We start from the raw sequence: 57,671 nt of genomic DNA, 5'->3' as shown, positions 1-57,671 counted from the left end.
AATACCAATAACTTGCCAATTATTATTTGATTCATCGGTAATCTTGCCTTTCTTCACATCAGTAATATATTTAATGGTCATATTACGAATGGTGCCTTCTTCATCACCTAAAGCGGTACGAGAATTCCAAATTGGCTCGACTCGGCGCCCTTCTAATGGACCACCTTTTTTCACCAACATTTCATAACGATAAGCATTCATACCTAGTTTGAGTTTCATATCATCAGTAACAACTTTACCATTTAAAAGTGTTAGATTTTTAATTCGATGCCCTACTGGTTCACTTAAATCAATAATATATTTAACGCCACCAAACATATCATAAGTCATATATTTAGATGCGCCTCGCACCGAATCATATTGATAATTTTTATCCGTTGGTTGTACTTGAGCAAAATATGCCGCTGACCATTCCATATAATCTTTAAGATCCTTTCCGGTAACTTCAAAAATAGAGGTTTCACCAGCAGTGTATTGATAATTGTTAGCAATATCTTTGCGAGCGATTGGCCCTTTATTTAATATCGCTTTTTTATTATCGACTAAAACAGCAGTCACATCGGCGCCACTGTAATACAGTTGTACAGAATTAAGTAAATTAGTTAAACCACTTTCTTGCAAGTAAACCGCTGGTATACCATGTATTATCTCTTGTGGTACAAGATCTTGATCTGTTTCACCAATAACTTGATTAGAAATCTCTCTTAATTGTTGATGATAAGGCGAATAAATTTTTTCGATTTCAGGATCAGCTGGATAAGTTTTTACCGGTAATGTTTGCGATTTTTTCGCTTTTAACGTTTTTTTATTGCCATCAATATCAAATTTAAGATCAACCACCGATACTACTGTTCCATAGCGATGAGGTTCAGTAATAACAACATTATTAATGACTTTTTCACTAATATTTTGATGATTATGTCCGGCAATAATTACGTCAAGCTCGGGTAACTGATTAGCAACATCGGCAACACCTGTACCAGGTTTATTGTTTTCATTATCTAATCCCATATGGGTAACTAAAACAATAGCATCAACTGATTGTTGTTTGAGATTAGCAATTTGTTTTTTTATTTCCGGTATTGGCATAGTAAATTCCATTTGATTTACATAACCAGTTTTATTCTCATATTCTGGAACAAAAGGCGTAGTTGCACCAATAAAGCCAATCTTAATACCTTCTTTCTCAATAATGGTTGTGGCGGGTAAATAAGGTTTACCGGAATCTTTATAATAAATATTAGCCGCTAAAGATTGGCCTTTAAATTCAGAAGTGACTTTATCGACTATCGGCATACCAAAATTAAATTCATGATTGCCAAGTACCATAATGTCATAATGCATGGCATTTAATGCCGCAATAGCCGGATGATTTTGCACATTATAAAATCGTTCAATTTGATTATCTTGAATAATATCACCAGCATCAACCACTATGACATTTTCATGTAGTGAACGGTACTCCTTTAAAAACGAAGATATCTGCGCATAAGAGCCTGAAGAGTCTGCTTTGTCAGTACCATAATCCCACGGTAACATTCGCCCATGCACATCTGACGTTGCTAAAATAGAAACACCAACTTCTTTTGCATTAACCTGAAATACACAACCTAATATAAATAAACCGCTTAACAAAGCACTTTTTTTGCTTACCAACATCCTTATCTCCTATCACTATTATGTAAAATTAACATCCTAATTAATTTAAATCGTTTTTATAAAAACAGTCTATTATTCTAAATTATTATTTTTTCAATTAAAGCGTTTTTATAAAAAACAAGATGCTTAATCAGTGATAAAAAATGCCTAACGATAGTGACTATTGTTAGGCAAAATAAGGAGTACGAAAGTTATTTCCATAAATAGACAGAATGTTACTTTAATTTAACATTCTGTTTACTGTTAATTAATGTGACATCGTAGTTTTAACACCACCTTCAGGAATAGGCACATAAGCGGTTTCTTTATCAGTTCTTTGTTTATTATTACGCACTTTAAGTGCAGTTTTAATACCAAAGAAGATAATGCTATACACAACCACTAAGAACAAGATACTTAAACCTGCGTTAGTGTAGTTATTAATGACAATATGATGCATATTATCAATTTGTTGTGCAGTTAATTCGCTGCCTTCGGCAATACGACGATTATACTCATTTGCTAAATAGAAGAATCCTTCTAAATTAGGATCATTACTAAATAGTTTAAGTGCCAATGCCCAAGTAGTACAAATCAATAACCAAACGGCAGGAATAATAGTCACCCAAACAAATTGAGCTCGTTTCATTTTAATTAATACAACTGTAGCTAATACTAATGCTACGGCTGCTAACATTTGGTTTGAAATACCAAATAATGGCCATAAGCTCTTAACACCGCCTAATGGATCAACCACACCTTGGTAAAGTAGATATCCCCATAAACCAACACATCCTAAAGTACCAATAAAGCCAGCAATAAGTGAATCGGTTTTTTTCAAGAATGGTACAAAGTTACCTAATAAGTCTTGCAACATGAAACGACCAGAACGAGTTCCTGCATCAAGCGCTGTTAGAATAAATAGTGCTTCAAATAAGATACCAAAGTGATACCAGAAGCCCATATTTGCGCCTGGAAGAATTTGATGGAACACATGCGCAATACCTACGGCTAAAGTTGGTGCACCACCGGCACGATTTAATACTGATGGTTCGCCAATATCTTTGGCTGTTTGTAAAATTTGCTCAGGTGAAATCACAAATCCCCATGAACTAACTGTAGCCGCAGCGTGTGCTGTCACATCTTGTAGTTGAGACATTATCATCGCCGCATCGCCAGTACCTAATTTATGTAAATCAGGCATAGTTATTCCTAGCGCAGCTGGTGGAGTATTCATAGCAAAATATAAACCTGGCTCAATAATTGATGCAGCCACTAAAGCCATAATAGCCACGAAAGACTCCATTAACATAGCACCATAGCCGATAAAACGTGCATCTGTTTCATTAGCAAGTAATTTTGGTGTTGTACCTGATGAAATTAAGGCATGGAAACCAGAAACAGCACCACAAGCAATAGTAATAAATAAGAATGGGAATAAAGAACCTTTCCAAACAGGACCTGTGCCATCAACATATTTAGTTACATCTGGCATTTTTAAATCAGGATTTAAAATAACAATACCAATAGCTAAACCAACGATTACACCAATTTTTAAGAAAGTGGCGAGATAATCACGCGGTGCTAAAATTAACCATACAGGCAACATCGCAGAAACTAAGGCATAACCAACTAAAGTAAAAGTAATCGTGGTTGCTTTGAAAGTTAATGCTGGTCCCCAATATGGGTCATGAGCAATTACACCACCAAACCAGATAGATAAGATCAGTAATACAATACCAATTATTGAAACTTCTAAAACACGGCCTGGTCTGAGGTATCGCATATAAATACCCATAAATAGGGCAATTGGTACTGTAGAACAAACAGTAAATACACCCCACGGACTTTCAGCTAATGCTTTAACAACAATCAATGCTAATACGGCTAAAATAATTAGCATGATTAAGAAACAACCAAATAATGCTATTGTTCCAGGAATTGGTCCCATCTCTTCTTTTATCATTTCACCTAAAGATGAACCATTACGGCGTGATGATAAAAATAGCACCATAAAGTCTTGTACTGCGCCAGCAAATACCACACCAGCCAATAACCATAGAGTACCCGGTAAATAACCTACTTGCGCTGCAAGTACAGGGCCTACAAGTGGTCCAGCACCGGCTATTGCCGCAAAATGGTGTCCAAATAAGACATATTTATTAGTTGGAACATAATTTAAGCCATCATTATTGATAACTGCCGGTGTCGCTCGAGTTGGATCTAACTGCATTACTTTATTGGCGATATACAAACTATAATATCGATAAGCAACGAGATAAACAGACACTGCAGCAGCAACAATCCACAATGCACTAATATGTTCCCCTCGACGTAGTGCAATGACGGCTAAACAGCAGGCACCAACGATAGCAAGAATAACCCAGGGTATATGCTTTAGTATTCTATTATTCATAATAATTCTCTTTATCGCTTTAAGATTAATATCATCTATTCAATTTTTAACTTAATTATCTAGTTAAAAAGGTAGATAAAATTTATTGATATTAACTTCAAATTGTTTTTGAATTTGGTTGTATTGAATCATGAGATAAAGCTTACTTTATGCTCAAGGGTATAGTAATTTTTTAGTGAATTGAATGGTATAGGAAATTTAGTTACAGGTTAAAACGACTATATGAGTGGTTAAAAATGGTTGGTAAACGGTATCTCAATCGATGAAATAAACCAGAATAAATGATTATAGTCCTAATATCTCTTTAAGCGATTTTAAATATCGACGACTCACCGGCACAGCAACATCATTATTTAAAATAATATCAACACTACCTGCTTCATTAAAGCGAATCTCTTTTAACTTTTTTAAATTGACTAAATATTGTCGATGACAACGAATTAGTGAAGTTTTATCTTCTAAGGTTTTTAGCGTAAGCTCAGTGAAATATTCATTATTGTTTTGATTAAACACATAAATACCACTAACTTTAGATGAAATATAAAAAACATCATCATTAGATAGCAAATAGATTCGATTATGGCCAATACAAGGTATATATTTTAACTGTTGATCAATACCTGATAATTGATTTATATCAGCTACAGGACATTTTTTATGCAAACGGCTTAATGTTTTATTTAGCCTATCTTGTTCAATAGGTTTTAATAGATAATCAAAAGCTTGTTCTTCAAAAGCTTTTACAGCAAACTCGCTATAAGCAGTTAAAAAAACAATATGAGGCATAGTTTGTGGATCAAGCATTGATAACATTTCAAGACCATTTATTTTTGGCATTTGAATATCAAGAAAAACGACATCAGGTGCTAATCGATGAATTTCACGTATAGCATCCATGGCATTATTACATTCTGCGACAATATTAATTTGGCTATCGTTTTCTAGCAAACAACGTAAATTTTCGCGAGCAAGTAATTCATCATCAACAATAATCACATTTAACATTAAACTACGACATCCTCTAGCAAAGGCAAAGATAACATTACATTTGTATATTCGTCTGGTTTACAGATTATCTTTATACCATAGTTTTCACCATAGCGGATCTTAATTCGTTTATCCACTAAATTAAGACCAAGTCCTTTATTATCTTTTTTATTTTCTCGATAATTACCTGCATTATCAATAACCTCTAAAATTAAAGTCTGGTCATTTGCATAGGCTCTAATCGTTACTTCTCCTTGACTAATTAATTGTGAAGTACCATGTTTAATAGCATTTTCAACAATTGGTTGTAATGAAAATGCTGGTAATTGCGCATATTCGAGTTGTTCAGGAATATCAAAATTTATACTTAATTGCTCCATAAACCGCATTTTTTCGATCTGTAGGTAAGCATTTACATGCTCTATTTCATCTTTTAACGTTACTATTTCATCAGTACGTTTTAAGTTTTTACGGAAAAAAGTTGATAAGTTTTGCACTAATTGCGATGCTTGTTCTTTATCACGCCTAATAATAGCCAGTAAAGTATTTAAGGCATTAAATAAGAAGTGAGGATTTACTTGGGCATGTAATAGTTTAATCTCAGTTTTAGACAATAACTGTTTGTAGTACTCATTTTGCCCGGCCAATATTTGCGCAGATAATAAGCTGGCAATACCTTCACCTAAAGTTCTATTTATTGAGCTAAATAATGTATTTTTAGCTTCATAAAGTTTAATAGTACCAACTACATTATTATTTTCACCACGAAGAGGAATAACCAAAGTTGCACCTAAACGACAATTTTTATTGATTGAACATTGATAAGGTTGATGTGTACCGTCAAGATATTTAACATCATTTTGCTCAATCGCTTCTAAAGTAACATTTGAAGTAATTTTCGTACCTGGTAAGTGATGATCATCACCAACACCAATAAAAGCAAGAATTTTTTCCCGATCGGTTATTGATACAGCACCGATATCTAATTCTTGATAAATAATCTCTGCGACTTTGGTACTATTTTCTTGATTGAAACCTTCACGCAATAGACCTTCAGTACTCACTGCGATTTTAAGAGCTTTGGCCGAAAAAGCCGATGTATAGCGTTCAAAAATCGCCCGTCTATCTAGTAAAATTCGCATAAACATTGCAGCTCCAATACTATTGGCGACAATCATTGGTGCAGCAATGCTTCGCACTGCATGTAAAACAACATCAAAAGGTCTCGATATTAATAGTACTTGAATCATTTCTAATGATTCAACCAGAACACCTAATACCCCAACTAAAAAGGGATTATAAACTAAATCAATTCGGCCTTTTTTCATTAAAGTATAATGAAGTAATCCACTAATTAAACCAGTCAAGATAGTCGATAACATACAACTTTCAGCCGTAATACCACCTAATGTATAACGATGAATACCGCCAGTTAAACCAACTAAAAGCCCTACTACCGGACCACCAAGCAACCCGCCTAAAATAGCTCCAATAGCACGAGTATTGGCAATAGTATCTTCAATATGTAAACCAAAATAGCTACCCATAATGCAAAATAATGAAAAAATAAAATAACAGACTAATTTATGAGGTAAATGGATAGTGACTTGCATTAAAGGAATGACAATCGGGGTTTTACTCAACAAATAAGCTATAACCAAATATACGCACATCTGTTGTAAAAGCTGTAGTACAAGATCAAACTCAAACATAATAATAACCACGGCACAAAACCGCCGACCCAAGTCGACGGAGAATGCTAACTTTAATTATCAAGTAAAGTAAATGTTTGCTTATCTTTAGTTGTAGAATCAGCGCCTACAAACACATTAAATTTACCGGGTTCTGCAACATATTGCATTTTATCATTCCAGAATTTCAACATGTCATATTTGATAACAAATTTCACTTGACCTTTTTCGTGCGGTTTAAGAGTTATAGATTCAAAACCAATTAATTCTTTTACCGGTCGGCTTACTGATGCTGTCACATCTTGCAAATAGAACTGCACCACTTGTGAACCTTCTCTTTCACCAGTATTTTCCACATTAGCAATAACTTCAATTTCTCCATTTGGTGACATTTCAGTTTTTGATAATGAAAAATCAATAGTAAAATCAGTATAACTTAAGCCAAAACCAAATGGAAATAAAGGCTCATTAGGGCTATCAAAATAAGATGTTGTGTATTTACCCATATTAACCGTACCATGTGGTCGACCTGTTTTTAAATGGCTATAATAAACAGGAATTTGGCCAACATTATCAGGGAAAGACATCGGTAATTTAGCTGATGGATTATAGTCTCCAAACAGCACATCAGCCACAGCATTCCCCCCTTCAGTACCTAAAAACCACGTTTCAAGCATAGCATCAGCTTGCTGATATTCTTCTTTCACAGTAAGTGGACGGCCATTCATTAAAGCAATGATCAGTGGTTTACCAGTAGCTTTTAATGCTTTAATTAATCGTTTTTGACTAGCTTGAAGATTAAGATCGGTTCGACTTGATGATTCATGTGCCATGCCTTGTGCTTCGCCAACAAAAACTACAACAACATCTGATTTTTTAGCTTGAGCAACAGCTTCGGCTATCATCTTATTAGCTGGTCGTTTATCAAATTTGCTGCTCTCACCATATAAATTTAAAAATTTATCAAGGTTAGGATCATCCGAGAGATTCGCACCCCATGCATAACTCACTAATTTGGGATTTGCGATGGCATTTTTAATGCCTTGCAACGGTGTTACCGCTAAATTAGCACGCCCAGCACCTGACCAGCTACCTAAAATATCTCGTTTTGAATCAGCCAATGGTCCAATGACAGCTATTTTTTTATTTTTGTCTAACGGTAATAAATTATTTTCATTTTTTAACAATACAATACTACGACGAGCTACATCTCTGGCTTCAGTACGATGTAGGCGATCGTTAGCAAACATAGTCTCAATATCAAAATTAGGATCTAAATTTCGATGGGGATTTTTAAACAACCCCATATCATATTTAAGCTCTAACACATGGCGACAAGCTTGATTAATCAGATCTTCTGAGATAGCACCTTCATCAACTAATTCAGGTAAAAACTGTAAAAAGTATTCATCATTCATACTCACATCAATACCCGCTTTGATGGCAATACGTACCGCATCTTTTGCATCAGTTGCAACGCCGTGATTAATTAATTCACGGATAGCGCCATGGTCACTAACAACCACTCCATCAAAATGCCACTGGTTACGTAATACATCAGTTAATAACCAATGATTAGCTGTAGCAGGAATACCATTTACACTAACAAGAGCAACCATAACCGCTCGGCTGCCGGCATCAATAGCCGCTTTATAAGGCACAAGATATTCTTGGAACATTTTGCGTTCACTCATATCGGTGCTGTTATATTCGCGCCCAGCTTCAACCGCCCCATAAAGTGCGAAATGTTTAACTGTTGTGACTAATGATTTTTTATCAGCTAAGGATTGTTTTTGCATTTTTTCAACAAAAATTCGCCCAGCTTCTGAAGCTAAATAAGGATCTTCTCCAAATCCTTCCGAAACTCGTCCCCATCTAGGATCACGGGTAATATCCACCATTGGAGCCCAAGTAACGTTAAGTCCATCAGACGTTGCTTCATCAGCTGATACCTCAGCCACTTTAGCGAAGGCATTACGATCCCAAGTTGCTGCTAAACCTAAATTAATTGGAAATACTGTACGATGGCCATGGACAATATCAAAACCAAAATAGACTGGAATTTTGTTTGGCGATTTTAAAGCTCTTTCCTGCATTCTGGATAGATCGGGTTCCACAACAGTATTAAAAATGCCACCGATTTCACCCGCTTCGATTTGATCAAGTACTTTGTCTAAGGTTAGATCACCGCCGACACTGATTAATCGCAATTGTCCCACTTTTTCTTTAATAGTCATTTTTGATAATAAGTTATCAATAAATACTTTCTTATCTTCATCATTGGGATTTTGTGCAAATAAAGGACATGAAAAAATAAAAAAAACAAAAAAGAAAACTAATTTTTTCAGCATAATAAGTATTGTTATAATATAAGAGGATAGACAAGGTGATAGAATAACGTATTTAGTTAAAAAAATCTCGTTATTTGAAATAATGCCTCACCGAAAATAAAAATAAAAGCACATATTATTAAAAATTTAGACGCAAAAAAGTGCTTTCCTCAATATTTTTAGAAGTTGATTCTGTGGATAAACAAAAACATAATGCCGAAAAATTTTATCAAAATGTTGTCAAAAATAATGTCGGCAATAATAATAATTGGAAAGATTGATTAGTCGCGGAAATTAGTAAATTGGAAAGGTTGTCCCAATTCACCATTTTTAACTAATGCCATAGTTGCTTGTAAATCATCACGTGATTTTCCAGTAACTCGAACTTGGTCACCTTGTACTTGCGCTTGGACTTTAATTTTACTATCTTTGATTAATTTAACTATTTTTTTAGCTAATTCTTTATCGATACCTTGTTTTAGTTTGACAGTAATGCTATAAAATTTTCCGCTATGTTCCATCTCTTCTGGAATCTCTAACGCACCGCCATCAATACCACGTTTAGCCAGCTTATCGCGTAAAATATCTAATAGCTGTTGAACTTGGAAATCAGATTGGCTAGTTGCCTTGATGGTTTCATTTTTTTCATTGAGTTCAAAAGATGCTTCGACATTTTTAAAATCCCAACGAGTTGCCAATTCGCGAGTCGCATTGTCGACCCCATTTTTGACTTCTGGCATTTGAATTTCTGACACAATATCAAAAGAAGGCATAAATTTTCCTCTTCTAATCGTTATAAAATATAACTTACTTTAAACAACTCATTTTATTGCTACCGTAACATTTACGGCAGCTTTAATAGATAGATTAATAAAATTAATCAATAGTACGAAGTAATTCGTTAATACCGACTTTACCTAATGTTTTAGCATCTACTTTTTTAACGATTACTGCACAATAAAGGCTGTATTTACCATCTTTAGTTGGTAAGTTACCTGATACCACCACAGAACCAGCCGGTACGCGACCATAGTGAACTTCACCAGTTGCACGATCATAAATTTTAGTACTTTGACCAATAAATACACCCATTGAGATAACGCTGCCCTCTTCGACAATCACACCTTCAACAATTTCACTACGAGCGCCGATAAAACAGTTATCTTCAATAATAGTTGGGTTTGCTTGTAACGGCTCTAATACACCACCAATTCCAACACCACCTGATAAGTGAACATTTTTACCAATTTGCGCACATGAACCAACGGTTACCCATGTATCAACCATAGTCCCCTCATCAACATAAGCACCGATGTTGACATATGAAGGCATTAATACTGTATTACGAGCTACATAAGCACCTTTGCGTGCAATTGCTGATGGAACTACGCGGAAACCTTCTTGTTGGAAACGGGCTTCATCATACTCAGCAAATTTCAACGGTACTTTATCATAATAATTAGTTGCGCCACCATCAATAAGTTGATTTTCATTAATACGGAATGAAAGCAACACTGCTTTTTTTAACCATTGATGAGTTACCCAATCGCCATTAATCTTTTCTGCGACACGCATTTTACCGCTGTCTAATAAAGCGATACATTGGTTGATCGCATCACGCGTCACTGTATCAACATTTGAAGGAGTAATTTCAGCACGACGTTCAAATGCTGCCTCAATAATAGTTTGTAATTGTTGCATTTCTTGTTTCCTTTAACTTTAAGTCCGTTAGCAAATTTAATTGGCCTAACAGTATAATATAATATGCCACTATTTTTAAGTGGTTTATCGTATCATTAAGATCTCTCAAAAAAAGTTAATTATTTGGAATGCCTTTCACAAAATCTTAGTAAAAGTTAATAGCGTGATTTTATTTAGATATAAAGTTTAATTCTCGTTAAATTTCTCAATAAAAAAATAATGCAAAACAGCGGATTTTCTTTATTAGAGCTTTTATTTGTTATCAGTATTAGTGCTATTTTAGCCGCAATTGGTGTACAACATTGGAAAGAGTTACAACTGCGTAATGAACTAGCAACCACCACAAAACAGCTAGCCTGTTTTTAGAAGAGGCTCAAGCCAGAGCTTACAATACTAACGAAAACTATCACGTATATTATTTTTTTCAGCCTTGGTGTTTAAGTATCAGCAAAGGGGAAAAACCAGCCACTTGCCAAGAAGGCACCACCTATTTTATGAAGCCTAACAATTCCGTTGAATTAAGTGATTTAACTGATAAAAAAGCTATCTCCTTTTGGGGCCGGAAAAATATGGCGCAAACAGGTACAATCGAATTACACAACACCATTGGTACTACGCAAATTATCATTTCATATCGTGGACGAATTCGATTTTGTAAAAAGAATAGTTATTTACCAGGACTACCTAGATGTTAAAACAAAATGGATTTTCATTATTTGAAATATTGTTGAGTATAGCTTTTTCTAGTCTAATTTTTATTGGTATCACCTCATTCTATAGTAAATTACAAACTATATTACTGGAGAAAAATCTACGTATTCATTTAGAAAAGAATATCCATCAAGGGTTAGTTAGTATAACCAAAGATCTAAAACGTGCTGGTTTTATTGCCAATAGCCCCGAAAAAATGAAACAACATCCAATTGAAATCAATACTTCAAACAATTGTTATATTTTTCGTTATGATAGTGAGATTCGCAATGATTGGATTTATGATCGTAATACGCCAAGTAAATCAGACATTTTTGCTTATCGTTTCTACAAAAATAATTTGGAATATAAAGTTGGTTCAATAAGTTGTGAGGGTGTAAATTGGGAGAAAATATTCGATCCTCATGACATTAAAATAACGCAATTTTCAATAAAACAGCAAAATAATTATTTTGTAATAAATATTGCTGCTCAATTAAAGAAAAATAAAAAAATAATCTATCAAACGGTAACCATTATCAAGAATGAAAATCCATTTTAATAAAAAAACAACACAGATAGATGGCTTTAGCACGCTAATAATGGTAATTATTTTAACCATAGTCGGACTCATTTTATTAACCGGTTTTCAAGCTATAGTTAATTCATTAAAAAAAAACTATTTAATTGAGATTCAATATTATCGCCAGTTTAACCTAGCGAGCTCTAGTTTAAATTGGGCAATTCAGCAGACCTGGCAACTTCCGACCGAAGAGTGGCAATGCTTATCTGATGCGCAATATCATTTAACAGCATGTATAAAAAAATCACGATTAAAAGTGGATAACTATACCTTAGTACGCGCCCAAGCTGATGACTATTATCTTTATATGTTAACGCATTTTGCAGATAATCACTTGATTATTGAAAAAGGACATTGGCTAGATTATTGTCCAGAAAAAAGGTTAGTTGATTGTGAATAGAAAAAACATAGCTGGATTTAGCTTAATTGAAGTCATGATATCATGCTTAATGTTTGCCATCATTATGCTAGGTTTTAGTGGTTATTTAACTGCAATTATTAGTCAACACCACTATTTCCAAAAACAGTTTAAAGCGGAGCAAATCGCCTTTGCTTTACTTGATAGTTATCCTCATACTGTACCGCAAATAATACCGAATAATTGGCAATATCAAGTTTATAGCCAACCTTATAGTACATCTTGTCGGATAGTTTTTATTAATGTTATTCCTCCTAATCATAAAACAATTAAACAGCAACGTTTACTATGTGATTAATGTTCATTGCTAAAAATATATCACGCTGTTTATTTTCTATTTTTTCATTCCATGCTACTGCAATATCCCATCCCGTTTGCGCTAATTCTAGCGTGATGAGTTTCATTCCTTTAGATAAAAATAGCTATGCATTTTTGTTGATTGAATTTACCAAACAACAATCTTATTTTTTAGTATTATTGCTTATTTAAGCTAGCAATTTTTAGTTTAAATGAAAAAAATAAAAATCAGCAACCATCAATTAAACAATGGTGCTTCTGATTAATTTTTATTAATGAAATAATTATGATCAGTCAGCTAACCAAGGATATAAATGTTGCAATACTTGCTCTGTTTTTTCCGCATGAACATTATGGCCAGCACCGGCTACTGTTTCAATTTGCGCATTAGGAAATTGGCTAAAAATGGCAGGATAATCCTTATCAGTAATATAGTTAGAATTTCCTCCACGAATAAATAAAGTAGTAATATCACAAGCTGAAATAATTTGCCAATCACAAATATTGTCATACTGATTAATAATTACATCAGCATTAAATAGCCAACGCTCATGTTTAAAGGATTTGAGCAAAAATAAAATCGTTGGTTCACTTAAGCCATGTTGTCTCATGACTTCAGCGATTTGCTTTCTATCAACTAATTGTTGAACAATGCATTGTGCCAATGCTTTTATGACCGGAGTATTAATTGTTTGAGTATATTTAACTGGCGCAATATCAATTACACAGATTTTAGCAATTTGTTGTGGAATCAATTGGCTTAGTTGCAAAGCAACTTTCCCCCCCATCGAATGACCAATCAAGATTAAGTTTTGTAATTGCAAATCATGGCAGAGTTCCACGATATCTTCCGCCATAGCTTGATAGTTCATGATATTTGACCATGGCGATTGGCCATGATTACGTAAATCAACTTGTATAGTTTGATAATTTACAACGAGGTCTTTAGCTAGCATGTTTAAGTTATCTAAACTACCAAATAGCCCATGCATTAATAAAATCGGTTGTTTATTGCCTTGTAATTTATAATTTAATTTCATGTTTTAACTCTATTTATTGCAACTGACTTCAATAGCTAGTCATTGATGAACAATTCAATAACTCCTAAAAGCATAACTATGATAGAATTTAGTCTAAATTTTTCAATTAATATTAAGCCATATGTTTCAAAATAACCCATTACTCGCCCAACTTAAACAAGAATTATACGAACAAAAACCGCGTGTTGAAGGTATCGTCCGAGCGCACAAAAAAGGATTTGGTTTTTTAGATGTTGATAATAAAACCAATTATTTTATTCCGGTTGCAAAAATGAAGCTATTATGCAATGGTGATAAAGTATCGGGAACTATCATCAGCAATAATGATAAAGAGTCATTTGAACCTGAAACATTAATTGAAAGTAGCTTGCAAAAATTTATTGGTAAAATCGGCTTTTTAGATCGCGCTATGGTGATTTATCCAGAAAATATGCCAACAAATTTTGCCATACGCTGTAAAGTTAATCCTCAAGTTGCGCAAAAATTAAAAGAAGGTGATTGGGTTGTTGCTACATTGCAATCACATCCATTAGAAAAAGATAAAAATCATTTTTCTGCTGAAGTAACCAAATTTATCGCTAGTTCTGATTCAATTTATCAATTATGGCTCAAAACTTTGGCGCGTTACGATTTAGAAGATAAAGCACCTCAAGAGGAAGCTTTCACAATATCAGAGTCTGAACAGGAAAATCGTCAAGAGTTAACTGATGTACCATTTTTCACGGTTGATAATGAAAATACCGAAGATATGGATGATGCCATTGCAATTTCTCAAGATGAAATTGGTAACTATCAGCTAATGGTCGCCATCGCCGACCCTACCGCGTATATTCCTCAAGATAGTGAAGTCGATAATATCGCTAAAATTCGTAATTTTACCACTTATCTGCCCGATTTTAATATTCCAATGTTACCTAAACAATTGGCTGATGATCTATGCTCATTAAAAGCCAATGAAAAACGACCAGCCATGGTTTGTAAAATTAACATTGATAAAAATGGTCAATTTGCTAATGATGATATTAGTTTCACTCCTGCATGGATTGAATCGAAAGCTAAACTTGCTTACAACAATGTTTCTGATTTCTTAGAAGGTCGAAGTGATTTAAATATCGATGATGCCACGATAAAAAAACAACTTAAATTACTATCAGAACTAGCAAAAGCACGTATAGATTGGCGACAACAAAATGCGTTAGTATTTAAAGCCAATAATGATTATCGATTCGTACTAGATGATAATCGCCAAGTAAAAAACATCATTAAAGAATTACGTGGTATTGGTAATAACATTGTTGAAGAAGTGATGATTATTGCCAATTTAGCTCTAACTATGTATTTGCAAGAAAAAGTAGGCACTGGGGTGTTTAATACCCATTCAGGTTTTGATAGCAAATACATTGAACAGATCTTAAAAATATTAGCCGATAATGGCATCACTGATTTCGATAAAGAATCACTAATGACATTTGCAGGATATGTCAAATTACGTCGATTAATTGATGATAATGACTTCCTATCGGCAAGGTTAAGAAAATTCCAAACTCCAGCTGATTTTTCATTAACACCAGAACCACACTTTGGCTTAGGATTTACAGCTTATGCAACCTGGACATCACCAATTCGCAAATATGGTGATATGATAAACCATCGTTTACTTAAAGCTTCGCTTAAAGAGCAACCATTCATTGCGCCAACTTCCGAACAACTACAAAGTATGTCTGATCGTCGAAAAAAATTACGTTTAGCTGAACGTGATATCGCCGAAAATCTTTATAGCCAATACCTAACCAATAAACAAGGAAAACGCTTTAATGCTGAAATAATTGATATTAACCGAGGTGGTGCTCGAGTCCGATTGACCGAGATAGGGGCATTCGCATTTTTACCTCTCTCCATGATTCATAACGTTCGTGATGAAATAACCTTAAATCTTGATGAGGGTTCAATTAAAATTAAAGATGAGCTTGTACTTAAACTAGCTGATACAATATCAGTTGTACTCCAACAGGTTAAAACTGAAAACAACTCGATTATTGTAAAAATCGATGAAAATAAATAAAGATTATCTTATCAATTTAACCTTTTTCACACTAATTATTTAACCCTGATAATAATCAGGGTTAATCTAAATACAATTAATGATATTTTTAATATTTAACCTCTTTTTTTTATTAAAAATATCTGCTATCTTTCACCGCTTAAAAATAATAATTAGCGCGAGATAAAAACAATTTAGGAGAGGGAAATGATATCAATTCACGGTCATGAAGTACTACAGATGATGGATGGAAACGATTATACCGAATCATCTTTACTTAATGCTATCAATGAAAAGTTTGGTACCGAAGCTAGATTTCATACCTGTTCTAACTCCGATATGAATGCCGAGCAGCTTATTGCTTTTTTAAAAGCAAAAGGAAAATTTAAGCCAGCTTTAACCGATGATTCACAATTTACTGTTGATATAAAAAAAATGTGCCGACATTAAACAAAATCAGCAAAAGAATATTTAGTGCGTTTTTTACTAAATTAATGTAATCATCTAGTGTTTTTAAAAGAATAAGAGTATATAATTTCGCGTTACGACTTCACTAGAAAGTGTTAAGTTGCTCAACCTGAATTTTCAACTCAAGAATATGTTCATGGAATTTGATATATGAAAATAAGTAATATCCTTACATGTGCCATTGTCTTTATTCTTGCCACAGGCTGTGTAAAAAACAATATGTCTAAAACAAAAAATAATGGCAAAAATATTGAAGTCGATTCGTTAGCAATATTACAAGAACAAACAGAACAAAATAATCCGTTTGTATCTAATGCCAAAAATCAATTACTTCAATTAGTTGGCGATAAACAGTTTGACAGTTATATAAAAAAACACGGTATTTTAGACTGTAAAGATGACAGTAACGAATCTTCCTGTGTGTTAAATTTTTATCTTAACGAATTTTATAAGTTAAAATATGATATTCAACTCAAAAAAGTGATTGAAGAAAATCAAGCCGAACATAAAATTGAGTTAAAGAAAATTAATCCAACCGACAATAATCTAAACAATTACTGTCAATGGTCAGCAGATTTTGTTGCAGCAGTTTACAGCAAAGATACAGAAAATATAACTAATCGCTATCAACCATTATTTAGAATGTCAGAACAAGATTTGGCTGCATTACAAACTAAAATTCTCAAAGATAATTACTCGCATTTTTTAATTGATGAAAATCCAAGTATTCTTGACGAAATGAAAACCGATTATCTTGAAAATTGTTTAAGTAGTCCTAAAGACAATATTATCAATTACATTAATATTTTTAGATAATACTTAAGTGAGTCTTTTTTATGTACAATTTATTACCTATTAGTCGATTTAGTAAAACATTAACTTGCAAGATGTTATGCATAGCATCGATATCTTGTTTGAGTTTTTCTTCATGGGCTTTTACTTTTAATGATGTAGTGACAAAAGCAGAAAAATTATCAAAAAAGTCTTATGTCCAACCATCTAAAAATATTCCTAGTGAGCTATCTTCACTACAATTTGCTGATTATCAAAAAATTTCTTTTAAACATGATAAAGCTTATTGGAATGATCGTAAGAGTCGTTTTAAACTTGAGTTTTATCATGAAGGTATGTATTTCGACACGCCGGTTAAAATTAACGAAATTGTAAATAATCAAGTTAATGAAATAAAATACAATCCAGATTATTTTGACTTGAGCAAACTCAATTTAGATAATTTAAACACCAAAAATCTTGGTTTTGCCGGTTTTAAAGTTCATTATCCAATTAATAAACCAACGAAAACCGATGATGAAATATTTACTGCGCTTGGTGGTAGTTACTTCCGTGCCGTTGGTAAAGATCAACGTTATGGCCTTTCTGCAAGGGGGCTTGCCATCGATACTGGTGAAATGTCAGGAGAGGAATTTCCACGATTTAAAGAATATTGGATTGAACGTCCAGACCCAAACCAAAAGCATTTAGTCATTTATGCATTACTCGACTCTCAAAGTGTGACAGGTGCTTATAAAATTACTTTAGTACCAAGTATTGATACAACAGTCACAGTAGAAGCTAAAGTATTTTTCCGTGATTCAGTTAAAAAATTAGGTATTGCGCCATTAACTAGTATGTTCTTATATGGTCCAAATCAACCTTCACCACTACTTAATTATCGTCCAGCAATGCATGACTCAAACGGGTTATCTATTTTGGCCAATAACAACGAGTGGATTTGGCGCCCTTTAAACAATCCAAAACGTTTATCGTTTTCATCATATAGTTTAGAAAATCCGAAAGGCTTTGGCCTAATCCAACGAGATAAAGGTTTTGATGATTATCAAGATTTAGATGACCATTACGAACTAAGACCAAGTGTTTGGGTTGAAATCTTAAATGATTGGCAAAAAGGACGAGTTGAACTTGTCGAAATTCCAACTGCAGATGAAACAAATGATAATATTGTTTCCTTCTGGGTTCCGGAAAAACAGTACAAAAGTGGTGATCAACTTACTTTTAAATATCGATTACACTACACACTAAACGAACAAAATCGCTATCCAGCTAACGTCGCTAGAGCTGAAAGTACACGTTTATCGCTAGGTGATATCAAACAAGCTAATTTAATTCGTAAACTTGATGGTTCTAATGCTTATGTTATTGATTTTACTGGTCCTCAGTTATCAGACAAAAAGCCTGTTAAAGTTATTTCAAGCATTAATAACGGATCAATTGTTAGTTGCGACACTCAATACAATTCGGTGACTAAAGGTTGGCGTGTTATTATACGGTTTAACGTTGAAGATAACAAAAAAGCAACCGATCTGCGAGTTCAGCTCGCTTCTCAAACGGGTGAAGTATTGTCCGAAACTTGGAGCGGGCAATATCCTGCTCAATAATTATAAAAATCAGCCAATAATATGAAAAAAGATTACTTCGAAAATCTACCTGACGCCGAAATTTGGCGTCAGAAATCGGAAAACAATAACTCACTTGTCAATGATGTCGAATTCTTAAAATATCGATTGAATCAAGTCGGCAATACTGAATATTTTAATGAAACAAGACAACAACAACCTAGCTATCCCAAAGTTGAACGTGTATCAGTACAACCACAAATTTGGGATGAACACTATACAGCTAAATCAAAACCACGTGTAAATATTATCGCACTTATTCGTCGTTTAATTATGTTTGCGCTTATTGCCGTGCAAACTTACTATGGTACGATTTATTTATCATCACTTTTGCCGTATCAAAGCTGGCAAAAGATTAGTTTTATGGCAAATTGGGAAATCAATCCGGAACTGGCTATCTATAGTATCATCCCTTATATCATACAAGGTTTTATTATTGGTCTCTTTGCTATATTATTTTGTTGGATTTCAATTGGTTTTTGGACCAGTATCATGGGCCTTATTTTAGCGGTGATAAAAAAAGACCGTTATACCATTGCTATTCCTAACGATCCTGCATCCCATATTGATGCAAAACATCGTACGGCATTAGTCATGCCTATTTGTAATGAAGATGTTTCACGAGTATTCGCAGGACTTGAAGCTACCTATGAATCACTGGTTGAAACGGGACATGCTCAATGTTGTGATTTTTATATTCTTAGCGACACAAACGATCCTGATTTGTATGTTAATGAATTAAAGGCTTGGGCTGATTTTAATGCTAAAAAAGTAGATAATGGTTGTAATATTTTCTATCGTCATCGTAAACGTCGTGTGAAACGTAAAAGCGGTAATATTGATGACTTTTGTCGTCGCTGGGGACATCAATATGAGTATATGATGATTCTTGATGCTGATAGTATTATGACTGGCGATTGTATCTTAAAAATGATTGCCATGATGGAAATGAATCCGACAGCAGGTATATTACAATCACCACCAAAATCAGTCAGAATGACAACCTTATACGGCCGTATTCAACAATTTGCCAATCAAATTTATAGCGATATTTTTTGCTCAGGTACTCACTTCTGGCAACTAAGTGAAGCCCAATATTGGGGTCACAATGCCATGATTCGCCTCAAACCATTTATTGAACACTGTATTTTATCACCATTGCAAAAACGTAAAGGCCCGATTCATATCTTATCGCATGATCTGGTTGAAGCAACTTTAATGCGCCGAGCTGGTTATGGGGTATGGATTTCCTACGATATGAATGGTAGTTATGAAGAGTTACCAGGAAACATGATAGAAGATCTCAAACGAGATAATCGATGGTGTATGGGTAATCTGATCAATCTTCGCTTAATATTCAAAAGTGGCATTACTTTAACCCACCGAGTTATGTTTTTAACCAGTGGTATGGCTTATATTTCATCATTATTGTGGTTGGTATTTTTAATTTTCTCTACACTATTATTATTAGTGTTCAATATTTCTGAACCACAATATTTTTTCCAACCCAACCAATTTTACCCAACCTGGCCAAGGTGGGATGAACAATTAGCTATTCAACTACTTTCAACTACGATGGTATTGTTGTTTGCACCTAAATTATTTAGCTACGGAATTATTATAGCCAGAACAGGGGCAAAAGATGTAGGCGGGATATTTAAACTAACCTTATCAATTCTTATTGAAATGGTGTGGTCAATGATCCTTGCACCAATCCGTATGATCTTCCATAGCAAATTCGTTGTTAAAGCATGGCTTGGTAGCAAAATTCAATGGAAGTCACCATCACGAAGTGATGATGCCTTAACTTGGGGGGAATCATTCTATTTTTGTTGGCCTTTATCATTATTAGGGATTGTGTGGTTATGCGTGATTATTTGGTTAAATCCACAATTTACCTATTGGTATATCGCAATTTTAATCCCATTAACTATTTCACCACTGGTAATTCGCGTTTCTGGATTATCTAGTATTGGTATGAAAGCTAAACAAGCAGGGTTATTTTTAACTCCTGAAGAAACCCACCCTTCACGTGCAGTAAAACTCACTGGTGACTATTTAACGCAAACCGAAGCTGCTTTTATGGAACATGGCTTTGTTATGGCACTTGTCGATCCTATTTATAATGCATTAGCCTGTGCATTATCGACTTCTCGTCATTTACCTAATACAAAAAATCAGCAATTGCGCCAACAACTGATTGAGCACTATCAGCAAGTGGATTTAGAAAAAATCAGTAAAGAACAACAATTAGCAATTTTAGAAGACCCAATTATTCTTTCTGCACTTCATTGTCACATCTGGCATCAGCAAGAAAAATACGACAATTTGTTCTCATTATGGCAAAATGAACGCCAGCAATAAGAGATAGGGCTTAATGCCCTATTTCTTCTTTTAGTAATTAATCAAAATCCATGGATATTTTTTATGACTTGGCAACCTACTGCATCAATTAATAATTTACTTAAGCGCGCTAAAATTGTATCTCAAGTAAGACAGTTTTTCGCTGATCGCTGTATATTAGAAGTCGAGACGCCAACCTTAAGCCAATATGCAGTAACAGATGTGCATCTTAGCTCATTTCATACCTTATTTTTAAAACCTGGTGAAACCAATGAACAACAAGGGCAGAAAATGTCATTAATCACCAGCCCTGAATATCATATGAAGCGTTTATTAGCGGCTGGCAGTGGCCCTATTTATCAAATCTGTAAATGTTTTCGTAATCATGAAGAAGTGAGTCGCTATCATAACCCTGAATTTACCATGCTAGAGTGGTATCGAATCCAATTTGATATGATGCAAATGATTAATGAGGTAGACGATCTATTACAAAACGTTCTAGATTGCGAACCAGCCGAGCGTATCTCCTATCAAAAAGCATTTCAACGTCATCTAAATATTGACCCATTGGAAGCTGATCAAGCAAGCCTAATTGATGCGATTAAAAAGCTTAATATCGAGCTTAATACTGATGATTATGATCGAGATACTTTATTACAATGCTTATTTAGTTTTGGCGTCGAACCTCATATTGGTCAAGAAAAGCCCGTTGCAGTATATAATTTTCCAGCATCTCAAGCAGCATTAGCAGCGATCAGTCCGGAAGACCATCGAGTCGCCAGCCGTTTTGAGTTTTATTATAAAGGTGTAGAGCTAGCTAATGGATTTAAAGAGTTAACCAATCCACAAGAACAAAAGATGCGTTTTGAACAAAATAATATTGATCGGGCAAATCAAAACTTACCACCACAAAATATTGATATTGAGTTAATTGCGGCTATGGAAGCAGGTTTACCTGATTGTGCCGGTGTTGCCGTAGGACTTGACCGCTTAATTATGTTAGCACTTGATGCCATGAATTTAGATGATGTCATTTCATTCACTTTTGCAAGGGCTTGATCATGTTTGGAAGTTTAGACTTAAGTGAATGGATAGCGATAATAATTGCTATTATCGCCATTGCTTTATTAATCGCTTTATTAAAAACTCAATTTAGAGCTAATAATCTACATGCCTTATTTGATTTACAACTGAATCAGAAAAAACAAGAAAATCAGGTTTTAAATAATCAAATAACACAGTTGGAACAAGAGTTAAATCAATACCAACAACAAAATATCGCCCAAAATATTAAAATTAGCGAATTGCAAACACGTTTAGAAGAGACGATGAATGCCGCTCACCAACGGCAAACCATTCTAGAACAAAGTGAGCAACGTTTAACAACTCAGTTCGAAAATTTGGCTAATCGAATTTTTGAGCAAAGTGGTAAAAAGATTGAGCAACAAAATAAACAAAGTTTAGATTTTCTACTTTCACCACTAAAACAACAACTAGAAGGCTTTCAAAAGCAGGTTCAAGACAGCTTTGGACAAGAAGCCAAAGAGCGTCATACTCTCACCCATGAAATCCGCAATTTGCAACAGCTTAATGAATTAATGACTAAGGAAGCCACTAATTTAACTAATGCACTAAAAGGCAATAATAAAACTCAAGGTAATTGGGGAGAGTTCATTCTTAGTCAAATTTTGGATAACTCAGGACTCCGCTTAGGACATGAGTATCACACTCAGGTTAATTTAACCAATGAAAATAATCAACGATTGCAACCAGATGTAATTGTTCATTTACCTCAAGGCGGTGATGTTGTCATTGATTCCAAAGTTACTTTAGTTGCCTATGAACGTTATTTTAACAGCGATGATGATGATATTAGAACTAAGGCTATTGCCGATCATTTAGCTTCAGTACGTAATCATCTAAAACAGCTTAGCCAAAAAGATTATCACAAACTAATTGGTATCAATTCATTAGATTATGTATTAATGTTTATTCCAGTTGAACCAGCATTTTTGTCAGCAATTGATCAAGATCCGTCATTAATTAATGATGCTTTAAAAAATAATATTATGATTGTTAGTCCAACAACCTTATTGGTAGCGTTAAGAACTATTCATAATTTATGGCGATTTGAATACCAAAATCGTAATGCCGAACTTATTGCTGATAGAGCAAGTAAACTATATGATAAAGTTCGCGGTTTTATTGAGGATATGGAAAACCTAGGTAACTGTTTAGATAAAGCACAACAAACCTATCAAAATTCAATGAACAAACTATCTAAAGGACGAGGTAATGTTATTGGTCAAATAGAACGATTCAGAGAATTAGGAATTGAAGTTAAAAAACCGATCAATCCTGATATAGCCCAACTATCAGTTGATGAACTTGAACGTGAACAAGAAGATTATCCATCTTGCCACGATACTCAATAAAACTAATCGCAACTCATTGGTTAATGATGTTTTAATTAATGTAATAATTTAACTTAAATATCTTAATTCACCATCAGAAAAAATACGTGTATACTCATTTAACACAAAGGGGGACGATATGGCAAAAAAACAAGATAAAGAAGCAAGTTTTGAAGAAACTATCCAACAACTTGAAGCAATTGTCACTCAACTTGAAAATGGTGATTTACCATTAGATGAAGCTTTAAATGAGTTTGAAAAAGGCATCAAATTAGCCCGTTCTGGTCAAAAACAACTTAATGAGGCTGAACAACGCATCCAAATTTTGTTATCTGAAAATAGTGATGCTCAATTATCTGAATTTTCAATTGATAATAATGAATAGCACAAAACCATTACAAGAACGTATTGATAATTATTTAACAACATATATTTCGCAATTTGCCCCTTCAAACTTGCAACAGGCGATGAGCTATAGTCTGCTTGCCGGAGGCAAACGAATCCGCCCTATTCTAGTTTATCTAACTGGGCAGATGTTTAATTGTCCTTTAGATAAACTTGATCCTATTGCAGCTGCTATCGAATCAATGCATACTTATTCTTTAATTCATGATGATCTACCTGCCATGGATAATGACAACCTCAGGCGAGGAAAACCTACTTGTCATATTCAATTCGGTCAAGCAGAAGCCATTCTTGCTGGCGATGCCTTACAATCGCTAGCTTTCAGTTTATTATGCGAAAATCAACATATTGATAACCAAAGTAAAATTAATATGATTAGCGAACTCGCTAACGCCAGTGGTCTTGCAGGTATGTGCTTAGGTCAATCACTTGATTTGCAAGCAGAACATCAAAAGGTAACCCTTGAACATTTACAAAATATCCATAATTATAAAACCGGTGCTTTAATTCAAGCAGCAGTTAGGCTTGGAGCTTATGCTAGTGGTGATGTAGCCAAACCCTATTATCAAATGTTAGATGACTATGCTCAAGCTATTGGATTAGCATTTCAAATTCAAGATGACATTTTAGATGTTATTGGTGAACAAGAACTAATGGGCAAACCACAGGGCTCAGATATTGCACTTGAAAAAAGTACTTATCCGGCATTAGTTGGCTTACAAAATGCAATTGAAATGACAAACACATTATATCGGCAAGCTATCGATAGTCTGCGGCAAATACCTTATAATAGCCAACCATTACAAGATCTTGCTGGTTTTATTATTAATCGAAATAGTTAACCTAATAACTAGATGATAAAAATGAATTTAGATAAATTTCCTTTATTAAAGCAAATCAATTTTCCCACGGATCTTAAACGTTATCCGCTATCACAATTGCCAGAGATTTGTCAGGAATTACGACAATTTTTATTAGATAGTGTTAGTCAATCTAGTGGTCATTTAGCTTCAGGTTTAGGTGTAGTCGAATTAACCGTCGCTTTACATTACGTCTATAACACACCATTTGATAAAATTATATGGGATGTAGGGCATCAAGCTTATCCGCATAAAATCCTTACTGGTCGACGTGATCAGATGCTAACCATTCGCCAAAAAGGTGGATTGCACCCTTTTCCTCATCGTCATGAAAGTGCATACGATGTGTTAACTACTGGCCATTCATCAACATCTATTAGTGCCGCGCTAGGTATTGCTATTGCTGAACAACAAAAGCGATCAGGACAAAAAGTAGCAGCAATTATTGGTGATGGTGCATTAACCGCTGGTATGGCATTTGAAGCAATGAATCACGCAGGTCATATAAAACCCGATATGTTAGTCATTGTTAATGATAACGATATGTCGATTTCTGAAAACACCGGCGCACTTAATCAGCATTTAGCGCAAATTTTATCAAGTAAAGCTTATACCTCTTTTCGTGAAAGTGGTAAAAAAGTCCTTTCGAATATTCCGCCATTAAAAGAATTATTCAAAAAAACCGAAGAACATTTAAAAGGATTAGTTACTCCAGCCATTTTATTTGAAGAATTAGGCTTTAATTACATTGGGCCAGTAGATGGTCATGATGTCGAAACACTCGTAGCTACCTTGCAAAATGTGAGGCAGTTAAAAGGACCACAACTACTGCACATTATTACTCAAAAAGGTAAAGGCTATGGCCCTGCCGAACAAAACCCGACTTTATGGCATGGTGTTCCCAAATTTAATCCCAACGAAGGGACTTTACCGATTTCAAAGAAAGTTGCACCAACCTATTCCAAGATATTCGGTGATTGGCTGTGTGAGATAGCCGAACATGATAAACGTTTAATGGCAATTACTCCTGCCATGGGCGAAGGCTCTGGTATGACTGAATTTGCAAAACGCTATCCCAATCAATTTTTCGATGTGGCCATTGCCGAGCAACATGCGGTAACGTTAGCCGCTGGCTTTGCTATTAGTGAACTAAAACCAGTTGTAGCTATCTATTCTACTTTTTTGCAACGTGCATATGATCAAGTGATCCATGATATTGCTATCCAAAATTTACCTGTCTTGTTTGCTATAGATAGAGCAGGCATTGTTGGAGCTGATGGTGAAACCCATCAAGGCGCTTTCGATTTAAGTTTTCTACGCTGTATTCCTAATCTTGTTATTATGACTCCGAGTGATGAAAATGAATGTCGACAAATGCTTTATACAGGTTATTTACATAATGGCCCATCAGCGGTACGTTATCCTCGAGGTGAAGGATGTGGTGCTAGCTTACAACCACTCAATCCAATACCATTGGGACAATCGAAATACTGTCGAGAAGGTGAAAATATTGCTTTACTCAATTTTGGCACATTATTACCTGAAGCTTTACAAGCGGCTGATCAAATAAATGCTACAGTGATAGATATGCGTTTTGTAAAACCACTAGATGAAAAAGTCCTTTTGCACATTGGTCAAAGCCATAATATACTTGTCACCATCGAAGAGAACAGCATCAAAGGTGGGGCTGGAAGCGCCGTCAATGAATTTTTGTTATCGAAAAAAATAAAATGTGATATTTTAAACATCGGATTGCCTGATGTGTTTATTCCACAAGGATCGCAACAAGAAATGCGTGATGAAGTTGGATTAAACGCCAAACATATAATCGACAAAATTAATACATTTATAAAACTATAGGTTAAATATGGAAACTCAAGCTGTCACGGTTCAGATTTTTGGGCGAACGTTAAAGTTTAATTGCCCTGTCGAAGAAGTTGACGCACTCACAAATGCGGCTAAAGATTTAGATGCACGCTTAACAAATTTACGAGAAAAATCACCACAAGTTGGTAGTGATCAACTAATCATGACTGCTGCGCTAAATATATCTTATGAACTAACGAAAGAGAAAGAAAAAAGCGACGAGTTCGCTAATAGATTAAAAATGCTACAGCAGTTACTTGATTCCGCTTTAAATACCAACAATTAGTTAGCTTTAACGTAAATATTCAACAAAGACTATTGTATGATTTTCTAAATTTTGTATTATATTAATTATCTCTGAGATGTTCGGGATAAGGGTTAGTCCCCTGAGCCGATATTCTTTAATTTAGAGTGGTGTGATTTTTAATTGGTGAGTATGCCTAATTTAATTAGGAAACCTAAAAATTAAAACATGCTATTCACCTTGAACCTTGGGTTCAAGGGTTACGACCCTAACGACATCTTGGAGTGATTCTTTCTTCTCTTTTTCAATAGATAACTAATGAATATTCGGCAAGCGATACGTCAAAAAAGACGTGAATTATCTCCACAACAACGCAATAATGCGCAGCGAATTATTTATCAAAAAATTGAAACTCATCCAGCTTTAAATCAAGCTAAAAACATCGCTATTTTTTTGTCATTTGATGGGGAAGTCGATACTAAACCGATTATTGAATATCTATGGCAACAAAACAAATCGGTCTATTTACCGGTACCGATAGCTGAACAGCAACTACTCTTTTTAAATTACTCGCCGAATACACCATTGATAAAAAATAAATTCGGCATTTTAGAACCAGCAATCAATGAAACCAGTAGCATAACGATAGAGCAACTTGATATTGTCTTTACCCCACTGGTGGCTTTTGACGAGCGCGGTTATCGCATGGGGATGGGTGGAGGCTATTATGACCGAGCATTAGCCAATTACCAAAAGCAGCAAATCTTACCGATTGGGCTCGCATTTGCCTGCCAAAAATTAGCCAAGATTGATAATCAACCTTGGGATATCAAATTGCCAGAAATAATTTATGCTTAAAGGCTAAAGGTAATTCGTCCTCTATATTTCATTAGGTGATAATCTTTTTCAATTTATTCAATAAATCAGCATAATTTACTTTACTAAAATCATCTACATTCATTTCAAACAATGTCCCTAATGCAAATTTATCATATTGTCTATCATGGCAAATTTGATAAAACTTTTCTTTGGTTATCAAATCATCGGCAAGATTACGATCAGCTAATTCGTCACCATAATGATAGTGGGTCATAATATGCGATAAATGACGTTCTAAAGAGCGATCACGCTTATATCGGCGTTGCCAAAGAATATCAAAATTAGCCACCAAGCGAATGGTTATTACCTGATAATGGTAGCGATTAGCAAAATCGTTTAACTGATTTTTTTGCTTATCGCTAAATGGATATTCCGAAATAATGATCTTCTTGCCAGCATCCATATACCACTGCAACACCCCGTAATAAAAATGCCAAACTTTTTGTTCTAAGGCATTTTTCTCAGCAAGTGAATTAAACCCAACGGAGTCGGCATACAACTCCTTTGCTTCATCGGGCGTCAACAGCAAACTGTTGGTGAATTGTCGCTGCAATAGATGGATCAAATATGTTTTTCCGGTACAAGGACAACCAGCAAGTAAGATCAAATATTTTGGCATATAAGATTACCTTAGTTAATACGATGATTAACATTGAGAAACAAACTCATTTTATGTTTGACAATATCTTTAACTGCTTGATTAGCAGGAATCACATTATGCCTTAGCGACTTATTAACTTCAGTTTGAGCAAACTGATCTTTAGCAACTTGTGTCCAATTAACTAACAACTCAGTACCGACATTGAATTTACGAATGCCGTTGTTAATCAGCTCAGGATAATCTTCCTCCTTCACACCGGTACCACCGTGAATAACTAATGGAATATCAACCATTGCATGAATCTCTTTAAGTAACGGAATATTGACTTCAGTTTTCGATTTAAACTGACCGTGATTAGTCCCGATTGCTACCGCTAAAGCATCAATTCCTGTGGCCTGTACAAAGGCCAAAGCATCACCAGGTCTAGTGTAAACTTTATCGTTAACTTCAACGTGAATGCCCTCCTCGGTGCCACCTATAGTACCAAGCTCGCCTTCTACCGACACACCTCGAGCATGGGCATATTCAACCACAGCTCGAGTTTTTAGTATATTCTCTTTAAACGGTAAGGATGAGCCGTCAAACATAACCGAGGTAAATCCACTATCAATCGCCTGTTTGATATCATCAAAATTTTTAGCATGATCAAGGTGCAAAACCGCATCGACAATTTCTTCATCAGCGATGGCTTTTATGGTATTGACCAAGACTTTAAAACCAATATAACGAGCGGTATCAACACTTGTTTGGATAATAATCGGTGCGCCAACCTCTTTCGCCGCTCGAAGCATATCGGGTAGCATTTCTAAATTATGCGTGTTAAATGCGCCAACAGTAAAATTAAGTTTAGTCGCTAATTCGGTTACCGCTTTAAGTGTAGTGTACATAACTTTTTCCTTTAATTTCGTTGAATTGTAGCTAATTTGGCAATATTGCGCATTTCATCCATTTTATTCATCCAAAAGTCGATATCGGTAATTGATCCTGATTTTGCTGCCTCTGCACGTTTATGGTTATACAAACTCATTAGGATTTTATATCCTTCACCAATTGATCTCTTTTGTTGCATGCTGGTTTCTAAATACTCCATAGCCAAATCAACACGCCTTAACTGGTTATACAGTATTCCTATTTGTTCATTACAACTGGCCAATAATTGAACATCATCGGTATGGGTAAGTTGTTGTTTGAGTCCATTAATCTGATGTTCAATTTGAGCAATCTCATCAGCTGTAAGCTCTCTTAGAGTTGATGCTTCTATTTGAACAGATGGTTTATTCTTTTTAAAAAAGTTAAACATGGTCACCTCTTAATTAAAAATTCTTCAATAATGGGCTCAAAATCCAAGCATAAAGCAAGGCCACCGTAACGGTATCCACATCAGTCGCTGTGGCATTAACAAATCCCATTTGATTAAAGATAGTGACTAACAGTGCGGGTAATAAAGTGATAAATATCCCATGGGCTATTCCACCAATTAAAGCGCCACGACGTCCACCTACGGCATTACCAAAGATCCCCGCGGTACCACCAGCAAAAAAGTTAGTTAGCATGCCAGGAAGAATCATCGCAAGGCCAAAGAAAGGTAAAGTTAACATCGCAATTACCGTACCAATAGTGGTAGTAATAAAACCAAGAATAACGGCATTAGGGCTATAGGGGAAAAACACTGGACAATCAAGCGCAGGTATTGCATTAGGAACAATCTTCATGGCGATCCCTCTAAAAGCTGGCACGATTTCACCCAGTAATAACCTAACTCCGGCTAACAACACATAAATACCAACTACAAATATGATTGCTTGAGTAAATGCATAAATAATATAGTTTTGACCGCCAGATAGTGTCGAAGCATATTCTTCACCCGCAAAAAGCACGGTGATAATATATAAAGGCAGCATTACCACCATAACTGATAAATAGGTATCTTGTAAAAACTCAAACGATTTTGGTAATTTTATATCTTCAATTGAACGTTTATTTTCCCCTTTCTCACCAACAACATAAGCAACACCCGCTTCGAACAGATAACCAATAGTACAAAAATGCCCAAGTGCGATATCATTCGAACCAGTAACTTTACGAATAATAGGTTGAGCAATCGCTGGCATAAAGACGGCAAAAAGTGCACCAATAACACCACCGACTAAAATCAAGCTCACACCTGAAAGACCAGCGAAACTACCAAACACGGTTGTCATGGTTGCCATCCAAAGAATAGCCTGGCCAGTTAAAAAGATATATTTAAAACGAGTAAAACGGGCAATTAAAATATTAAAAATAAATATCATTAAAAAGGTTAAGGCAATATCTCTACCCAAACCTAATTGATTCATGGCTTGACCATTGATTGCCTCAATGGAAGGAATAATGCCTTGCATATCAAAGCCAGCTGTAAAAATTTGACCAAAATAACTCAAACTACCAACAATAATACTTGATCCGGCATTGAGCACTTGAAAACCAAGTAGGGTTTTTAGTGTTCCTGATATGGTTTGCCCTACCGATTTTTTTTGCAGAATAAGACCAAGCATAGCAATTAAACTAATTGTGATAGATGCTTGAGTTAGAATATTATCAATAATGAAGTTAATTACGTTCATAATGCTCTCCTTTTTGCTTATTAAAGCAATCCTTTCTCTTGCAAGACTGGACTTAATTTTTCATCAATTTCCGACTTCGAAACGATATTTTTTAGGTACACAATTGAGGTGTGGTCACTGATATTAAATTTGGCAAATTGCGAACGGAAATTTTCTGCGGTAATAATAATATCGACATTCATCGACGCGGCAGAAGAAATATCCGTATGATCTAATTTGGCATCAATACCTTTAGCTTTTAGTACATCTTCAGTTGCCATTTGGGCAGCAAAACTACTACCAAGACCGGCACCACAAACAAATAAAATAGATAACTGACTCATCGGGGATCCTCCTATAGCTTATTAAGTTAAAGCTGGGGTTGGTTCATTAAATAAAATCGCTTTAAATTGCGAGACACAATGACACATTAATAAGCGATCAAGCTTACTTTCATCATTAATCAGTTCAATCAAACTGCGCATAATATTGAGGTGAGAAAAGGAATCGATAGCCGCCAGACAAAATATAATCTTAACTGGCCCCATATCCTGATTACCAAAATCGACAGGATCACGCATGGTCATCACACTAAGTCCTAATTGATTAACACCATCTTCAGGCCGAGCATGCGCTAATGCCAAATTTTTGCCGATAACGATATACGGACCATATTGTTCAAGCGAGCTAATCATGGCATCGACATAATTTTTTGAAATATAGTTTTTCTGCAAAAGCGGTTGAGCAACAAAAGTGATAGCTTGCTGCCAATTAGAGCAAGTTTGTTGCAATATAATGTCATCATCGGTAAGAATATCTTTCAACATAGGTTGGATTTTCCTTTTATTGATTTTAAGATTATTGATAGCTAAACACTTCTCCAATTGGTTATAAATTGGTGCAGACACCACACCGCCACTCTCTTCAATTAAATTAACTAAAGCATAAAAAAGATCAGTGGCATCAGTGCAGTGATTAACCATACGTTGGTGATCACGATTTTTAGCTAAAAAATCTGTAATGATAGGGTGATTTTTTTCTTTTAATATGGGTTCTAACACCAAAACAGGATGTTCATAATGTGATAATGGAAAAGTCGAAAAAATCAAATCGAAATCAAGTTGCTTCAATAAATGCTGATCATTACGAGCCAAAATCGCCAAAATCTCGATATTGAAAAATTCTTTAAGTGATTGAGCTAAAAGATTAGAGGTCGCAATACCGTGATCACAAATGACCACCGCTTTAAAATAGTAACTTCGCTCTTGGTTGATCTCACTGGCGAAAGCAGAAAAATGAATGGTTAAAAAAGCAACTTCATCTTCAGATACTTTATTGCTTAAAGTGGTCTCAAGATTTTGGATAAATTGTGCAATAGCCGAATAGATAACACCATAATTCTGTTTAATATTATCTAATAACGGATTAATAATATGGATATTATTGCTCACCCGTGCGATTAACCCGGCTAAATGCTTACATAAATTTTCGTATAACTGTTCTTGTTTAATAGAAAACGGAATTTGTGTCTTTTCCTCAACATAATTGACCAATTTAATCGCCAATAATTGTGCATTTAACCAATCGATAGAATTATTGATATCCTTAGTATTAAAGGTCTCTAACATATAAATGATATATTGCTGTTCTTGACGACTAACTTGTAAAGCTGCGTGCTGACAAACCAACCGAATAAATTGGCTAATACTGCCGGAATCATTATGAATAAAATCAGATCGAATCTTAGTGAGATGGTGATGTTGTTGATTACGAATAACCCAAATTGCAGTAAAAATAACAATTTGCTGTTTATAAATTTCATCATGAACTTGGCTCATTGTTTGTTCAGCAAGCTCAAATAATTTATTAATCAACATTTGCGGAATGTAACTAAATAACAACTGTTGAATTAAATTTAACTCTTTTAACGGCTGCTCATAATTGAGATTACTGGCATATTGATTTATCACCTCATACATCATCAAACGAATTGAACGTTCTAATCCAACTAATTGCATTCCTAATTTAGGTTGACTCACCAACTCAATATCATATTTTTTTAAACGCAATTTAAGTTTACGAATATCTTCGTCTAACACACTTTTAGAAACATAATAACTATTCTCTTTTTGGCTTAAAATGATAGGTGTAACTGAAAAAGCAATAGCTAACAATAGATCAAATTGACGTTCTTCTTTGCTTAAAATGGGGGAAACGGGTAATTGTTGTAAGGCAATCTTAACTAATTGCTTTTGTTCATTAGTACCCTTGATAATAAAACCTTTATTACGGATTGAGGAGATAAGTGGCAACGCTCTTTTATGTAAAAAATCATTTATTTCTCGTATCTCATTTCGCATTGTACGAGTACTTATCTGAAACTCTTCCGACAATGTATCAATAGTTAATGGATAATCAATAGATATGAATTTTCTAAATACTGCAATTGTTCTTGTTCGCATAAAATCATTCACCTATTTACTTCATAAATTTAGTATAAGTGAGTGATAGTGACATACCTAGTTGGTATTTTTGCAAATAATCATTGCAAAAATTAATTATGGATTAGGTATTTAAAGTTAAGATGGCGGTGTTTTTTTAACAATAAGGTGATTTAAAGGCAGGAGAATATATCAATAACGGCATACTAACTATGCCATATCGAAGGCAAATTTATGGCAAATGAATCAAAAAATTATGCATTTGCCACTAAATAAAATTGAATAAATGATAGGCTAGATCATTTTTTCTTTTTCAGAATAGCTGCCATTAGCGGACGATGACAATGATAAATCATGTCTGATTTTAACATCACTAATTCGGCTAATGGTATAGTCCAATCAGGTATTTCCGTAGTTTCCGGATGTTTTGGATCAATCGGATTATCTACGGTATAAAGCTCAGTATTAGCAAATAAATATTGCTTTTTAGCAATATCTACATCATCACTATCGCTAAGCATTTTACAGTTATCTAATAGCTCTTGGGCAAATTGTTCTGGCCAATCATCCGCAAAGTGCTTAAATTTAGCAAAGCTTGCTATGTGCCTCAACATATCACGAAACAGTAATAAATAGACCATTTGAACATTTCGCCCAGATAAACTAGCAAGCTGTTCATCAGACAATTTATCATTGAAAAAACTCGGTCCCCATTTAAAAAACAATGTATCTTTATACAAATTAATAATAGGTTTAGCTGCACTATATTTCGACTTAACTAAACTATCAATTTCACGAGATAGTTGCATGGTAGGATAACCAACATTATTACGACCATTTAAGTCTCGTTCTGATAAAGATTGTGTTTTTTTGCTGGGTAAAAGTTTTTTCAAAAATCCTAACATAATATATCACTCAAACTATCTATTTTTTTGTCTAACAATTTCAAATAAGCAAACACCCGTCGCCACCGAAACATTAAGTGAAGAGACAATTCCTGCCATAGGAATACTGACTAGCTCATCACAATGCTCTTTAGTTAATCGGCGCATACCTTCACCTTCAGCCCCCATTACTAAGGCCAGTGATAAATTTTTTGAACTTTTATAAAAATCGGTCTGATAAAGTGTGCTGGTTGCTTCACCGGCAGTACCTACAATCCAGACTTGATATTCATCTTGTAACATCCGCATAGTTCGAGCTAAATTGGTAACTCTAACTACAGGCACACTTTCTGCAGCTCCACAAGCAACTTTTTGTGCGGTTGAGTTAAGTGGTGCAGAGCGATCCTTTGGCACAATAATAAAATTGACACCAGCGGCATCAGCGGTACGAATGCAGGCACCTAAATTATGTGGGTCTGTCACACCATCTAAAATTAAAATAACCGGATTGGGATGTTGTTCCATCAGTAGTGGTATATCATTTTCTTGATAACCACGGCTTGGTTTCACCATCGCTAATATACCTTGATGAACACCATTTTTTGATTTTTCATCTAGATATTGTCTATTGGTTACTTTCACTGTTAAACCTAACTGTTCTAATTCTTGAACAAGTGCAGTCAAGCGTTTATCTTCTCGACCTTTAGCGATAAAAACTTCAATAATTCTTTCTGGCGCACGCGTTAACAATGCTTCAATGGCGTGGATACCGTATACTGTTTCACTCATCTATTAATTACTCTTTTTTCTCTTATTACTTGATGTCGATGCTGATTTAGATTTAGTCTTAGATGCCGCTTTAGATTTTGCTTTAGCTTTTGTGCGCTTTTTACTTTTTACTTTAGCTTCTGCTTTATTTGCTACTTTAGCGTTCGCTTTTTTCTTTTTGCTATCTGTTGGACTTTTAGCTTTACGTTTTACTGGTAAATCAGCAGCAAAACTTATATCAGCTTTATTAGCTTTATCTCTTGCCGTCTTACCTTGGCGTTGTGGCTTATTATTACTGCCGACCAAAGAAAAATCAATTTTACGCTCTTCTGGGTTAACATTATCGACTTTTACTTGAACTTTATCACCTAAACGATAACTAAAGTGAGTATTCTCACCAATTAGACGGTTACGTGATGCATCATAAATATAATAATCATTTTCCAGTGACGAAACATGCACTAAACCATCAATAAACAGATCATCTAACCGGACAAAAAAGCCGAAATTAACCACACTAGAGATAGTACCATTGAATACCTCACCAACATGATCTTGCATATAGTCACATTTTAGCCAATCAACGACATCACGCACGGCTTCATCCGCACGACGTTCAGTCATTGAGCAGTGTTCACCAAAATAAAGCATTTCGCTAGTGGTATAACGATGCCCACCAGTTTTACTGGTTTTATGTTGTTCATTCGCTAGTACCCATTTAATGGCACGATGTAATAATAAATCAGGATAACGACGAATTGGCGATGTGAAATGGGCATATTCGTCAAGCGCTAGACCAAAATGACCACGATTTTCGGGATCATAAATTGCTTGCTTCATTGAGCGTAAAATTACAGTCTGTAACATCTCATGATCGGGTCTTGCTTCAACATCAACCATTAATTTGGCAATATCTTTAGGTGTTGGATTTGCACCACCGCCAAGTGATAAACCGAGTTCACTTAAAATACTGCGTAAATTATTCATGCGATCTTCATCAGGTCTATCATGCACGCGGAATAAAGACGGAATCTCAGCATTAATGACCAATTTTGCCGCAGCAACATTGGCTAAAATCATACACTCCTCAATAATTTTATGTGCTTCATTACGCTGGACTAATTCAATACTCTCAATACGTTTATCTGCATTAAAAATGAATTTTGGCTCTTCTGACTCAAAACCAATCGCGCCACGAGTAACTCGAGCATTATCTAATACCTTATATAAGCCATAAAGATTTTCAAGATGAGGTACTAACTCTCGATAATGCTCACGTAACTCTTTATCACCTTCTAAAATTTTGGCAACCTTAGTATAAGTTAAGCGTGCATGAGAGTTCATTACTGCTTCATAAAATTGATAACCAGTTAAACGTCCTTTATTTGACACTGTCATTTCACAGACTAAACATAAACGATCAACTTGTGGATTGAGAGAACAAAGGCCATTAGATAACACTTCTGGTAACATTGGCACCACTCGTGATGGAAAATAGACTGACGTACCTCGTAAGCAAGCCTCTTTATCTAAAGCTTTACCGTTGCGAACATAATAACTCACATCAGCAATTGCTACCCATAATCGATAGCCACCGCCGCGATTTTTCTGGCAATAGACCGCATCATCAAAATCACGGGCATCTTCACCATCAATGGTTACTAACGGCAACTCGCGTAGATCTTTACGGCCTTTTTTAGCGCTTTCTGGCACTTGCTCACTAAATTTGCTAGCCTCTTTTTCAACCACTTTAGGAAATTCATAAGGGATTTCATGATTACGTAATGAAATATCGATAGCTAAATTGGTTCCCATAATCTCGCCAAGAACTTCTTTAATAATACCGACTGCTTTTTGACGACGCTCAGGTCGTTGCTGTAATTCAACCACAACCACCGAGCCCATTCTGACAGTACGATTTGGTTTACCGGCGATCAAAATATCAAAATTCAAACGACTGTCATCCGGCACCACAAAGCCAACGCCTTGCTCAACAAAATAACGACCAACAATTTGATTAGTGCGGGGTTCTAAAATCCGCACCACGCGCGCTTCAGTCTTACCTCGGTATTGACTGTTGATTGGCTGAGCCAATATAACATCACCTTGTAAAACCTTTTTCATCTGCTCATGTGACAAGAAATAGTCTTCCGGCTTACCTTCAACTCGCAGAAAACCATAGCCATCACGATGTGCAATCACACTACCCTTAACCATATCGAATTTTTCCGGTAAGGCATAACACTTACGACGTGTAAACACCACTTGGCCATCACGTTCCATCGCCCGCAATCTTCGATGTAATGCTTCTTTTTGTTCATCATTCTTAATTGATACTGCTTGGGCTATCTTATCTAAATTAGCTGGTTTTGCTTCTTTGGTGAGATAGTCCAAAATCAGTTCACGGCTGGCGATCGGCGAATCATATTTTTGCGCCTCACGATCATAAAATGGATCTTTTATCATATGGAACGTCCTTTGATCGAATATTAGGTTAAGCATAGCATAGAGTTGCATAACTTAAAATCAAGATTACTTTTTTGCAGTGCAAAAGCCTTTATTCTCAACGTGTTTATAATTATTAACTCTTAAGATTCATGATTAATAAATAGGAGATGCTGATAAGGTACTTTATCTAGATAAAGTATAAATATAATTTATACCTGTTATTTAGTTTTATTTGCTTATTTTTTGACCGAAAAAATTGCCCCAGTACGCTACGCGTAACTGGAAACAATTTTTCTTTGTAGCGTATCTATAAAATGTTGTTCAGTTGATTGTCCATATTTATCTTTTTGCCAATTAAGCAATAATTGACTCAAAATATTTTAGTAATTAAAAAATAATATATCAGATATCAAAACCATTATTTCTTAGCAAAATTTTAATTAAAATCTAAAATTTGTGGACATTTAGTGCTCAAAAAACCCCGTTCCTCAACTTTCTTGTTTAAACCCTCAGGTAAAACTGAAGGCTATGTGATTTTAATCTCCTGAATAGTTGAAATTCTCTAGCAATTTGCTAGTACTCTCTTATATTTTTCTAACAAAAAATTAAGGGGTAGTACACATACCTCTGAGTACAACTTCATTTTTATGCCGAGCAATGTGACCATTATTCGAGTGAACGGAAAAATGGCTTAAACGATCTGTTTCTACAAAATCGATGGTCCAGTAATTGTGATTATCATAAAAACTACTAATATATTTGTCCATTTGTCCCCACTCCGAGAAGAATCCTCCGCCAATTACACGTTGAAAGTTATTACCGTTTGAAGATGGAGTTGCACTAACCGAACCTTGACATTCCTCATCCCACCAAGGTCCTGCACAAATAGCATTAGTTAAATCTTTAATTTGAGGAAGACGATAACCAATATTACTGCACCATGATAAGGTACTTGGATAAGTATAGTAATTATTTGCACCTCGATGGACATACCATTGTTTTAATTGAAAACCATATTTTATCAAAGGATTACCTTGCCTATCTTTACCAACTAACTCAAATGTTTGTGGTAATACAGGCTTTGCTACACTACCGGGTAAATCAGAATTTAATTGAAAATCTTTTGCACTGGGCCCCGTTAATTTGACAGTAACACGTGAACCTGTTGAATCAGGGATTAACGTCGCGGTAATTCCCCCCCGTTCGACCGAGTCCCATGTTAAAACTCTTGCTCCTCCAATATCTAGGTCAAAGTACAAATCATGCATTCCTGTAGTAGGAAAATTCAAATTGTAAGTTGATAGCGTTGTAGACTGAGGAATAAACCCCTTATTGGCAAGCCATATAGAAGGAGGCCCCCGAAAATCGATACCATTAACCTCTGTATTTGAACCAGGAAATAATATTGGAGCAACAAAGCAAACTTTTGATGATTCGTTGGGATTAATGTAATACGTCGCATGACTACCTGCAAAATGGCTACTACTAGGTACGCCATACTGGGTACTTAGTATACCATCATTACTGGTTAATGTGATTTTATAAGGTGCTCTACAAATATCTAAAGTTGAATTACGAGATACAGTTTGATTATCTTTGTCAGTAATAGTTAAACTTAAATAACCTGTAGCAGAGATACCATTATTTTCCTGACCATCACCGTCATCATCCCCCCAATAATTATAAGGCGAACCAATAATTGAAGTTAATGAAATTGAATCTGCACCAATTGGTACCAGCATATCTACATTAGCTAAAGTTTCACCAAGATTTGGCAAGATTATTGGTGTTATTGACGAATTATTATTTGCTGTAAACGTTCTTCCATCCGATAAAATAATACCTAATAATTTAGTTGTATCAGTAACTCGAGTCTGACCACCATCAAAAGTTAAGTATGGCGCATTACCATGAATAATATGAGTTGTTCTAGCGGTTAAAGACTGACTACTAAATGATAACAGTAGCAATAAAACAAGCGCTAATACCGAAAAAATTGGCTTAAATAAAATCGAACTAAAAAAATTTCTTAAGTTTTGGTGGAGGAATAAACTCTGACGAAATATTAAACCTTGATTGCTAAAATTAGGCGAATTTAAATTATTGGTTTGGGCAGGTTTGGTGTTTGGTGTTTGGTGTTAAAATTATAGCTCATAATAAAGTCCATGTCAAATAAATTAATGTTTTATATTAATTTATTTCGTTTAATTGACTAACTACTAATCAGTAATTTCACTTTAATAAGAATAAGGAAAAGTATAGAGATTAAGTAAAAAGTATGCAATTTTTTTTACCTCTAAATTGTTAATTTTTGTAAAGGTATTTAATTTTTTAAACCTATATTTTTTGCCTTATTTCTTATTTTTTTGCTAAAAAATTGTCCGTAGAATAGATCACTAAGCAATAAATTATCTAAATATTTATCTATAACTCGTTGCTCTTTTTAAGTTGTCGATATTCAGTAATTAAGCTAATTTTTACCATTAAAATTCTTAAAAATAAGCTATTTTGAAGTTAATTAATCATTGTTAAAAAATATCAACTTTAACGATTATCTTGATGAGATTTTGCAAATTTTATGATTGGGTTGTAATAAATTTAGCTGAGACATTTATAAAAAAACGGACTGTTATAGTCCGTTTCCTTGTCTAAAGAATAACCTTTCCATGCCTTTTACAACATTTTTCGAGAGTTTTTCTGATAGCTTTTGTTTTCGTTGATAGTTAACTGCAATGATTTTATGCGTGTCTAAATGCGATAAGATAAAATCATCACTGGTACTAATTTCGTCAACTAAACCCTTTTCTTTAGCTTGTGTTGCAAACCAATGTTCTCCTGTAGCAACCTGTTCAATATCAATATTAGGTCGATACTCTTTTACAAAGTCTTTAAATAATAGATGAGTCTCTTCCAATTCTTGCTTGAATTTTTGACGACCTTCGTCAGTGTTTTCACCAAACATGGTTAAAGTTCGCTTGTATTCGCCTGCTGTTTGCAATTCAATATCAACATCATGCTTTTTAAGTAATCGATTAAAGTTAGGAATTTGCGCAACTACCCCAATTGAACCAACAATAGCAAATGGCGCTGCAACTATTTTGTTAGCAGTACATGCCATCATATAGCCGCCACTGGCGGCAACTTTATCTACCACCGCAGTAAAAGGGATATTTCGTGTTCTAAATCGTAATAATTGCGAAGCGGCCAACCCATAACCATGCACTACCCCACCTGGGCTTTCAAGTTTCACCACAACTTCGTCTTCTGGTTTGATGATAGCTAATACGGCAGTAATTTCTTGGCGCAACTCTTCAACTTCATGCGCATCCATACTACCATTAAATGATAGAACAAACAGTTTAGGTTTTGTCTGTAAAGCAGACGTTGTCTCGGGTGATTTTACAGTATCGTCCGACGCCGCAGTATCTGTTTGTTTCTTATTTAGTTTAGCTGCTTGTTTAGCCTGTTTCTTTTCAAGTTTTTTTTGTTTTTTTAGATCTTTAGTGAATTGTTTGGCTTCAACCTCGTCCATACTAGACATTAACATTTCATCTTTAGCTTGTTCATACTCTTGGCTTATATCTTTAACTGACATTCGGCCAGCAACTGTGGATGATTTTCGACGCTGACATAAAATAAATATTAATATTGCTAGAATAGCAACAACAACAGTTACTGTTTCAGCCAGGAAAAGCGAATACTGTGAAAACCAATTCATTTGACAATTATCCTATAGTTTAAAAATTTGCCCATTATAACAATATAATTAAAGATTGTGCCGAAAATCAATAAAGATTAAATTGTTGCTTTATTCGGCATTTTAAATTCTTTATACTGACAGCCTAATTTATTGCAATACGAGAATGAAAATGCCCTTACGCCCAATAACTGAAATCGCTGAAAAATGTAATATTCCTGAACAATACGTACTTCCTTACGGCAAGCATGTCGCCAAAATCGACTTATCAATTCTTAACGACAAGCAAAATAGAGCGGATGGTAAATTAGTTTTAGTTACCGCTATTACGCCAACTCCGTTAGGTGAAGGTAAAACAGTTAATACAATAGGTTTGAGTGAAGGTCTTAACTATTTAGGTAAATCTGCTATCGCTTGTATTCGTCAACCTAGTTTAGGACCAGTGTTTGGCGTTAAAGGTGGTGCTGCCGGTGGCGGGCAAGCCGAAGTTTTGCCGATGGAAACATTAAATCTTCATCTTACTGGCGATATCCACGCTATAACTGCAGCCCATGATCTGGCGTCTGCGGCATTAGATTCTCGTCTTTATCATGAAGAGCGCCTTGGTGATGAATTTACAGCACAAACTGGTTTACCACGTTTAAACATCGATGTTAATCGTATTGTTTGGAAACGCGTTATCGATCACAATGATCGCGCTCTGCGTAATATTACTGTCGGTGTTGGCGGTGGCGTCAATGGTATTGAACGCCGTGACGGATTTGAGATCACCGCTGCCTCTGAACTGATGGCAATATTGGCGTTGGCTTCTGACTTACATGATATGCGCGCACGAATTGGACGAATTATTTTAGCCTATAACACTAATGGTGAACCAATTACTGCTGAACAACTTGAAGTTGCTGGGGCAATGACCGTTCTGCTTAAAAATGCCATTAATCCAAACCTTATGCAAACAGTGGAAAATACACCTGTATTAATCCATGCAGGCCCATTTGCTAATATCGCCCATGGTAACTCATCAGTTATCGCTGACCGCATTGCTATGCAATTAGCTGACTATGTTATAACCGAAGCAGGATTCGGCTCAGACATGGGAATGGAAAAATTCTTTAATATTAAATACCGTCAAGCTGGTATCAAGGCATCTTGTGTAGTGCTTGTTGCAACTGTGCGTAGCTTAAAATCCAATAGTGGTAAGTATAATATCAAGCCAGGACAAGCCATACCAAAAGAGATTTCAGAGTCTAATGTAGAATTGCTTGAAATTGGTGCAGCTAATTTAGCGTGGCATATTAATAATGCTAAAAGTTATGGTTTACAAGTGATTGTAGCAATCAATCGATTCCCACATGATAGTGAGGAAGAATTAGCATTTTTACAAAAATACGCCATTGAACACGGTGCATTTGCTTGTGAAGTCAGTGAAGTATTTACTCAAGGTGGTAAAGGCGCAGAAAAACTGGCTAAACATGTGATTAAAGCGTGTGATATGCCAAGTGAAATCAAGTTACCTTATCCTGACAGTATGCCATTAATAGATAAAATCCAAACAATGGTAAAAAAATATGGTGCCAATAAAGCTAATTTATCAGACACCGCGCTTAAAAACATTAAAGAAATTGAAGCATTAAAATTAGATCATTTACCACTTTGTATCGCGAAAACACCAATGTCAATTAGTGCTGATGCAAACTTAAAAAATGTACCAACCGATTTTGATGTTGATATCAGCCATTTAGCAATTTCGGCAGGTGCTGGTTTTATTCGGGTTTATGCAGGTAATGTGATGACAATGCCTGGCCTTGGTACTAATCCGGCTTATCGAAATATCGATATTGACAAAGATGGTAATATTGTTGGTTTAAGTTAATTTAAAAAATTATTATGCAAACACAATATAAAGCGTTAATTGATGAAGAAAATTGTATTGGTTGTGGCAAATGTATACGCGTTTGCCCTACTGATGCTATTGTAGGAAGCAAACAAGTATTACATACCATATTGCCACAATATTGTACATCTTGTAGTAATTGTATTAATACTTGTCCAACTGACTGTATTACCTTAAGTACACTAGGTGTTGCCTTGAATGAACAGGAAGAGTTACTGTTGACGCAAAAAAAACAGCAACGATTAAATCACAATCAACTGGTACCACCAACAATTTTATTTCCTAAGTCGATGCCAATAAGCAATACGACTACACAAAAAGATCGCAAGCAATCAATTGCCGATGCTATCGCCAGAGTTAAAGCCAAAAAAAACCTCGCTAATTAGCGAGGTTTTCATTTCTAATTTAAACTAACAAGTTAAACTTGCTAGTTTTTTACTGACATTACTCTTTATTGCTTCTGAATGCTCGTTTACGATCATTTTCAGTTAAATGACGTTTACGCAAACGTACAGATAATGGTGTAACTTCTACTAATTCATCATCATCAATAAATTCTAATGCTTGTTCTAATGTCATTTTAACTGGTGGCGAAAGCGTAGTGGCTTCATCAGTACCCGATGCTCGCATGTTAGTTAATTTTTTACCAGTTAAGCAGTTAACGGTTAAATCATTTGAGCGGGTATGAATACCAATAATTTGTCCTTCATACACTTCTGCACCATGACCAAGGAATAATTTACCGCGATCTTGTAAGCTATAAAGTGCATAAGCTAACGCTTTACCTGTACCGTTCGAAATCATTACACCATTATTACGTTGGCCGATTTCACCTGGACGTACATCATCATAATGGCTAAATGTTGAGTAAAGTAAACCAGTACCTGAGGTCATCGTCATAAATTCAGTTCTAAAACCAATAAGACCACGACTTGGAATAACATAATCTAAACGCACACGTCCTTTACCATCAGGTAACATATTGGTTAAATCACCTTTACGTAGACCTAAAGCTTCCATCACTGAACCTTGGTGCTGTTCTTCAATATCTAAAGTCACTTGTTCGAAAGGTTCTTGCTTTTTACCATCGATTTCTCTATAGATAACTTTAGGACGTGATACCCCAAGCTCATAACCTTCACGACGCATATTTTCGATAAGAACCGATAAGTGCAACTCACCACGACCAGAAACTTTAAATGCATCTGGATCTGGAGTTTCTTCAACACGCAATGCCACATTATGTACCAGTTCTTTGTTTAAACGCTCAAGAATTTGACGTGAAGTCACATATTTACCTTCTTTGCCAGCAAATGGTGAGCTATTAACATTAAAGAACATAGTAACAGTTGGTTCATCAACACTTAATGCTGGTAATGCTTCAACGCAACTATTATCACAAATCGTATCAGAGATACCGAGTTCACCTAAACCAGTGATCGCAATAATATCACCTGCTTCAGCAACTTCGGCTTCATAACGTTGTAAACCTAAATGACCTAATACTTGGCCTACTTTACCAGTACGTTTATTACCTTCACTATCAACAATAGTGACTTGTTGATTTGGTTTAACACGACCACGTTTAATACGACCAATACCAATAACACCAACATAGTTATTATAATCAAGTTGTGAAATTTGCATTTGGAAAGGACCATCTAAGTCAACTGCTGGTGGCTCAACATGTTCAACAATTGCTTCAAATAATGGCGTCATATCTTCAGCCATATCTTCATGATCAAGTCCTGCAAATCCCATTAATGCTGATGCATAAACAATTGGGAAATCAAGCTGTTCATCAGTTGCACCTAGATTTACAAATAAATCGAATACTTGATCGACAACCCAATCAGGACGAGCGCCTGGACGGTCAACTTTATTGATAACAACAATCGGTTTTAAACCATAAGCAAACGCTTTTTGGGTAACAAAACGTGTTTGTGGCATTGGTCCGTCCATTGCATCAACCAGCAATAATACCGAATCAACCATTGACATTACACGTTCAACTTCACCACCAAAATCGGCATGTCCTGGAGTATCAACAATATTAATACGATAACCATTCCAATCGATAGCGGTATTTTTAGCTAAAATAGTAATACCACGCTCTTTTTCAAGCGCATTAGAGTCCATTATTCTTTCATTGTCGTCACCACGTAAATTATCAAGCGTACCAGACTGTTTTAATAATTTATCAACCAAGGTTGTTTTACCATGGTCAACGTGAGCAATAATGGCTATATTTCTTAAATTTTCAATCACAATTAAAATCCCAATTAGGAGATAAATTCTATAGGCGCAATATTGTACACCTTTTTAGTAAAAATGTTGATCTATATCACAAAGTTTCTTAAAAAGAACTTTAAGACTTGATATTTAACGAAAATACTGACTTATTTTATAGAGATAACTAAGATTACTCATTGATAAGTGTCGCAAATTGATGAGCAAACTCATCTACTTTGTCCCAATTTGTGTACTCGATCACTTCTTTAGTCACATCGGTATCACCTTTACCCAACCACATAATAAAGCGAATCATATTACGATCAAACCAATTATATTTTGGATAATAAAGTGCCCCAGCAAATACCGCTTTAATCGTTGGTTGCCAGGCAATTTTAGCTAAGAATTTTTTAGTATATATATTCGTTTCAGGCGTATTTTTATGCGGTTTTCTTGCCACCACATTCACACCGAAGAATCCCGATTTAAGCGTATTTAATTGCGCAAAATTAGTATCAATAAATTTCTTCATGGTTTTACTATAAAAACCATAGCGAATAGAACAACCAATTAATACCGCTTGGTAATTAGTAAGATCTATGTGGCTATCTGGTAGTAACTCAATCAAATCACAATCACATTTACCGGCAAGCTGTGTTTTTATTCGCTGCATGATTTTAAAGGTTTGCTTTTCATGAGTGGTATAAAGCAATAAAACCTTGATAATGCTATTCATAACAATGCTTCCTTTTATTAAAACTCTTGGTAAATATCAATAATTCTTTTTTTAGGATAAAAATTAATAATTTCGGGGTGATTTCATGGAAAACTTTGATTATAGTATTAGCCTTATTTAACCAGACCGGAACTGATTATGGCAATTTCACCTCCAAAACGTAGTGCTATTATTTTGGCGGCAGGAAAAGGCACACGGATGTATTCCAACCTACCTAAAGTTTTACATAAAATCGGCGGTAAGCCGATGTTACAACATGTTATTGATACAGTTCAACAACTTAATACTAATCGCATCAATATTGTTTATGGGCATGGCAAAAACGAACTTGAAAAATCGTTACAAAATCAGCCGGTGCAACTTGTTTATCAAGCTGAACAATTAGGGACAGGACATGCGGTTCAACAAGCTATCCCTTACATTCAAGATGATGAAGATATATTAATTTTATATGGCGATACTCCACTTATCTCAGTTGAAACTTTGCAAAATCTTATTGCTAGTAAACCCAAACAAGGTATTGCCTTATTAACAGTGATTTTAGATGACCCAACTGGCTATGGTCGAATCGAACGTAAAGATGGTAAAGTTGTGGCTATCGTTGAACAAAAAGATGCCAATGCCGAACAACAAAAAATCACCGAAATTAATACTGGTATTATGCTAGTTACAGGCAAATTACTTAAGCAGTGGTTAGCGCGTTTAACCAATAACAATGCGCAAAAAGAGTATTACTTAACCGATATTATTGCCTTTGCACATCAAGATGGTTATGAAATTTTAACTTCACATCCAATAAAGCGATTTGAAGTTGAAGGCGTCAACAATCGATTACAGTTAGCAACTTTAGAACGCCATTATCAACAGTATCAAGCCGAGCAATTATTACTTGCTGGAGTAACTTTACTTGATCCAGCCCGTTTTGATCTACGAGGAAAATTAACTCATGGTAAAGATGTCATCATTGATACAAATGTGATTATTCATGGCGATGTGACATTAGGAAATAATGTCATTATCGGTGCAGGCTGTATTTTGAAAAACTGCACCATCGCCGATAACAGCGAAATTAGTCCATACTCGGTGATTGAAGATTCGATTATTGCTCAGCACTGTACTATCGGACCATTTGCCAGAATAAGACCTGGCAGCAAACTAGATGATCATGCCCATGTTGGTAATTTTGTTGAATTGAAAAAAGCTCATCTTGGCCATGCAACCAAAGCCGGACATTTAAGTTATTTAGGTGACAGTGAAATTGGCAGTAATGTCAACATTGGCGCAGGCACAATTACCTGTAATTATGATGGTGCTAATAAATTTAAAACAGTTATCGAAGATGATGTTTTTGTTGGATCTGACAGCCAACTTATTGCCCCAGTCAAAATAGGTAAAGGAGCAACTATTGCGGCTGGCACAACAGTTACTAACGATGTTAACGACAATGAATTAGTGGTTAGTCGTGTAAAACAAAAACAACTTGCGGGTTGGAAAAGACCAACGAAATCGAAAGAGGGATAAACGATGTGTGGTATTGTAGGTGCAATCGCTAAGCGTGATGTGGCAGATATTTTATTAGAAGGACTTAAGAGATTAGAATATCGTGGTTATGATTCTGCCGGACTTGCTATTATTTCACCAACAGGTGAATTACAACGAATAAGGCGGGTAGGAAAAGTACAAGCGCTTAAAGATGCGGTAAACGAACAACCAGTTGCCGGTTCAACCGGTATAGCCCACACTCGCTGGGCAACACATGGTGAACCAGTTGAACATAATGCGCACCCACATATATCCGACTTTATTGCCGTTGTACATAATGGAATTATCGAAAATTTCGAACCACTTCGTGAAAAACTTATCGCGAAAGGTTACCAATTCCGTTCAGAAACAGATACTGAAGTCATTGCCCACTTAATTCATGACATCATCAGCACTGAAGAGTGTTCCTTATTAGAAGCTGTGCAAAAAGCCATTCCACTCTTACGAGGTGCTTATGGTACAGTAATTATGGACACTCGAAATCCTGATATTCTAGTTGCCGCACGTTCTGGTAGCCCACTTGTTATTGGTTGTGGCATTGGCGAAAACTTTATTGCCTCAGATCAACTGGCTTTATTACCAGTAACTCGGCAGTTTATCTTCTTAGAAGAAGGTGATATAGCGCTTGTCACTCAACGTTCAGTAACGATTTATGACAAAAATTTTAATCAAATAAATCGCCCTTGCATTGAATCAGATGCCAAATATGATGCTGGCAGCAAAGCAGGTTTTAACCATTACATGCAAAAAGAGATTTATGAACAGCCGAATGCGATTAAAAATACCTTAGAAGGTCGCATGGCTCATGGCAAAGTAGATTTATCAGAACTAGGCCCAAATGCTGAACATATTCTCAAGCAAGTTGAACACATCCAAATTGTTGCCTGTGGCACAGCTTATAATGCAGGCATGGTTGCTCGTTATTGGTTTGAATCCTTAGCCGGCATTCCTTGTGATGTCGAAATTGCCTCGGAATTTCGTTATCGAAAACCAGCTCGTCGCAAAAACAGTTTATTTATCACCCTATCACAATCGGGGGAAACTGCCGATACCCTTGCTGCTTTACGCTTAGCTAAACAGAACAATTACCTAAGCACTCTTGCGGTATGTAATGTGGCAGCATCGACTTTAGTTCGAGAAGCTGATTTGGTTTTACTAACCAAAGCTGGCGTTGAAATTGGTGTCGCCTCAACCAAAGCATTTACCACACAATTGACGGTATTATTACTGTTAGTGGCTAAGTTAGGCCGACTTAATGATATGGCAGAAATCACTGAACAAGCAATCGTCCATGCATTACAAACTTTACCAAACCGTATAGAACAAGTATTAATGGCCGAACCTGTAATCAAAAAACTTGCTGGTCATTTTGTCGATAAACATCATGCACTATTTTTAGGTCGTGGCGATGAATATCCAATCGCTATAGAGGCATCATTAAAGCTAAAAGAGATCTCCTATATTCATGCCGAAGCTTATGCAGCTGGTGAATTAAAACATGGGCCTTTAGCGTTAATTGATGCAGATATGCCAGTTATTGTTATGGCGCCAACGAATGACTTACTTGAAAAACTCAAAGCCAATATTGAAGAAGTGCGTGCCCGTGGTGGTCAACTTTATGTGTTTGCTGAGCAAGATGCTGGTTTTGTTAGCGACGATACTATGCATATTATCAACTTACCCCATATTGAAGAACTTACTGCGCCAATCTACTACACAGTACCGACGCAATTACTTGCTTACCATGTCGCCCTAATTAAAGGTACCGATGTCGACCAACCTCGTAACCTAGCAAAATCGGTGACCGTAGAGTAATTTATTAGATCAAATGTGAGGACTTAATGTATATTTTGGTATCATCATCAAAATTAAAGTTCTCACATTAAATCAATTAGATAATTATTAAACAGCTCTCCACCTACTTCAGCATACGTATAATAACTAGTAAGACTTAGCTCCCTCGCTATCAGTTTTTTGCCTTATGCAGACTAATATTCTAATTTTCGTGTTATAGACATATCTAATTCATTATCACCGTTAAAACATTGACTAATAGTCCAATCACCGTGTTCATTATATTGACTATAGTAACAAGTAAATGTTCGATATTTAGACTCATTGATATCTTTTGGTAACGATGCCGTTTTTCCATTTAATAAAGGATCCTCCTGTTTTGAAATGGAAGAAACCAATCTATTTTCATCATCATAATAATATAAATTTGTTGACAGAAAAGTAAGTATCTTTTTGGACCTAATAGTTTCAATTTCTCGCTCGTTATGCTGAATAAGATTATTGTTTTTATCATATAAATAAGTACCTATATAATTTTTCCCATCTACATTTTCATTTGAAGAAATCAATTTTCCCTGTTCATCATATTTATAATAAGAAGTTATTTTTTGGTTAGAATCTTTAATTTCTGTAACGTTTTTTTGATCATCAAACTGCACTGAATAATTAACGAAAGTTCCTTTTTCATTTCGTGTTAAAACTTGCATCTTATAATCCATAATCAGACCTTTTTTATCAGGAGCAGATTCTTCTATAATAAGACCATTATCATCTGAATATACTTCTAAATTACTGACAGAAGATGTTGGTTGGATATTTTTAAGAAGTAATTCTTGTTTTTTTATGGGAACAGAATGCGGAATATACTCAGGAAAAAGAAGAAAGAGATAATTATTAGTAACACGAATATGGTTACGTTCATCATCAACGGATGCGAAGGCATAAAAATTAAAAAAACAGCATACTACTAATAAAAATTTTTTCATCTTGCATCCTAATATTTTAATTCACGAGTAAATGTAATTCTTTTTATCTCATCCTTCGTCATACAATAACCACTCGTCCAATCACCACATTCATTATGATTTGAATAAACACATTTAAAATCACTAAGTATCAAGTTCTCTTCTTTACTATCTGACTTTTTGATATTTAAATCTAGTGAATTACTCGCTTGAGATTTACCACTTTTAAGAACAGATGTCTTTGTAATACTTTCTAATACTTCGCCATATTGATTATAAGAAATGCTGCCCTGATGGGAAATAGATACAATTTGTTCATTATTTTTATCCAAAATAGTAGTAATATAATTATTGTTATCTAACTCAATCAATCCATCTAAACCTGAGCCTTGAATTGTTTTATTACTAAAATCGATACTCATATTTTGTGTCTCATCATTAATAAATACTTTTTCAATCAGGCCGTTTGCGTTTGATGTAATCATTGTATGAATTGTTTTATTTGTATCTAATAAATTCATTATGATTTTTTGTTTTACGATTGGTTTTTTATTCGGTATTAACATTGGATATAACATCCAATTATATGTATTTGTAATTAATATATGCTGGCCAACTTTACTTTCAGCATAAGAATAATAACTAAAAGTAAATAACACTATAAATATTAATTTTTTCATACCTAACACATTCCTATATCCATTATTTTAGCGTTACAAATGTTATACAATCTTTACTGATTATACACGCAATCGATTATACACGTTGTTAAATTGGATTGATAAAAATAGAGTAAGTATTAACTTTTACTAATCAATTACTTAATAAACTTTATAAATTCTCAAGGTTAGTTAGCAAATTGATTTTTCAATCTAGGTGGGGGATTATGCCGCAGTGTTTTTTTTGCGGAAAATTAAAAATAAAATAAATGCATTGAACATCATTACTACATGATATATAACAAAAAATAGATAAATACCAATTCCTGAATCTGCGGCCATAGAAGCTAATACTGGAGACATAAATGCTGTGCTAAAGATATTAATACCAAAAATAGTACCAGAAATATTCGGTTGTTTAACAAAAGTAATTAACGCCAAAAAACTACATAACATAGCTAAAATTAAACCGAAAAATGGAATAAAAACAGATATTATAGCTATAATTAATCCAACAATTGATAGTACTTTCATTTTACCTCTATCCAAAAAGATGCTTAATTAAATCTACTAATTAAATAATTTATTATAAAATTAATCTGAAACCAAAGCCTATGTATATTAACAAATTATGATAAATAGATAAAACAATTTCCACTTATATTAACTAACAGTTAATTTATATAAAAATAAACTTTCAAAACCCATACCTTTGTATAAATTATCATGATTCTGCTTATTTTCTATTTGTTTATAGATTGTTTAGTTTGACCATTTCCCACTGTTGCAATTAGTCGGTATAATGCCTGCAATTTTATTGTTAAGTGGATTATGCATGAAAACGCTATTTGCCAGCACCTCTCGCGGGCTTGAAGAGTTATTAAAACAAGAGTTAGAAAATATTGGCGCGATAAATTGTAAAGTGTCGCAAGGTGGTGTCTACTTTGACGCTGATCAATCAACCATGTACCAATCATTATTATGGTCTCGTTTGGCTTCTCGGATTCTATTGCCGATTGCTGAGTTTGATATTTATAGCGATTTAGATCTCTATTCATGTGTGATGAATATCAAATGGAGCGATATTTTTGCGGTCGATAACTCATTTATTATCAACTTTGTTGGCGTTAATGACTTTATTCGCAATAGCCAATATGGAGCATTAAAGATCAAAGATGCTATTGTTGATCACTTTATGCGTCAAACCAATCAACGCCCAAATGTTGCCAAACAAAATCCAGATATTCGTTTACATGCTTATCTCAACAAAAATCGAGTTACCCTATCGTTAGATTTAAGTGGTGAAAGCCTACATCAACGTGGTTATCGTCAACAAACAGGCCAAGCACCATTAAAAGAGAACTTAGCTGCAGCAATTATTCGCCGCTCTGGCTGGCAAACAGATGAACCTCTTATCGATCCAATGTGTGGTTCAGGAACCTTACTAATTGAAGCTGCAATGATGGCCTCTAACATTCCACCTGGACTGTTACGTAAACAGTGGGGATTTTTTGCTTGGCAAGGATTTAATCCAACACTTTGGAATGAGTTACTCTTCACGGCCAAGCACAATGTAAAAAAAGCGACAACGCCTTTCATTGGTTATGACAATAACCCTGCGGTGTTAGAGCGCGCCAAGCAAAATGCTATCCAAGCTGGAGTTGGTGACTTAATTACTTTTGCTGTGCAGGATGTGACTCAATTAACTAATCCATTTGAGCACCAGATACATGGCATGATCATCAGCAATCCGCCTTATGGTGAGCGATTAGAAAGTGAACCTGCATTGGTTGCCCTGCACTCTGCACTTGGTCGTCAAATTAAGCAACAATTTGCAGGGTGGCGACTATCGCTATTTAGTGGCGCTCCACAACTGTTAGATTGTTTGCAAATGCGAGCCGACAAACAGTTTAAAGCCAAAAATGGGCCTTTAGATTGTGTACAAAAAAATTATACCATTGCTGATCGTCAAGTCGATAAGCCAGTTACGTCACCAAATTTACCTGCAGCCGATTTTGCCAATCGTCTACGTAAAAATTGCCAAAGATTTGCAAAATGGGCAAGCCAAGAACAACTTGAATGTTATCGCCTTTACGATGCAGATTTACCTGAATATAACGTGGCTATCGATCGTTATAAAGACAAAATTGTGATACAAGAATATGCCGCACCCAAAAATATTGATCCACAAAAAACGCGACAACGACTATTTGATATTATTAATGCCACTATGTCAGTACTGGAGTTAACTGCCGACCAATTGGTACTAAAAACTCGTGAAAAGCAAAAAGGTAAACAACAATATCAAAAACTCGGGCAAAAACAGGATTACTTCTTAGTCCATGAATATCCTATAAACCAGCAAAAAACGCAGTTTTGGGTTAATGTGGTCGATTATTTAGATACCGGTTTATTTTTGGATCACCGCTTAGCCAGAAAAATGATCGGCCAAATGAGCGCGGGTAAAGACTTTTTAAATCTATTTGCCTACACAGGTAGCGCAACCGTTTATGCCGGTCTTGGTGGCGCAAAATCGACCACGACCGTTGATATGTCACGCACCTATTTAGAATGGGCTGATCGTAATTTAAAACAAAATGGCTTAACCGGAAAAAACCATCGATTGATACAAGCCGACTGCTTACTCTATTTATCGCAGGCGGATGAACAGTTTGATCTGATTTTTATCGATCCTCCAACATTTTCCAACTCTAAACGGATGAACGATACCTTTGATGTTCAGCGTGATCATCTAAAATTAATGAGTGATTTAAAACGCTTACTTAGACCAAATGGGGTAATAGTATTTTCAAACAATAAACGAGGCTTCAAAATGGATAGCGACGGTATGCAAAAACTAGGGCTAACATTTAAAGATATCACCGATAAAACTCTATCACTTGATTTTAAACGCAATAAACAGATCCACTGCTGTTTTATCGTTAAACATCAATAATAAATAAAATACCGCCGCAAGGCGGTAAATTCTTCCATCTTCAAAAATAATTGAATCAAATTTATCTTAACAATTAGCTATTCTGTTTGTTTTAATTCATTTAAATGGTAAAATAGTTAAATAACTAATGAACTATTAAACTATAAACTCAAATAAATTAGATACCATATAGCCTAATAGATTAAAAAATCCAAATTAAGGAAATTATTTTGCCCAATATAGCCAAGCAGGAAGTTGACAATATGCAAGAAAGAAAGGTTAATTCATCAGCTATCATTATTTTAACTTCTTTAGGATTTTTCATGTCAATGATCGATTCAATGATAGTTACCACAGCCACTACCGCCATAAGAAATGATTTTCAAATATCGGTAAATTTATTACAGTGGTTGTTGAACATTTATAATATAACCATAGCGGCATTACTACTGGTTGGTGTAACACTGGGCGAAAAAATAGGCAGAAAAAAAGTCTATCTGATTGGTATTGCGATTTTCACTATTGCTTCTATATTTTGTGCTTTATCGAATAGTATTACTGAACTAATTATATCTCGAATGATACAGGCTGTTGGTGCTTGTGTTATGACACCAATGTCCATGGCAATTCTAACGCATTCATTACCCGTTGATATACGTGGAAAAGCTTTAGGAATATGGAGTGGCATTGGTGGTTTAGCACTAATTGTCGGGCCAGTTTTAGGCGGATTTATTGTCGCAACTTTATCATGGCAATGGATATTTTGGATTAATTTGCCTATTGGAATAATAACAATCTATTTTGCTCATAATTTATTACCTGAAAGTAAAGGTAAGGATGATAAGTTGAACTTTATTGATATTCTGCTTATTGCCATCTCTTCCGCCGGAGTAATATGGTCATTATCCACCATAACCACAAATACCACACACGTTATAACCATTATTACCGGATTATCTAGCCTCGCACTAGCTATTTTATTTATTGTTAGGCAAAAAATAAGTTCTACCCCTATGATTCCGTTGATATTATTTCATTCAAAAGTATTCACTAACGGTAATATCGCAACTTTTTTATTATATGCCTCAATGTTTGGCGTGTTATTCTTTTTGCCACAATTTTTTTTAGTACTAGAAAACGTTAATCCACTAGTGGCGGGATTACAATTATTACCTTGGACAGCAACATTAGTCGTTATCGCACCTTTTGCAGGCAGCGCTGTAGATAGATTTGGCGAAAGGATTATTGCAACATTAGGATTATTCTTACAGGGGATCGGTTATCTATTAATTATTTTTTTATTTAATATAACTGATTCATATATAGCAATGGCAATACCTTTAATGATCGCTGGTATGGGACTTTCGATGGCAGGACCGGCTCTGCAAAAAGCGGTGTTAAGCGCTGTCGAACCAATATATTTAGGGAAAGCATCTGGAATATATAATATATTTCGCTTATTTGGTGGCGCAATAGGTACCACAATATGCGTAATTGTATTTAATATTTTCGGCGGAACCACTAATTCAACAGCTTTTGCCGAAGGATTTGATGCAGTTATTATTACTGCTGGTCTGATATCATTATTAGGAATATTTTTTTCAATAAGGTTAACTGCAAGGGATAAAAAATAATATTTGATAAAATCAAAGCGATAAATTCAACAATAAATCAATATTTGAGTATTTTAAAGATTATCAAAAAAACCGGTAACATATTTATCAAATGTTGATTTATTAAGCCACACATATTTTTCCCTAGCACTCTTTCTTACATTAATTAATTCTGCTTGTTGTAATAACCTAAAATGATAAGTTCCTGAGGGTTTACTAATACCAACTGCTTGACCAATTTCACCACAGATAACCTCTGTTTCTATACTTTTTAAATATTTAATGATTTCTATTCTAACCGGATCTGATAATGCTTTGAAAATAAGCACCATTTTTTCATTTAATTGGTTATCAATTGTACTATTATTCATCATATTTACAGAGTTAATTATAATTAAACATGATTATAACATGTGGTGAATTTATTCACCTAAAAAACTCCTTTACTAAACTTTTCTAGTTTGGTGGATTTCGAGTGTTATAATTTTAATTAATCTTAATCTACCTATACGGTAGTGAACATCACATCACCCCTTGTGGCATTTTCGATAACTTTCTAAACTACCTACACGGTAGTGAACCCTATGTTTATCGTTTCAGGATATTCAATAATTTTCTAAACTACCTACACGGTAGTGAACTAGAACTCGATATACTATAAATGCAGTTGGCAAAAAGGCAAAGTCCATTTTTACCAATAAAAACCCTTTTTTTGAGCCATTTTTCAACATATTGATTTTTAAATACTTTATTTTAAGTTTAAAAAAAGGGTTAACAATAAGTAGGAATTTAAGTTTTAAAAACCTCGTTCCTCAATTTTTTTGGTTCGATGAGTTTCGGACGTTTGTTGTTTTGTGGTTGTTTCTATACGGTGATTACGTCCGAGTTAAGAGGGTTGGCGCCAACCCTCTTTACCATCTCCCGCGGCGACCACGCAAGTGGTCACGATGTGACTGCCTTCCGCCTTCGTTCGCTCTTAACGCACCGGCTGTGATTTGTTCCTGACAAAGCACCGCCTTGGCAAACATCCCTGTTTGCCATGCTAACCTCTCTCAGTTGTCAGCACATTGCGAATGTCGCTAAATTAAATACACCAAACTTATTTGCCAAAATAAACTCTTATGTTTATAGCAAGCTAATTTTAGTTTTAAAACCGATTTCGGGGAAACTTGGGCGGGATTTTAGACTTTAAAAACCTCGTTCCTCAATTTTTTTGGTTGTTTGAGTTTCGGACGTTTTGTTGTTTTGTGGTTGTTTCTATACGGTGAATACGTCCGAGTTAAGAGGGTTGGCGCGAACCCTCTTTACAATCTCCCGCGGCGACTACGCAAGTGGTCACGATGTGACTGCCTTCCGCCTTCGTTCGCTCTTAACGCACCGGCGGTGATTTGTTCCTGACAAAGCACCGCCTTGGCAAACATCCCTGTTTGCCATGCTAACCTCACTCAGTTGTCAGCACATTGCCAATGTCGCGCCACAAAATCGCTTTTTATCGCCCTAACGTTATTTTTCTTATCCTCAGCTTTAATATCTAAGAACTAAAAAATAATAGCTAAGGATAGACACAGGCTACGTTTCCTTTGTTGCCTTCGTAGTAGCTAAAAACTTCAGACACCCTACCATTACCCGAGTGAACCTCAAAAAACCCACGACGAGCAAACTCTCGACCATTACCATCTGTCGTCACATAGCTGTCGTAGAAACCGGCAGTATAGTAGCCCATCGCCCCCCATTCCGTGAAAAATCCTGCACCAATGTGACGCCGCATTTCATCATCAGGTGACGTAGGCGTTGCACTTCGGCAGGTGCTAGAATTTGCACCAACTCCCTGACAAGACGCATTTGTTAAATCTTGAACCTTAACATTACGATATCCTCCTATACTAGTACACCAATCTCCATTACCCCAAGCCCTCTTATTACCACGATGAATAAACCACTGCTTTAACTCAAATCCATATTTGACCACCGCATTACCACTGCTATCACGACCGACTAACTCAAACACCTGCGGTAAAGATGGTCTGGCGATTCTACCTGGATTAACTGAATTCCATTGCGAGCGTGTAACAACAGGACCAGTTAGGGTGACTCGAATGCTGTAGTAGTTGTTGTAGTGGTGGCCTGGTGAATCGGTCATCGTCGCCGTAATACC

At 35.2% G+C, this 57,671-nt stretch carries 49 protein-coding genes and 1 other RNA gene (1 of these 50 running past the window's edge); 24 read left to right on the top strand and 26 right to left on the bottom strand.

What is annotated here, in order from left to right:
- From B6C84_RS03045 to dapD, 7 genes are all read right to left on the bottom strand, one after another.
- Window positions 1–1,659, bottom strand: partial view of a bifunctional metallophosphatase/5'-nucleotidase gene (locus B6C84_RS03045; RefSeq protein ID WP_086320996.1) — the 5' portion only. The gene continues 21 nt to the left of window position 1, outside the view; 1,659 of the gene's 1,680 nt are visible here — the first part of the coding sequence; the start codon lies at window positions 1,657–1,659; its stop codon lies off the left edge, out of view.
- A gap of 247 nt (window positions 1,660–1,906) precedes the next feature.
- The gene (locus B6C84_RS03040) at window positions 1,907–4,054 is read right to left on the bottom strand and encodes a carbon starvation CstA family protein (RefSeq protein ID WP_232354813.1); all 2,148 of its coding nucleotides are present in this window, start codon (window positions 4,052–4,054) and stop codon (window positions 1,907–1,909) included.
- Window positions 4,055–4,339: 285 nt separating this feature from the next.
- A complete protein-coding gene (gene btsR, locus B6C84_RS03035) occupies window positions 4,340–5,059 on the bottom strand; it encodes a two-component system response regulator BtsR (protein ID WP_065614083.1) in 720 nt (239 codons plus the stop codon).
- Entirely contained in the window at window positions 5,059–6,753 is a 1,695-nt protein-coding gene (locus tag B6C84_RS03030; protein ID WP_086320995.1) for a sensor histidine kinase, read from the bottom strand. The genes btsR and B6C84_RS03030 overlap by 1 nt, the downstream gene beginning before the upstream one ends.
- A 53-nt stretch (window positions 6,754–6,806) precedes the next feature.
- Window positions 6,807–9,083, bottom strand: coding sequence for a beta-glucosidase BglX (bglX, locus tag B6C84_RS03025; RefSeq protein WP_065614081.1), 2,277 nt, complete (start codon window positions 9,081–9,083; stop codon window positions 6,807–6,809).
- A gap of 260 nt (window positions 9,084–9,343) precedes the next feature.
- Window positions 9,344–9,835: a YajQ family cyclic di-GMP-binding protein gene (locus B6C84_RS03020; protein ID WP_034903574.1), complete on the bottom strand. Its 492-nt coding sequence runs from the start codon at window positions 9,833–9,835 to the stop codon at window positions 9,344–9,346.
- 103 nt (window positions 9,836–9,938) lie between these two features.
- A complete protein-coding gene (gene dapD / locus B6C84_RS03015; RefSeq protein ID WP_065578459.1) occupies window positions 9,939–10,763 on the bottom strand; it encodes a 2,3,4,5-tetrahydropyridine-2,6-dicarboxylate N-succinyltransferase in 825 nt (274 codons plus the stop codon).
- Window positions 10,764–10,982: 219 nt separating this feature from the next.
- Here dapD and B6C84_RS03010 point away from each other — a divergent pair, with 219 nt between their 5' ends.
- The 5 genes from B6C84_RS03010 (at window position 10,983) to B6C84_RS02990 (ending at window position 12,752) form a co-directional block, all read left to right on the top strand.
- On the top strand, window positions 10,983–11,129 hold the full coding sequence (locus tag B6C84_RS03010; RefSeq protein WP_086354075.1) for a pilus assembly FimT family protein: 147 nt from the start codon (window positions 10,983–10,985) through the stop codon (window positions 11,127–11,129).
- A 128-nt stretch (window positions 11,130–11,257) separates the two neighbouring features.
- Window positions 11,258–11,458 carry a hypothetical protein gene (locus B6C84_RS03005; RefSeq protein ID WP_086354074.1) on the top strand — a complete coding sequence of 67 codons (201 nt, stop codon included), beginning with the start codon at window positions 11,258–11,260 and terminating at the stop codon, window positions 11,456–11,458.
- On the top strand, window positions 11,452–12,015 hold the full coding sequence (locus B6C84_RS03000; protein ID WP_065614080.1) for a prepilin peptidase-dependent protein: 564 nt from the start codon (window positions 11,452–11,454) through the stop codon (window positions 12,013–12,015). Before B6C84_RS03005 ends, B6C84_RS03000 begins: the two co-directional genes overlap by 7 nt.
- A 40-nt stretch (window positions 12,016–12,055) precedes the next feature.
- Window positions 12,056–12,436 carry a DUF2509 family protein gene (locus B6C84_RS02995; protein WP_165754933.1) on the top strand — a complete coding sequence of 127 codons (381 nt, stop codon included), beginning with the start codon at window positions 12,056–12,058 and terminating at the stop codon, window positions 12,434–12,436.
- The gene (locus tag B6C84_RS02990) at window positions 12,429–12,752 is read left to right on the top strand and encodes a type IV pilus modification PilV family protein (protein WP_034903814.1); all 324 of its coding nucleotides are present in this window, start codon (window positions 12,429–12,431) and stop codon (window positions 12,750–12,752) included. Before B6C84_RS02995 ends, B6C84_RS02990 begins: the two co-directional genes overlap by 8 nt.
- A 289-nt stretch (window positions 12,753–13,041) precedes the next feature.
- Here the strand turns inward: B6C84_RS02990 and B6C84_RS02985 are convergent, their stop codons facing one another.
- Complete coding sequence (locus B6C84_RS02985) at window positions 13,042–13,791, bottom strand: alpha/beta fold hydrolase (protein WP_086320992.1); 750 nt, start codon at window positions 13,789–13,791, stop codon at window positions 13,042–13,044.
- A gap of 121 nt (window positions 13,792–13,912) precedes the next feature.
- Between B6C84_RS02985 and B6C84_RS02980 the strand changes: the two genes are divergently transcribed.
- The 13 genes from B6C84_RS02980 (at window position 13,913) to B6C84_RS02920 (ending at window position 27,704) form a co-directional block, all read left to right on the top strand.
- Complete coding sequence (locus B6C84_RS02980; protein WP_086320991.1) at window positions 13,913–15,853, top strand: exoribonuclease II; 1,941 nt, start codon at window positions 13,913–13,915, stop codon at window positions 15,851–15,853.
- 186 nt (window positions 15,854–16,039) lie between these two features.
- Entirely contained in the window at window positions 16,040–16,282 is a 243-nt protein-coding gene (locus B6C84_RS02975; RefSeq protein ID WP_065578465.1) for a YecH family metal-binding protein, read from the top strand.
- Window positions 16,283–16,450: 168 nt separating this feature from the next.
- Window positions 16,451–17,116: a hypothetical protein gene (locus B6C84_RS02970; protein WP_086320990.1), complete on the top strand. Its 666-nt coding sequence runs from the start codon at window positions 16,451–16,453 to the stop codon at window positions 17,114–17,116.
- Window positions 17,117–17,136: 20 nt separating this feature from the next.
- A complete protein-coding gene (locus tag B6C84_RS02965; RefSeq protein WP_086320989.1) occupies window positions 17,137–18,696 on the top strand; it encodes a glucan biosynthesis protein G in 1,560 nt (519 codons plus the stop codon).
- A 21-nt stretch (window positions 18,697–18,717) separates the two neighbouring features.
- Complete coding sequence (mdoH, locus tag B6C84_RS02960) at window positions 18,718–21,078, top strand: glucans biosynthesis glucosyltransferase MdoH (RefSeq protein WP_086320988.1); 2,361 nt, start codon at window positions 18,718–18,720, stop codon at window positions 21,076–21,078.
- Between the two features lie 63 nt (window positions 21,079–21,141).
- Complete coding sequence (epmA, locus tag B6C84_RS02955) at window positions 21,142–22,116, top strand: elongation factor P--(R)-beta-lysine ligase (RefSeq protein WP_065578468.1); 975 nt, start codon at window positions 21,142–21,144, stop codon at window positions 22,114–22,116.
- Window positions 22,117–22,118: 2 nt separating this feature from the next.
- Window positions 22,119–23,492, top strand: a complete 1,374-nt coding sequence (gene rmuC, locus B6C84_RS02950; RefSeq protein WP_065650968.1) for a DNA recombination protein RmuC — start codon at window positions 22,119–22,121, stop codon at window positions 23,490–23,492.
- Window positions 23,493–23,610: 118 nt separating this feature from the next.
- Entirely contained in the window at window positions 23,611–23,856 is a 246-nt protein-coding gene (xseB, locus tag B6C84_RS02945; protein ID WP_065578470.1) for an exodeoxyribonuclease VII small subunit, read from the top strand.
- The gene (gene ispA / locus B6C84_RS02940) at window positions 23,849–24,718 is read left to right on the top strand and encodes a (2E,6E)-farnesyl diphosphate synthase (RefSeq protein ID WP_086354073.1); all 870 of its coding nucleotides are present in this window, start codon (window positions 23,849–23,851) and stop codon (window positions 24,716–24,718) included. Before xseB ends, ispA begins: the two co-directional genes overlap by 8 nt.
- Before the next feature lie 12 nt (window positions 24,719–24,730).
- Window positions 24,731–26,596 carry a 1-deoxy-D-xylulose-5-phosphate synthase gene (gene dxs, locus B6C84_RS02935; protein ID WP_217336478.1) on the top strand — a complete coding sequence of 622 codons (1,866 nt, stop codon included), beginning with the start codon at window positions 24,731–24,733 and terminating at the stop codon, window positions 26,594–26,596.
- Between the two features lie 7 nt (window positions 26,597–26,603).
- Window positions 26,604–26,888 carry a cell division protein ZapA gene (gene zapA / locus B6C84_RS02930; protein ID WP_034903801.1) on the top strand — a complete coding sequence of 95 codons (285 nt, stop codon included), beginning with the start codon at window positions 26,604–26,606 and terminating at the stop codon, window positions 26,886–26,888.
- A 65-nt stretch (window positions 26,889–26,953) separates the two neighbouring features.
- Window positions 26,954–27,136: non-coding RNA, 6S RNA (gene ssrS, locus B6C84_RS02925), on the top strand.
- 28 nt (window positions 27,137–27,164) lie between these two features.
- A complete protein-coding gene (locus B6C84_RS02920; RefSeq protein ID WP_086354071.1) occupies window positions 27,165–27,704 on the top strand; it encodes a 5-formyltetrahydrofolate cyclo-ligase in 540 nt (179 codons plus the stop codon).
- A gap of 31 nt (window positions 27,705–27,735) precedes the next feature.
- On the opposite strand, the gene B6C84_RS02915 is transcribed toward B6C84_RS02920, so the two are convergent.
- From B6C84_RS02915 to sohB, 11 genes are all read right to left on the bottom strand, one after another.
- Complete coding sequence (locus B6C84_RS02915; RefSeq protein ID WP_086354070.1) at window positions 27,736–28,344, bottom strand: zeta toxin family protein; 609 nt, start codon at window positions 28,342–28,344, stop codon at window positions 27,736–27,738.
- Window positions 28,345–28,355: 11 nt separating this feature from the next.
- Complete coding sequence (locus B6C84_RS02910) at window positions 28,356–29,213, bottom strand: class II fructose-bisphosphate aldolase (RefSeq protein ID WP_086354069.1); 858 nt, start codon at window positions 29,211–29,213, stop codon at window positions 28,356–28,358.
- Between the two features lie 11 nt (window positions 29,214–29,224).
- Complete coding sequence (locus B6C84_RS02905) at window positions 29,225–29,626, bottom strand: hypothetical protein (protein ID WP_086354068.1); 402 nt, start codon at window positions 29,624–29,626, stop codon at window positions 29,225–29,227.
- Window positions 29,627–29,639: 13 nt separating this feature from the next.
- Complete coding sequence (locus tag B6C84_RS02900) at window positions 29,640–30,929, bottom strand: PTS sugar transporter subunit IIC (RefSeq protein WP_086320981.1); 1,290 nt, start codon at window positions 30,927–30,929, stop codon at window positions 29,640–29,642.
- Between the two features lie 20 nt (window positions 30,930–30,949).
- The gene (locus B6C84_RS02895) at window positions 30,950–31,252 is read right to left on the bottom strand and encodes a PTS sugar transporter subunit IIB (RefSeq protein ID WP_034882681.1); all 303 of its coding nucleotides are present in this window, start codon (window positions 31,250–31,252) and stop codon (window positions 30,950–30,952) included.
- A 21-nt stretch (window positions 31,253–31,273) separates the two neighbouring features.
- Window positions 31,274–33,370: a BglG family transcription antiterminator gene (locus B6C84_RS02890; protein ID WP_086320980.1), complete on the bottom strand. Its 2,097-nt coding sequence runs from the start codon at window positions 33,368–33,370 to the stop codon at window positions 31,274–31,276.
- Window positions 33,371–33,648: 278 nt separating this feature from the next.
- Window positions 33,649–34,242, bottom strand: a complete 594-nt coding sequence (locus tag B6C84_RS02885) for a hypothetical protein (RefSeq protein WP_133052213.1) — start codon at window positions 34,240–34,242, stop codon at window positions 33,649–33,651.
- Between the two features lie 27 nt (window positions 34,243–34,269).
- A complete protein-coding gene (rlmB, locus tag B6C84_RS02880; protein WP_065614063.1) occupies window positions 34,270–35,022 on the bottom strand; it encodes a 23S rRNA (guanosine(2251)-2'-O)-methyltransferase RlmB in 753 nt (250 codons plus the stop codon).
- Window positions 35,023–35,025: 3 nt separating this feature from the next.
- Window positions 35,026–37,467: a ribonuclease R gene (gene rnr, locus B6C84_RS02875; protein ID WP_086320978.1), complete on the bottom strand. Its 2,442-nt coding sequence runs from the start codon at window positions 37,465–37,467 to the stop codon at window positions 35,026–35,028.
- 587 nt (window positions 37,468–38,054) lie between these two features.
- On the bottom strand, window positions 38,055–39,419 hold the full coding sequence (locus tag B6C84_RS02870; protein ID WP_086320977.1) for a hypothetical protein: 1,365 nt from the start codon (window positions 39,417–39,419) through the stop codon (window positions 38,055–38,057).
- Between the two features lie 659 nt (window positions 39,420–40,078).
- Window positions 40,079–41,167 carry a protease SohB gene (gene sohB / locus B6C84_RS02865; protein ID WP_065578481.1) on the bottom strand — a complete coding sequence of 363 codons (1,089 nt, stop codon included), beginning with the start codon at window positions 41,165–41,167 and terminating at the stop codon, window positions 40,079–40,081.
- Window positions 41,168–41,312: 145 nt separating this feature from the next.
- Here sohB and B6C84_RS02860 point away from each other — a divergent pair, with 145 nt between their 5' ends.
- Window positions 41,313–43,019 (top strand): formate--tetrahydrofolate ligase, encoded by a 1,707-nt coding sequence (locus tag B6C84_RS02860; RefSeq protein WP_086319939.1) that lies wholly within the window; start codon window positions 41,313–41,315, stop codon window positions 43,017–43,019.
- A 14-nt stretch (window positions 43,020–43,033) separates the two neighbouring features.
- Window positions 43,034–43,426, top strand: coding sequence for an RnfABCDGE type electron transport complex subunit B (locus B6C84_RS02855; protein ID WP_065578483.1), 393 nt, complete (start codon window positions 43,034–43,036; stop codon window positions 43,424–43,426).
- Window positions 43,427–43,484: 58 nt separating this feature from the next.
- Here B6C84_RS02855 and typA read toward each other — a convergent pair whose 3' ends face one another.
- Window positions 43,485–45,308, bottom strand: coding sequence for a ribosome-dependent GTPase TypA (typA, locus tag B6C84_RS02850; protein ID WP_065578484.1), 1,824 nt, complete (start codon window positions 45,306–45,308; stop codon window positions 43,485–43,487).
- A gap of 154 nt (window positions 45,309–45,462) precedes the next feature.
- Window positions 45,463–46,008: a menaquinone-dependent protoporphyrinogen IX dehydrogenase gene (gene hemG, locus B6C84_RS02845; RefSeq protein WP_174565017.1), complete on the bottom strand. Its 546-nt coding sequence runs from the start codon at window positions 46,006–46,008 to the stop codon at window positions 45,463–45,465.
- Window positions 46,009–46,146: 138 nt separating this feature from the next.
- Between hemG and glmU the strand changes: the two genes are divergently transcribed.
- Window positions 46,147–47,529, top strand: a complete 1,383-nt coding sequence (glmU, locus tag B6C84_RS02840) for a bifunctional UDP-N-acetylglucosamine diphosphorylase/glucosamine-1-phosphate N-acetyltransferase GlmU (protein WP_065650980.1) — start codon at window positions 46,147–46,149, stop codon at window positions 47,527–47,529.
- Between the two features lie 3 nt (window positions 47,530–47,532).
- Window positions 47,533–49,365 (top strand): glutamine--fructose-6-phosphate transaminase (isomerizing), encoded by a 1,833-nt coding sequence (glmS, locus tag B6C84_RS02835; RefSeq protein WP_065650981.1) that lies wholly within the window; start codon window positions 47,533–47,535, stop codon window positions 49,363–49,365.
- Window positions 49,366–49,538: 173 nt separating this feature from the next.
- On the opposite strand, the gene B6C84_RS02830 is transcribed toward glmS, so the two are convergent.
- The 3 genes from B6C84_RS02830 to B6C84_RS02820 all read right to left on the bottom strand — a co-directional run bounded on the left by B6C84_RS02830 (window position 49,539) and on the right by B6C84_RS02820 (window position 51,502).
- Window positions 49,539–50,330, bottom strand: coding sequence for a hypothetical protein (locus B6C84_RS02830; RefSeq protein WP_065650982.1), 792 nt, complete (start codon window positions 50,328–50,330; stop codon window positions 49,539–49,541).
- Between the two features lie 8 nt (window positions 50,331–50,338).
- On the bottom strand, window positions 50,339–50,989 hold the full coding sequence (locus B6C84_RS02825; RefSeq protein ID WP_065650983.1) for a hypothetical protein: 651 nt from the start codon (window positions 50,987–50,989) through the stop codon (window positions 50,339–50,341).
- A gap of 204 nt (window positions 50,990–51,193) precedes the next feature.
- Entirely contained in the window at window positions 51,194–51,502 is a 309-nt protein-coding gene (locus B6C84_RS02820; RefSeq protein WP_065578488.1) for a hypothetical protein, read from the bottom strand.
- Between the two features lie 301 nt (window positions 51,503–51,803).
- On the opposite strand from B6C84_RS02820, the gene rlmKL reads away from it, so the two are divergent.
- Together rlmKL and B6C84_RS02810 are read left to right on the top strand one after the other, a co-directional pair.
- Window positions 51,804–53,924 (top strand): bifunctional 23S rRNA (guanine(2069)-N(7))-methyltransferase RlmK/23S rRNA (guanine(2445)-N(2))-methyltransferase RlmL, encoded by a 2,121-nt coding sequence (gene rlmKL / locus B6C84_RS02815; RefSeq protein ID WP_086354067.1) that lies wholly within the window; start codon window positions 51,804–51,806, stop codon window positions 53,922–53,924.
- Between the two features lie 242 nt (window positions 53,925–54,166).
- Entirely contained in the window at window positions 54,167–55,537 is a 1,371-nt protein-coding gene (locus B6C84_RS02810) for an MFS transporter (protein WP_086354066.1), read from the top strand.
- A 53-nt stretch (window positions 55,538–55,590) separates the two neighbouring features.
- Here the strand turns inward: B6C84_RS02810 and B6C84_RS02805 are convergent, their stop codons facing one another.
- Window positions 55,591–55,887: an ArsR/SmtB family transcription factor gene (locus tag B6C84_RS02805; protein ID WP_034901766.1), complete on the bottom strand. Its 297-nt coding sequence runs from the start codon at window positions 55,885–55,887 to the stop codon at window positions 55,591–55,593.
- Between the two features lie 1,181 nt (window positions 55,888–57,068).
- Window positions 57,069–57,671 (bottom strand): hypothetical protein (locus B6C84_RS11545; protein ID WP_165755145.1); only part of this gene is annotated, 603 nt, incomplete at its 5' end.

This window comes from Gilliamella apis, from assembly GCF_002142155.1.
GTDB lineage: Bacteria > Pseudomonadota > Gammaproteobacteria > Enterobacterales > Orbaceae > Gilliamella > Gilliamella apis.
The sequence above is the reverse complement of the archived record's forward strand: the minus strand, read 5'-3'. Positions and strand labels throughout refer to the sequence as shown.

Coding starts and splice junctions, on each gene's coding strand:
- B6C84_RS03040 (WP_232354813.1), bottom strand. CDS start 4,054: ATGAATAATAGAATACTAAAGCATATACCCTGGGTTATTCTTGCTATC.
- btsR (WP_065614083.1), bottom strand. CDS start 5,059: ATGTTAAATGTGATTATTGTTGATGATGAATTACTTGCTCGCGAAAAT.
- B6C84_RS03030 (WP_086320995.1), bottom strand. CDS start 6,753: ATGTTTGAGTTTGATCTTGTACTACAGCTTTTACAACAGATGTGCGTA.
- bglX (WP_065614081.1), bottom strand. CDS start 9,083: ATGCTGAAAAAATTAGTTTTCTTTTTTGTTTTTTTTATTTTTTCATGT.
- B6C84_RS03020 (WP_034903574.1), bottom strand. CDS start 9,835: ATGCCTTCTTTTGATATTGTGTCAGAAATTCAAATGCCAGAAGTCAAA.
- dapD (WP_065578459.1), bottom strand. CDS start 10,763: ATGCAACAATTACAAACTATTATTGAGGCAGCATTTGAACGTCGTGCT.
- B6C84_RS03010 (WP_086354075.1), top strand. CDS start 10,983: ATGCAAAACAGCGGATTTTCTTTATTAGAGCTTTTATTTGTTATCAGT.
- B6C84_RS03005 (WP_086354074.1), top strand. CDS start 11,258: ATGAAGCCTAACAATTCCGTTGAATTAAGTGATTTAACTGATAAAAAA.
- B6C84_RS03000 (WP_065614080.1), top strand. CDS start 11,452: ATGTTAAAACAAAATGGATTTTCATTATTTGAAATATTGTTGAGTATA.
- B6C84_RS02995 (WP_165754933.1), top strand. CDS start 12,056: ATGGTAATTATTTTAACCATAGTCGGACTCATTTTATTAACCGGTTTT.
- B6C84_RS02985 (WP_086320992.1), bottom strand. CDS start 13,791: ATGAAATTAAATTATAAATTACAAGGCAATAAACAACCGATTTTATTA.
- B6C84_RS02980 (WP_086320991.1), top strand. CDS start 13,913: ATGTTTCAAAATAACCCATTACTCGCCCAACTTAAACAAGAATTATAC.
- B6C84_RS02975 (WP_065578465.1), top strand. CDS start 16,040: ATGATATCAATTCACGGTCATGAAGTACTACAGATGATGGATGGAAAC.
- B6C84_RS02970 (WP_086320990.1), top strand. CDS start 16,451: ATGAAAATAAGTAATATCCTTACATGTGCCATTGTCTTTATTCTTGCC.
- B6C84_RS02965 (WP_086320989.1), top strand. CDS start 17,137: ATGTACAATTTATTACCTATTAGTCGATTTAGTAAAACATTAACTTGC.
- mdoH (WP_086320988.1), top strand. CDS start 18,718: ATGAAAAAAGATTACTTCGAAAATCTACCTGACGCCGAAATTTGGCGT.
- epmA (WP_065578468.1), top strand. CDS start 21,142: ATGACTTGGCAACCTACTGCATCAATTAATAATTTACTTAAGCGCGCT.
- rmuC (WP_065650968.1), top strand. CDS start 22,119: ATGTTTGGAAGTTTAGACTTAAGTGAATGGATAGCGATAATAATTGCT.
- xseB (WP_065578470.1), top strand. CDS start 23,611: ATGGCAAAAAAACAAGATAAAGAAGCAAGTTTTGAAGAAACTATCCAA.
- ispA (WP_086354073.1), top strand. CDS start 23,849: ATGAATAGCACAAAACCATTACAAGAACGTATTGATAATTATTTAACA.
- dxs (WP_217336478.1), top strand. CDS start 24,731: ATGATAAAAATGAATTTAGATAAATTTCCTTTATTAAAGCAAATCAAT.
- zapA (WP_034903801.1), top strand. CDS start 26,604: ATGGAAACTCAAGCTGTCACGGTTCAGATTTTTGGGCGAACGTTAAAG.
- B6C84_RS02920 (WP_086354071.1), top strand. CDS start 27,165: ATGAATATTCGGCAAGCGATACGTCAAAAAAGACGTGAATTATCTCCA.
- B6C84_RS02915 (WP_086354070.1), bottom strand. CDS start 28,344: ATGCCAAAATATTTGATCTTACTTGCTGGTTGTCCTTGTACCGGAAAA.
- B6C84_RS02910 (WP_086354069.1), bottom strand. CDS start 29,213: ATGTACACTACACTTAAAGCGGTAACCGAATTAGCGACTAAACTTAAT.
- B6C84_RS02905 (WP_086354068.1), bottom strand. CDS start 29,626: ATGTTTAACTTTTTTAAAAAGAATAAACCATCTGTTCAAATAGAAGCA.
- B6C84_RS02900 (WP_086320981.1), bottom strand. CDS start 30,929: ATGAACGTAATTAACTTCATTATTGATAATATTCTAACTCAAGCATCT.
- B6C84_RS02895 (WP_034882681.1), bottom strand. CDS start 31,252: ATGAGTCAGTTATCTATTTTATTTGTTTGTGGTGCCGGTCTTGGTAGT.
- B6C84_RS02890 (WP_086320980.1), bottom strand. CDS start 33,370: ATGCGAACAAGAACAATTGCAGTATTTAGAAAATTCATATCTATTGAT.
- rlmB (WP_065614063.1), bottom strand. CDS start 35,022: ATGAGTGAAACAGTATACGGTATCCACGCCATTGAAGCATTGTTAACG.
- rnr (WP_086320978.1), bottom strand. CDS start 37,467: ATGATAAAAGATCCATTTTATGATCGTGAGGCGCAAAAATATGATTCG.
- sohB (WP_065578481.1), bottom strand. CDS start 41,167: ATGAATTGGTTTTCACAGTATTCGCTTTTCCTGGCTGAAACAGTAACT.
- B6C84_RS02860 (WP_086319939.1), top strand. CDS start 41,313: ATGAAAATGCCCTTACGCCCAATAACTGAAATCGCTGAAAAATGTAAT.
- B6C84_RS02855 (WP_065578483.1), top strand. CDS start 43,034: ATGCAAACACAATATAAAGCGTTAATTGATGAAGAAAATTGTATTGGT.
- hemG (WP_174565017.1), bottom strand. CDS start 46,008: ATGAATAGCATTATCAAGGTTTTATTGCTTTATACCACTCATGAAAAG.
- glmU (WP_065650980.1), top strand. CDS start 46,147: ATGGCAATTTCACCTCCAAAACGTAGTGCTATTATTTTGGCGGCAGGA.
- glmS (WP_065650981.1), top strand. CDS start 47,533: ATGTGTGGTATTGTAGGTGCAATCGCTAAGCGTGATGTGGCAGATATT.
- B6C84_RS02830 (WP_065650982.1), bottom strand. CDS start 50,330: ATGAAAAAATTTTTATTAGTAGTATGCTGTTTTTTTAATTTTTATGCC.
- B6C84_RS02825 (WP_065650983.1), bottom strand. CDS start 50,989: ATGAAAAAATTAATATTTATAGTGTTATTTACTTTTAGTTATTATTCT.
- B6C84_RS02820 (WP_065578488.1), bottom strand. CDS start 51,502: ATGAAAGTACTATCAATTGTTGGATTAATTATAGCTATAATATCTGTT.
- rlmKL (WP_086354067.1), top strand. CDS start 51,804: ATGAAAACGCTATTTGCCAGCACCTCTCGCGGGCTTGAAGAGTTATTA.
- B6C84_RS02810 (WP_086354066.1), top strand. CDS start 54,167: ATGCAAGAAAGAAAGGTTAATTCATCAGCTATCATTATTTTAACTTCT.
- B6C84_RS02805 (WP_034901766.1), bottom strand. CDS start 55,887: ATGAATAATAGTACAATTGATAACCAATTAAATGAAAAAATGGTGCTT.